This window comes from Labrys sp. Lb11 (genome assembly GCF_057554225.1).
This window is the reverse complement of sequence record NZ_BAAJOT010000012.1, coordinates 1-52,337: the sequence shown is the minus strand read 5'-3', so window position 1 is coordinate 52,337 and position 52,337 is coordinate 1. Positions and strand designations below refer to the sequence as shown.

The 52,337-nt window shown below is 69.4% G+C and carries 62 protein-coding genes (1 of these 62 running past the window's edge); 23 read left to right on the top strand and 39 right to left on the bottom strand.

The window, feature by feature from the left end; all coding sequences use genetic code 11:
- The 14 genes from AC27L4_RS32795 to AC27L4_RS32730 form a co-directional block, all read right to left on the bottom strand.
- A protein-coding gene (locus AC27L4_RS32795; RefSeq protein WP_487144516.1) for a hypothetical protein crosses the window boundary here: on the bottom strand, nucleotides 1–336 show its 5' portion. Its footprint begins 81 nt before the window's first position; only the first 336 of its 417 coding nucleotides appear in the window; it begins with the start codon at nucleotides 334–336; its stop codon lies beyond the left edge, outside the window.
- A 49-nt stretch (nucleotides 337–385) separates the two neighbouring features.
- Nucleotides 386–1,117 carry a peptidoglycan-binding protein gene (locus tag AC27L4_RS32790; RefSeq protein ID WP_487144515.1) on the bottom strand — a complete coding sequence of 244 codons (732 nt, stop codon included), beginning with the start codon at nucleotides 1,115–1,117 and terminating at the stop codon, nucleotides 386–388.
- A 190-nt stretch (nucleotides 1,118–1,307) separates the two neighbouring features.
- Nucleotides 1,308–1,850, bottom strand: coding sequence for a hypothetical protein (locus tag AC27L4_RS32785; protein WP_487144514.1), 543 nt, complete (start codon nucleotides 1,848–1,850; stop codon nucleotides 1,308–1,310).
- 14 nt (nucleotides 1,851–1,864) lie between these two features.
- Nucleotides 1,865–2,413 (bottom strand): hypothetical protein, encoded by a 549-nt coding sequence (locus AC27L4_RS32780; RefSeq protein ID WP_487144513.1) that lies wholly within the window; start codon nucleotides 2,411–2,413, stop codon nucleotides 1,865–1,867.
- A 10-nt stretch (nucleotides 2,414–2,423) separates the two neighbouring features.
- Nucleotides 2,424–4,082 carry an FAD-dependent oxidoreductase gene (locus tag AC27L4_RS32775; protein WP_487144512.1) on the bottom strand — a complete coding sequence of 553 codons (1,659 nt, stop codon included), beginning with the start codon at nucleotides 4,080–4,082 and terminating at the stop codon, nucleotides 2,424–2,426.
- A 2-nt stretch (nucleotides 4,083–4,084) separates the two neighbouring features.
- A complete protein-coding gene (locus AC27L4_RS32770; protein ID WP_487146910.1) occupies nucleotides 4,085–5,968 on the bottom strand; it encodes an aldose epimerase family protein in 1,884 nt (627 codons plus the stop codon).
- 63 nt (nucleotides 5,969–6,031) lie between these two features.
- Complete coding sequence (locus AC27L4_RS32765) at nucleotides 6,032–6,706, bottom strand: hypothetical protein (protein WP_487146909.1); 675 nt, start codon at nucleotides 6,704–6,706, stop codon at nucleotides 6,032–6,034.
- Between the two features lies 1 nt (nucleotide 6,707).
- A complete protein-coding gene (locus AC27L4_RS32760; protein ID WP_487146908.1) occupies nucleotides 6,708–7,640 on the bottom strand; it encodes a glycine-rich domain-containing protein in 933 nt (310 codons plus the stop codon).
- Nucleotides 7,637–9,859, bottom strand: a complete 2,223-nt coding sequence (locus AC27L4_RS32755; RefSeq protein ID WP_487146907.1) for a phage tail protein — start codon at nucleotides 9,857–9,859, stop codon at nucleotides 7,637–7,639. The genes AC27L4_RS32760 and AC27L4_RS32755 overlap by 4 nt, the downstream gene beginning before the upstream one ends.
- Entirely contained in the window at nucleotides 9,847–10,254 is a 408-nt protein-coding gene (locus AC27L4_RS32750; protein WP_487146906.1) for a DUF6950 family protein, read from the bottom strand. The genes AC27L4_RS32755 and AC27L4_RS32750 overlap by 13 nt, the downstream gene beginning before the upstream one ends.
- Nucleotides 10,251–10,811: a hypothetical protein gene (locus tag AC27L4_RS32745; protein ID WP_487146904.1), complete on the bottom strand. Its 561-nt coding sequence runs from the start codon at nucleotides 10,809–10,811 to the stop codon at nucleotides 10,251–10,253. The genes AC27L4_RS32750 and AC27L4_RS32745 overlap by 4 nt, the downstream gene beginning before the upstream one ends.
- Nucleotide 10,812: 1 nt before the next feature.
- Nucleotides 10,813–14,505, bottom strand: coding sequence for a phage tail length tape measure family protein (locus tag AC27L4_RS32740; RefSeq protein WP_487146903.1), 3,693 nt, complete (start codon nucleotides 14,503–14,505; stop codon nucleotides 10,813–10,815).
- Between the two features lie 9 nt (nucleotides 14,506–14,514).
- On the bottom strand, nucleotides 14,515–14,703 hold the full coding sequence (locus AC27L4_RS32735) for a hypothetical protein (RefSeq protein WP_487146902.1): 189 nt from the start codon (nucleotides 14,701–14,703) through the stop codon (nucleotides 14,515–14,517).
- 71 nt (nucleotides 14,704–14,774) lie between these two features.
- Nucleotides 14,775–15,140: a hypothetical protein gene (locus AC27L4_RS32730; RefSeq protein WP_487146901.1), complete on the bottom strand. Its 366-nt coding sequence runs from the start codon at nucleotides 15,138–15,140 to the stop codon at nucleotides 14,775–14,777.
- A 103-nt stretch (nucleotides 15,141–15,243) separates the two neighbouring features.
- Here AC27L4_RS32730 and AC27L4_RS32725 point away from each other — a divergent pair, with 103 nt between their 5' ends.
- Nucleotides 15,244–15,639: a hypothetical protein gene (locus tag AC27L4_RS32725; RefSeq protein ID WP_487146899.1), complete on the top strand. Its 396-nt coding sequence runs from the start codon at nucleotides 15,244–15,246 to the stop codon at nucleotides 15,637–15,639.
- Between the two features lie 66 nt (nucleotides 15,640–15,705).
- On the top strand, nucleotides 15,706–16,527 hold the full coding sequence (locus tag AC27L4_RS32720) for a tellurite resistance TerB family protein (protein ID WP_487146898.1): 822 nt from the start codon (nucleotides 15,706–15,708) through the stop codon (nucleotides 16,525–16,527).
- A 5-nt stretch (nucleotides 16,528–16,532) separates the two neighbouring features.
- Here AC27L4_RS32720 and AC27L4_RS32715 read toward each other — a convergent pair whose 3' ends face one another.
- The 13 genes from AC27L4_RS32715 to AC27L4_RS32655 form a co-directional block, all read right to left on the bottom strand.
- Complete coding sequence (locus AC27L4_RS32715; protein WP_487146897.1) at nucleotides 16,533–16,997, bottom strand: hypothetical protein; 465 nt, start codon at nucleotides 16,995–16,997, stop codon at nucleotides 16,533–16,535.
- A gap of 18 nt (nucleotides 16,998–17,015) precedes the next feature.
- On the bottom strand, nucleotides 17,016–17,438 hold the full coding sequence (locus tag AC27L4_RS32710; RefSeq protein ID WP_487146896.1) for a hypothetical protein: 423 nt from the start codon (nucleotides 17,436–17,438) through the stop codon (nucleotides 17,016–17,018).
- On the bottom strand, nucleotides 17,438–17,740 hold the full coding sequence (locus AC27L4_RS32705; protein WP_487146895.1) for a head-tail joining protein: 303 nt from the start codon (nucleotides 17,738–17,740) through the stop codon (nucleotides 17,438–17,440). The genes AC27L4_RS32710 and AC27L4_RS32705 overlap by 1 nt, the downstream gene beginning before the upstream one ends.
- A 24-nt stretch (nucleotides 17,741–17,764) precedes the next feature.
- On the bottom strand, nucleotides 17,765–18,820 hold the full coding sequence (locus AC27L4_RS32700; RefSeq protein ID WP_487146894.1) for a major capsid protein: 1,056 nt from the start codon (nucleotides 18,818–18,820) through the stop codon (nucleotides 17,765–17,767).
- 73 nt (nucleotides 18,821–18,893) lie between these two features.
- Nucleotides 18,894–19,262 (bottom strand): head decoration protein, encoded by a 369-nt coding sequence (locus AC27L4_RS32695; RefSeq protein ID WP_487146892.1) that lies wholly within the window; start codon nucleotides 19,260–19,262, stop codon nucleotides 18,894–18,896.
- 63 nt (nucleotides 19,263–19,325) lie between these two features.
- The gene (locus AC27L4_RS32690) at nucleotides 19,326–20,438 is read right to left on the bottom strand and encodes a head maturation protease, ClpP-related (RefSeq protein ID WP_487146891.1); all 1,113 of its coding nucleotides are present in this window, start codon (nucleotides 20,436–20,438) and stop codon (nucleotides 19,326–19,328) included.
- Nucleotide 20,439: 1 nt separating this feature from the next.
- Nucleotides 20,440–21,978 (bottom strand): phage portal protein, encoded by a 1,539-nt coding sequence (locus AC27L4_RS32685; RefSeq protein WP_487146890.1) that lies wholly within the window; start codon nucleotides 21,976–21,978, stop codon nucleotides 20,440–20,442.
- On the bottom strand, nucleotides 21,978–22,187 hold the full coding sequence (locus AC27L4_RS32680) for a phage head-tail joining protein (protein WP_487146889.1): 210 nt from the start codon (nucleotides 22,185–22,187) through the stop codon (nucleotides 21,978–21,980). Before AC27L4_RS32680 ends, AC27L4_RS32685 begins: the two co-directional genes overlap by 1 nt.
- A gap of 5 nt (nucleotides 22,188–22,192) precedes the next feature.
- A complete protein-coding gene (locus AC27L4_RS32675) occupies nucleotides 22,193–24,163 on the bottom strand; it encodes a phage terminase large subunit family protein (protein WP_487146888.1) in 1,971 nt (656 codons plus the stop codon).
- A complete protein-coding gene (locus AC27L4_RS32670; RefSeq protein WP_487146887.1) occupies nucleotides 24,160–24,750 on the bottom strand; it encodes a hypothetical protein in 591 nt (196 codons plus the stop codon). Before AC27L4_RS32670 ends, AC27L4_RS32675 begins: the two co-directional genes overlap by 4 nt.
- Before the next feature lie 157 nt (nucleotides 24,751–24,907).
- Entirely contained in the window at nucleotides 24,908–25,594 is a 687-nt protein-coding gene (locus AC27L4_RS32665; protein WP_487146886.1) for a hypothetical protein, read from the bottom strand.
- A gap of 181 nt (nucleotides 25,595–25,775) precedes the next feature.
- Entirely contained in the window at nucleotides 25,776–26,636 is an 861-nt protein-coding gene (locus AC27L4_RS32660; RefSeq protein WP_487146885.1) for a hypothetical protein, read from the bottom strand.
- A gap of 338 nt (nucleotides 26,637–26,974) precedes the next feature.
- Entirely contained in the window at nucleotides 26,975–28,768 is a 1,794-nt protein-coding gene (locus AC27L4_RS32655) for a DNA primase family protein (protein ID WP_487146884.1), read from the bottom strand.
- 95 nt (nucleotides 28,769–28,863) lie between these two features.
- Between AC27L4_RS32655 and AC27L4_RS32650 the strand changes: the two genes are divergently transcribed.
- Complete coding sequence (locus AC27L4_RS32650; RefSeq protein WP_487146882.1) at nucleotides 28,864–29,049, top strand: type II toxin-antitoxin system HicA family toxin; 186 nt, start codon at nucleotides 28,864–28,866, stop codon at nucleotides 29,047–29,049.
- Nucleotides 29,050–29,088: 39 nt separating this feature from the next.
- On the top strand, nucleotides 29,089–29,499 hold the full coding sequence (locus AC27L4_RS32645) for a type II toxin-antitoxin system HicB family antitoxin (protein WP_487146881.1): 411 nt from the start codon (nucleotides 29,089–29,091) through the stop codon (nucleotides 29,497–29,499).
- An 8-nt stretch (nucleotides 29,500–29,507) separates the two neighbouring features.
- Here AC27L4_RS32645 and AC27L4_RS32640 read toward each other — a convergent pair whose 3' ends face one another.
- The 11 genes from AC27L4_RS32640 to AC27L4_RS32590 form a co-directional block, all read right to left on the bottom strand.
- Nucleotides 29,508–30,734, bottom strand: a complete 1,227-nt coding sequence (locus AC27L4_RS32640) for a DUF7146 domain-containing protein (RefSeq protein ID WP_487146880.1) — start codon at nucleotides 30,732–30,734, stop codon at nucleotides 29,508–29,510.
- Nucleotides 30,731–31,186, bottom strand: a complete 456-nt coding sequence (locus tag AC27L4_RS32635) for an XF1762 family protein (RefSeq protein WP_487146879.1) — start codon at nucleotides 31,184–31,186, stop codon at nucleotides 30,731–30,733. Before AC27L4_RS32635 ends, AC27L4_RS32640 begins: the two co-directional genes overlap by 4 nt.
- A complete protein-coding gene (locus tag AC27L4_RS32630) occupies nucleotides 31,183–33,480 on the bottom strand; it encodes a DNA cytosine methyltransferase (protein WP_487146878.1) in 2,298 nt (765 codons plus the stop codon). Before AC27L4_RS32630 ends, AC27L4_RS32635 begins: the two co-directional genes overlap by 4 nt.
- Nucleotides 33,473–33,838, bottom strand: coding sequence for a hypothetical protein (locus tag AC27L4_RS32625; RefSeq protein ID WP_487146877.1), 366 nt, complete (start codon nucleotides 33,836–33,838; stop codon nucleotides 33,473–33,475). Before AC27L4_RS32625 ends, AC27L4_RS32630 begins: the two co-directional genes overlap by 8 nt.
- Nucleotides 33,835–34,173, bottom strand: coding sequence for a hypothetical protein (locus tag AC27L4_RS32620; protein WP_487146876.1), 339 nt, complete (start codon nucleotides 34,171–34,173; stop codon nucleotides 33,835–33,837). Before AC27L4_RS32620 ends, AC27L4_RS32625 begins: the two co-directional genes overlap by 4 nt.
- Before the next feature lie 29 nt (nucleotides 34,174–34,202).
- A complete protein-coding gene (locus AC27L4_RS32615; protein WP_487146874.1) occupies nucleotides 34,203–36,836 on the bottom strand; it encodes a DNA methyltransferase in 2,634 nt (877 codons plus the stop codon).
- Nucleotides 36,833–37,114, bottom strand: a complete 282-nt coding sequence (locus AC27L4_RS32610) for a hypothetical protein (RefSeq protein ID WP_487146873.1) — start codon at nucleotides 37,112–37,114, stop codon at nucleotides 36,833–36,835. The genes AC27L4_RS32615 and AC27L4_RS32610 overlap by 4 nt, the downstream gene beginning before the upstream one ends.
- Nucleotides 37,111–37,656, bottom strand: coding sequence for a hypothetical protein (locus AC27L4_RS32605; protein WP_487146872.1), 546 nt, complete (start codon nucleotides 37,654–37,656; stop codon nucleotides 37,111–37,113). The genes AC27L4_RS32610 and AC27L4_RS32605 overlap by 4 nt, the downstream gene beginning before the upstream one ends.
- Before the next feature lie 4 nt (nucleotides 37,657–37,660).
- Nucleotides 37,661–37,948 carry a hypothetical protein gene (locus AC27L4_RS32600; RefSeq protein ID WP_487146871.1) on the bottom strand — a complete coding sequence of 96 codons (288 nt, stop codon included), beginning with the start codon at nucleotides 37,946–37,948 and terminating at the stop codon, nucleotides 37,661–37,663.
- A 2-nt stretch (nucleotides 37,949–37,950) separates the two neighbouring features.
- The gene (locus tag AC27L4_RS32595; protein WP_487146870.1) at nucleotides 37,951–38,433 is read right to left on the bottom strand and encodes a hypothetical protein; all 483 of its coding nucleotides are present in this window, start codon (nucleotides 38,431–38,433) and stop codon (nucleotides 37,951–37,953) included.
- 85 nt (nucleotides 38,434–38,518) lie between these two features.
- Nucleotides 38,519–39,253, bottom strand: coding sequence for a hypothetical protein (locus AC27L4_RS32590; RefSeq protein ID WP_487146869.1), 735 nt, complete (start codon nucleotides 39,251–39,253; stop codon nucleotides 38,519–38,521).
- Between the two features lie 128 nt (nucleotides 39,254–39,381).
- Here AC27L4_RS32590 and AC27L4_RS32585 point away from each other — a divergent pair, with 128 nt between their 5' ends.
- Nucleotides 39,382–40,392 (top strand): helix-turn-helix domain-containing protein, encoded by a 1,011-nt coding sequence (locus AC27L4_RS32585; RefSeq protein ID WP_487146868.1) that lies wholly within the window; start codon nucleotides 39,382–39,384, stop codon nucleotides 40,390–40,392.
- 3 nt (nucleotides 40,393–40,395) lie between these two features.
- Here AC27L4_RS32585 and AC27L4_RS32580 read toward each other — a convergent pair whose 3' ends face one another.
- Nucleotides 40,396–40,695: a hypothetical protein gene (locus tag AC27L4_RS32580; RefSeq protein WP_487146867.1), complete on the bottom strand. Its 300-nt coding sequence runs from the start codon at nucleotides 40,693–40,695 to the stop codon at nucleotides 40,396–40,398.
- 415 nt (nucleotides 40,696–41,110) lie between these two features.
- Here AC27L4_RS32580 and AC27L4_RS32575 point away from each other — a divergent pair, with 415 nt between their 5' ends.
- From AC27L4_RS32575 to AC27L4_RS32490, 18 genes are all read left to right on the top strand, one after another.
- The gene (locus AC27L4_RS32575) at nucleotides 41,111–41,575 is read left to right on the top strand and encodes a hypothetical protein (protein WP_487146866.1); all 465 of its coding nucleotides are present in this window, start codon (nucleotides 41,111–41,113) and stop codon (nucleotides 41,573–41,575) included.
- A gap of 15 nt (nucleotides 41,576–41,590) precedes the next feature.
- Nucleotides 41,591–41,947, top strand: coding sequence for a hypothetical protein (locus AC27L4_RS32570; RefSeq protein ID WP_487146865.1), 357 nt, complete (start codon nucleotides 41,591–41,593; stop codon nucleotides 41,945–41,947).
- Nucleotides 41,944–42,282, top strand: coding sequence for a hypothetical protein (locus AC27L4_RS32565; protein ID WP_487146863.1), 339 nt, complete (start codon nucleotides 41,944–41,946; stop codon nucleotides 42,280–42,282). Before AC27L4_RS32570 ends, AC27L4_RS32565 begins: the two co-directional genes overlap by 4 nt.
- A complete protein-coding gene (locus tag AC27L4_RS32560) occupies nucleotides 42,279–42,935 on the top strand; it encodes a hypothetical protein (RefSeq protein ID WP_487146862.1) in 657 nt (218 codons plus the stop codon). Before AC27L4_RS32565 ends, AC27L4_RS32560 begins: the two co-directional genes overlap by 4 nt.
- Before the next feature lie 13 nt (nucleotides 42,936–42,948).
- Nucleotides 42,949–43,287, top strand: coding sequence for a hypothetical protein (locus AC27L4_RS32555; protein WP_487146861.1), 339 nt, complete (start codon nucleotides 42,949–42,951; stop codon nucleotides 43,285–43,287).
- A 35-nt stretch (nucleotides 43,288–43,322) separates the two neighbouring features.
- The gene (locus AC27L4_RS32550; protein ID WP_487146860.1) at nucleotides 43,323–44,309 is read left to right on the top strand and encodes a DUF2303 family protein; all 987 of its coding nucleotides are present in this window, start codon (nucleotides 43,323–43,325) and stop codon (nucleotides 44,307–44,309) included.
- Between the two features lie 63 nt (nucleotides 44,310–44,372).
- Nucleotides 44,373–45,488 carry a DNA polymerase III subunit beta gene (gene dnaN, locus AC27L4_RS32545; protein WP_487145684.1) on the top strand — a complete coding sequence of 372 codons (1,116 nt, stop codon included), beginning with the start codon at nucleotides 44,373–44,375 and terminating at the stop codon, nucleotides 45,486–45,488.
- Between the two features lie 2 nt (nucleotides 45,489–45,490).
- Complete coding sequence (locus AC27L4_RS32540) at nucleotides 45,491–45,808, top strand: hypothetical protein (RefSeq protein ID WP_487145685.1); 318 nt, start codon at nucleotides 45,491–45,493, stop codon at nucleotides 45,806–45,808.
- The gene (locus tag AC27L4_RS32535; protein ID WP_487145686.1) at nucleotides 45,805–46,233 is read left to right on the top strand and encodes a hypothetical protein; all 429 of its coding nucleotides are present in this window, start codon (nucleotides 45,805–45,807) and stop codon (nucleotides 46,231–46,233) included. The genes AC27L4_RS32540 and AC27L4_RS32535 overlap by 4 nt, the downstream gene beginning before the upstream one ends.
- Nucleotides 46,230–46,742, top strand: coding sequence for a DUF1643 domain-containing protein (locus AC27L4_RS32530; protein ID WP_487145687.1), 513 nt, complete (start codon nucleotides 46,230–46,232; stop codon nucleotides 46,740–46,742). Before AC27L4_RS32535 ends, AC27L4_RS32530 begins: the two co-directional genes overlap by 4 nt.
- Nucleotides 46,739–47,281 (top strand): ASCH domain-containing protein, encoded by a 543-nt coding sequence (locus AC27L4_RS32525; RefSeq protein ID WP_487145688.1) that lies wholly within the window; start codon nucleotides 46,739–46,741, stop codon nucleotides 47,279–47,281. The genes AC27L4_RS32530 and AC27L4_RS32525 overlap by 4 nt, the downstream gene beginning before the upstream one ends.
- Nucleotides 47,282–47,302: 21 nt before the next feature.
- Complete coding sequence (locus AC27L4_RS32520) at nucleotides 47,303–48,529, top strand: DUF5131 family protein (protein ID WP_487145689.1); 1,227 nt, start codon at nucleotides 47,303–47,305, stop codon at nucleotides 48,527–48,529.
- Nucleotides 48,526–48,987, top strand: a complete 462-nt coding sequence (gene ssb / locus AC27L4_RS32515) for a single-stranded DNA-binding protein (protein WP_487145690.1) — start codon at nucleotides 48,526–48,528, stop codon at nucleotides 48,985–48,987. The genes AC27L4_RS32520 and ssb overlap by 4 nt, the downstream gene beginning before the upstream one ends.
- Nucleotides 48,968–50,092: a WYL domain-containing transcriptional factor gene (locus tag AC27L4_RS32510; RefSeq protein ID WP_487145691.1), complete on the top strand. Its 1,125-nt coding sequence runs from the start codon at nucleotides 48,968–48,970 to the stop codon at nucleotides 50,090–50,092. Before ssb ends, AC27L4_RS32510 begins: the two co-directional genes overlap by 20 nt.
- The gene (locus AC27L4_RS32505; protein ID WP_487145692.1) at nucleotides 50,089–50,301 is read left to right on the top strand and encodes a hypothetical protein; all 213 of its coding nucleotides are present in this window, start codon (nucleotides 50,089–50,091) and stop codon (nucleotides 50,299–50,301) included. Before AC27L4_RS32510 ends, AC27L4_RS32505 begins: the two co-directional genes overlap by 4 nt.
- Complete coding sequence (locus tag AC27L4_RS32500) at nucleotides 50,294–50,749, top strand: DUF4326 domain-containing protein (protein ID WP_487145694.1); 456 nt, start codon at nucleotides 50,294–50,296, stop codon at nucleotides 50,747–50,749. Before AC27L4_RS32505 ends, AC27L4_RS32500 begins: the two co-directional genes overlap by 8 nt.
- Nucleotides 50,746–51,036, top strand: coding sequence for a hypothetical protein (locus AC27L4_RS32495; protein ID WP_487145695.1), 291 nt, complete (start codon nucleotides 50,746–50,748; stop codon nucleotides 51,034–51,036). The genes AC27L4_RS32500 and AC27L4_RS32495 overlap by 4 nt, the downstream gene beginning before the upstream one ends.
- Nucleotides 51,008–52,261: an integrase gene (locus AC27L4_RS32490; protein ID WP_487145696.1), complete on the top strand. Its 1,254-nt coding sequence runs from the start codon at nucleotides 51,008–51,010 to the stop codon at nucleotides 52,259–52,261. The genes AC27L4_RS32495 and AC27L4_RS32490 overlap by 29 nt, the downstream gene beginning before the upstream one ends.
- Nucleotides 52,262–52,337 lie beyond the last annotated feature (76 nt).

Below are 52,337 nucleotides of genomic sequence, written 5' to 3'. Positions count from 1 at the left end.
CGGCAAGGTGTCCACGATCTCCTGGGCGAGCTCCCCGAACGGGCGGGACACCTTCTGGAGGTGGCCGGGCAAGTGCTGATAGGCGAACCACTGAAGCATGCGATCAGAGCCGGACGGCGGCACGGCAGGAGACACGCCATCGACGAAGTCGGCGACCTTGTTCTGCGCCTGCGCCAACAGATTGACGGCATCGGTCAGCAGCGGATGGGCGCCGGCCTTCTCGACAGCGAGCACCGCCTCGCGGATCGCCAGCTCGGCCGCCGTGAACTCGTGGATGTTGCAGCGGCGCGGGATGTCTGTGTTTCTGATCTCTTCCATTGCCCGTTCGTCACGCATGTCGCTCTTCCTCTATGGGGGGGTGCCCGGCGGCCGGCCGGGCGCGGGATCAGAGAGCAGCGATGACCGCGGCGCGCAGCCGGTCGCCACAGGCGCGGGCGCCCTGCGTGCCGGCGTCGAACGGCAGGCGGCTGATGTCCCACTTGCCGCGCTGCTTGATGCCGAGCGTTTCCTGCACTTCGGCATGGGACAGCACCGTCCGCGGCAGCACCGGAATGAGATAGCGCCGGCAGAGGTCGGCGACGACCAGCGGCAGCTGGTCCCATTGCATGCGCGTCATCGGCGCCGGGCCGGCAGAGAATGGGTTCTCGACGGCGCCGGCCATGCAGCAGAGCGAGACGCCGATCGAGCCGCCGTTGCAGCCGAGCGTGTGGGCGGCATAGCCCTGGCGCAGCGGCGCCTCATTGAGGTCGATCGACGGCGTGCCGCGCACCAGCGTGCCGTCGCCCTCGACCAGGATGTGATAGTGCGACCGATCGAGGCCGGACGCCTTGTGAGCCCCGGCCGTCCAGTGGACGATGATCCGCTGCATCAGGGCGGCCGGCATCCAGGCGCCCGGCACGACGCCGGTCGCGGCAGCAGGCTTCGGCCCGGGTGCGCCCATCGCCGGGAACAGCGCCGCCAGCGTCTTCGGCCCGGCGATCCCGTCGACCGTCAGCGCCCTCGCGGCCTGGAACATGCGGATGGCCGCTTCCGTCTTGGGGCCGGGCTTACCGTCGAGCAGGCCGGAGTTGAAACCGAGCGCCTTCAATCTCGTCTGAATGTCGAGCGTAGTTGTCATACATATCCCCCAAATGGGTGATGGACGAAGGGTGATGGGTTGCGATGATCCCGCTCGGCAGCGGATCGGCTCGATCTGCGGCGCGGAGCCGGGGTGTGAGCGCCCACAAGCATCCCGGCTCCGCCACGTGGGCGTCCCATAAAGAAAGCCGCCCGAAGGCGGCTCGTGATCGAACGGTCTGCCGGGCGCGCTACTGCAGCAGTGCCTGCTGCTCGCGGTGCCAGGCCAGCCGGGCCGCCTCCTCCTCATCCGTGGGCGTTTCCGGCTCCGGCGTTTCCTGCTGCGGCGGCGCCGCGATCACGTCGCGCGTCTCCTCGACGACGATGCGCGCGACACCGGCCCGGGCCGTGACGGTGCAGCGGTCCCCGGCCCACCACTCGGCGGAGCCGGCCGGCGGCGCGTCCGGCAGCCAGGCGCCATCCGGCCCCGGATAGGCCTGCTCATAGGCGACGATGGTGCTGTGGCTGCCGACTGGCAGGATGACGTCGATCGAGACATCGGTGCCGGCCGCGGCCTCGTCGCCGATCGCCGGGCCGGCCATGACGACGATCCGGCTGGCGCCGGCCGCCATCGGCAGGCTGTAGCCGTCGTCGGGCTCGAGAAGCGCCGCCTCGGCCGGCGGCATGGGAGGCCCCCAGACCGGCGCGCCGTCGGTCATGGCTGCAACCTGGACCCAGGCGATGGCGCGGCGACGGCTCTCGGCCGACAGGATGATCTGGACAGATGTGGCCATGAGGCCCTCCCTGGTCAGGCGAGTTCCTGTTCGAGGACGTCGCCATGGATGTAGACGTCGAACGTGATCGGCGTCGTGTTGACGGTCGCCATCTGGAGGTAGAAGTACGGCACCGCCGAAACGTCGCCGAGGGCGACCGGCACGCGCACTTCCTTCCAGATGTCCGTCAAGCCGTCGAACTTCTGCGTCGCCGCCACCACGACGAGACCGTTGCCGGCCGGCAGGGTCCTGATGCCGGCGGCCATGTCGTCATCCGGCGCGCCGCGCGCATTCGCGAACCGCACCATCGTGATCGAGAACCGCGTGACGCCGCCGAAGATCGGGATGACCTGCTCGGCCGAGCTGGCGCCGTCGAGCCCGACGCCCTTGCCGAGCAGGCGGCCGCCCGGCGTCGCATGGATGGCGATATCCCCGTCGATGCCGTCGCCGCGATCGATACGCTGGCCGCCGATGCCGTAGATGCTGCGGCCGAAGAGCTGGCCGTCGGCATGCACGACGATGCCGTTGCCGATGACGCGCGGCAGGCTGGACGCGCCGCCGCGGCGGCTGAATGACATGCCCATGGAGGCCTCCTCACTTGATCGGGATGCCGGCGGCGAGCAGGCGCTTGACCAGCTCGTCGTAGGGCACGTCGCAGGGATCGATGCCGCGGTCGGCGGCGATCTTCATCGCCTTGGCGGCCGCCTCCGCCGCCATCATCATGTTCCAGGCGATGCGCTGGCTCATCTGCGAGGCATGCGTGATCGCGGGCGCGATCGGGCAATACATGTTCGCGGCAATGCGGCGGTTCGGCTTGATCGAGCGGAAGGACTGCGACCAGGGGGTCGAATACTCGAATTCCTCGGCCGGCCTGCCCTCCCGGACGGAGGTCAGGTCGGGCAGCGGGTATTCTTCCGACGAGTGGCTGTCGTGGTAGTAGTAGTTGCGGACGATCGGATCGTCGCAGGGCGCGTTGTTGAGCGAATAGTTCGCGTCGATCATCGTGTCGGTGATCAGCCGCGGCCACTCGCGCACATAGAGCCAGGGCGACCAGCCCGGCACGCCGATATAGTCGGTCTGGAACTGGTTGGGGCACAGGCCGTAGAGGGCCATGTTGTCCTTGAGAGCCTGCGGGACGCTCGCGTCCGTCGCCGCGATGATCAGACGGCACAGCATCGAGACCATGACGTCCCAGGCGATCTGCTCCCGGCGCTGATAGCTGGCGATCATGTATTCCCACGCGCTGCCGTCGATCACGTCCATGCCGTTGGTGGACAGCAGCGGCAGGCCGGGATCCGGCGATCCCTGCGCCGAGGGCACGCTGCGGCGCGCGGTGATGCCGGTGCCGCCGAGGTCGATGTTGCCGTAGCCCTCACGGTTGATCTCCTCGATCCAGGCGCCCCAGTCCTCGCGCCGGAAGATGCCGGCCGCGATGGCCTGGGTCTTGACGGTGTCCCACGGGACCCGGTCGGGCGCCGTCGACAGCATCAGCCGGTAGCCCATCGCCATGGGCCGGAGGTCGCCGCGCCCCTGCATCCGCTCGTCGATGACGCCGTCCGGGGAGTAAGGCGGCATGCTGCGATAGGGCGCGATGTTGCCCCGGCTGTCGACCGATCGATAGGTCTTGGCGACCCGCGAGGCGAAATTGAACCCGGCGAGGCCGATCGGCTCGTTGTGGCGCCTGGCCGGCTCGCGGCCGAAGCCGCGCGGCACGCCGGCGAGGCGCATCGCGTCACCGAGCCATTCGCACTCGATGATGCCCTTGCGCGCCACAAGCGTCTGCGCGTTGCGCGTCGTGCCGATCCATTTCTTGGTCAGCGGGTCGCGCTGCACCGACTGCAGCACCACGCCGGTGATGCGGCGCCGATCCGACAGCTGCTGCGCCGAAACCGATTGGATGTAGCTGTTGAAATAGTACGTCACCTTGGGATTGGACGTCGGGCACACGGTGTCCAGCGCGCGCTGGGCGGCGGCGGCCTCGAAATTGCGCGGCCAGGTCCAGCCGGATCCGGGCGGCACCCAGCCGGAGGCCAGGCTCTCGTTGCTGATCGCCAGCGCCAGCTCCTTGGCGATGCCGCCGACGCCGCTCGGGCTGCCCGGCCAGTCGCCGATGCCGAGACCGCCCGTGGTCTCGCCGCCGCGATGCGGCGACGGCTCGATGACGCCGACGTCGAGTCCGTCGCGGGCCAGGCTCTCGGCGGCGATCGCACCCTGCGAGGTGCCGCCGGTAACGATCACATCATGGGTCGGCATGATCAGAGGCTCGCAATCGCAGCAAGGAACTTGGCCCGGGCGACGCGGATGGCCGTGAAGCCGGCATCGCCGAAGACGTCGGCCGGACCGACGAAGAAGAGGTCGCGGTAGCCGTTGATATAGGTGCCGGCGACCGGCGCCCCCGTCAGCGCCGCGGCGTCGCAACCGAACAGGAAGGGGTAAGCCGTGGTCGTGGTGCCGTTGCGGGTCAGCGGATAGGCCTGCGTCCCGGCATGGGCGCGATAGGCCGTGTTCGACGCGCGAGCCCAGCCCATGACGCCGCCGCGGCCCGGCAGGGTGTTGTCGGCCACCGTGTCGGAGCCGGTCGTCGCCGCCCGGCAGACCATGCCGGCATTGCGGAGGGTGTCGATGGCATTGACCTGGTTGGACAGGTCCCATTGCGGCGCCGCGCCCTTGGCGGCCGTCTCGGTCGAGCAGACGCCGATGGCGATGTTGTTGGCCGGCAGGTCGCCCTGGCTCACATGGGTGTCGACATATTGCGACGACGCCGACACGAACAGCAGGCCCCGCTTGGCGTCCCGCGCCGGGCTGTTGTAGGGCGTGAAGGCCGGCGTCGCCGCCGCCCAGTTTTCGAAGGCGAGGGCGTTGTCCGGCCCGATGAGCATGCCCCACACCTTGCAGAGCTGCCAGAGAGGCATCGTCTCGGAGAAGAAGGTCCGGTAAGGGTCGAGCCACGGTGTCGGAAGCACGGTGCCGTTGCGCGCCAGCAGCGCGTCGAAGGCCTTGTCGGCGATCGGGTTGCGGCCGTTCGTGGTCCAGATGTTGGCGGTGTACTTCGACCCTTCGGCGTCGGCGACGAGGTTGATCGCCAGGCCGGGCGTGATGTCCGAGGCCCAGCTGTCGCCGGGGCCGAGCGGGTAGCCATAGCCGCTGACCTCCGGCGCAAAACCGATGCCGAACCGCATGTTGGCGTCCGAGGAATTGGCGATCTGGACGGCCTTGACCGTGTCGCTCGCCGGCAGGATCTCGGCGCCGGCCGGGCCGACGGTGCCCTTGATCGGGAACGGGGTGAGTTTGACCGCCATGGCGCCGTCGTCTCCAGTGTGCACGCGCAGCTTGTTGCCCCAGACCTGGGCGAGGTAGACGCGGTCGGCGAGGCAGGCGCCGTCGCCGAGGTCCTCGCCGGCCGCATTGGCCAGGACGAGGGGCGGCAGCGACAAAGCCACGCGTTCCGGCGTCGTGAGGGTGGCGCCCGCCGCGCTCTGCAGATGCGCGACGAAGGCGATGGTCATGCCGTTGGTGAGCACCGGCATGCCGGCGACCGTGAAGGCGTACGCCGAAGCGGTGCCGGTGGTCGCCGCGGGGCCGTAGACCAGGCCAGGGTCGACCCGCGCCGTCAGGGCGGCAATGCTGGCCTTGACCGCCACCTGGTCGGACATCAGGGTCCACGTCAGCGGCGTGGTGCCGACGACGATCGGCCCGGGCGTCGAGCAGATATATTGCTTGCCGCCATTGACCGTGCCCTCGCGAACATAGAAGGCGGCGGCCAGCAGGTCGGCGCCGGTCGCGGCGTCCGGGGCGCGGGTCGCCGCGCCTGCGGCCTGGACGACATAGAGGCCGTTGAGCGCCCCCGACGGATTGGAGACGAGGCCGGCCCGGTCGCCGGCCGCCAGCACCACGCCGTCGAAGGTGGCGCCCGGCACCAGGGCGGCCGGGGCGACGGCGCCGGCGACGGCGACCCGCACCTCGGTCTTCCATTTGGCGCCGGTCGCGCCGAGCGCCTTCAGCGCGTCGATCTCGTCCTGGACCGCGTCGACGAACGGGACACCGTCCTCCTTCCTCGGATCGTTGAGGCCGCTCGCGGCGACCCCGTCGAGGAAGTATTTGCGCAGCCAGTAGCGCCCCTTGTCGGAAATGATGCCCATGCACGGCTCGCTTCGTTGCAGCAGGAAATCGCCGCCACGGCGGGCGGCGGTCGGGGCGGAGGCTCAGCCGCCGGAAAGGATCGACTCGACCAGGCGCAGCGACGGCGAGACGCCATGGCTGGCGGCCTCGAGCGCCAGCGCGCCCTCCTCGTCGGTCTCCAGGCGCATCAGGCAACGCGGATCGTCCATCTCGACATGGTCGCCCGCGACCGCCGGCGCCCGCAGCGGCGGCCAGAGGGTCATGCGCGCCGAGCCATCGCCCAGAGGCGCGGCCGCGCTGATGATGTGGAAGCCGAGGCCGATCTGGCAGTATTGCCCCGCCTCGGGCGCCGGGCCGGTCCAGGCCATGTCGACGGTGACCGAGCGGTGCGGCGCGTCGGCGGCGACGACCACGTCGGTGGCGCCCATGTCCCAGAGCTCGCCCGCGCCCCAGGTCTCGCCGCCGCCCCAGGGGCGGCGCCGGCGACCGCCGGCGGGCTGGTGCGGATCGTCCCAGGTCGGCATGGCCAGCACCCCGGCCATGCCGCTGAGGCCGGCGATGATGGCGCGGAACGCCAGCACCTGCGGCCGGGTGTAGATGCCGATATCCTCGATCGACAGGCCCCAATAGGGCGACGGGCTGACGACGATCTGCTCGGATGCGTTCTCCGCCCGCCCGCCGGCCATGGAGCCGTTCTTCATGATGAAGCGCGCCCGCTCCGGCTCGAGCAGGTCCTTCGGCCAGGTGATCGGGGTCATGTCAGTATTCGATGATCCAGCAACCGGGCGAGCCGTTGCCGCCGGCGAAGTTGTTCGCGCTGGTCGAGCCCGCGCCGCCGCCGCCCGCGCCGTAGCCGTCTGCGTTGCCGCCGGCGCCGTTGGTGCCGCCGACACCCGGGGTGCCGTAGACCGCGGCGCGGGCCCTGCCGCCGACGCCGGCCGAACCGACCCCGACGCTGCCGGTCGTGTAGTCCTCGACGAAGAAGCCGGCGGTCGGGATGTTGATCATGGCGAGCGCCTGCGCGTCGAGCACGGCCGTCGAGTTGGGCGAGGTCGCGTTGCCGCTGGCGCTGGCATTGCCGCCCTTGCCGCCCGGCACCGTGGCGGCGCCGAAGGTGCTGTCGCCGCCGTCGGTGCCGGGGTTGTTGCCGGCGGCGCCGCCGGAGCCCGCGGCGCCGCAGGTGTAGTTGATCGCGACGCCCGGGGTGACCGCCATGACGAAGGTCGAGCGTACGCCGCCGGCGCCGGACGAGGCCGTGGCCGCCGCCGTGTTGCCGACGCCGCCACCGCCGCCGCCCGCGCCGATGCCGATGGCGCGGATGCGGGTGACGTTGGCCGGCGGCGTCCAGGTGCCGGACGAGGCCGTCAGCAGCGCGACGTTCTTGAACGGAGCGTTGGCTTGCACGGCCGCCATGGTGGCGATCAGCGTCGAGCTGTTGCCGAGCGCCGGCGTCGGCGCAGCCGGCGTGCCGGTGAAGGTCGGACTGGCGATCGGAGCGGCGCCGGTCGCCGTGCGAACCGCAGCCGCGTTGGCCGTGATCTTGGCGAGCATCCAGGCCCACAGCGCCGCCAGCGACCATTTCCGCGGCTCGGCGTCCGGGTTGGCGGCGGACTGCTTGAGCGCCAGCAGGTCGGTGTCGGCCTCGGCGGCGGCCGCCGCCAGGTCGGGAAAACGCTTGACCTCGCCGCTCATGCCACAGGCCCCCATCCCAGATAATTGCCGCCGCCGGCTCCGAGCAGGCTGCCCGCGCCGATGCCGAGTATGTTCTTGGTGCCGCCGCCGACCGTGGTGTCGACGGTGATCGCCTCGCCGTCGGCGAAGGCGCCGTCGGCGGTGAAGGCGCGGATGAAGTAGAGGTGGACCCCCTGCGTCATGCCGGAATCGTTGTAGGCCATGGCCTCGCCGCGGCTGCCCCAGCGCTCGTTGAGCAGCAGGGCATTGCCGGGCGAGACGACATTGGCGCGATAGACCGCGTGGCGCACGACGTTGGCCGCGGTCGAATTGGTCCAGGTCAGCATGACGATGCCGCTGGCGACCTGCGCCGACAGGCCGGTCGGCGGGGTCGGCGGCGTGGCGTCGACCGTGGCGACGACCGTGACCGGGTCGCTCCACACCGATTGGCGCGCCTTCGTCTGCGCGGTGTCGACCGTCCAGCGCACGGAGACGTCGTAGCTCGCGCCGACCGTCAGGGTCGCGTCGGTCTCGGCGTGGTTGTCGGCGCCCTGCTTCTCGCCGGCCCAGTCGGCGGCGCCGGCCGGGCGCCAGCGGATCGACAGCACGCCGGTGTCGAAGGGCCGCTGGTCGGCCGCCGCGACGATGCGCGGCCCGTCGCCGACGGTGTACTCGACATCGGTCGGCGCCTCGACGATCGGATCGTCGCTACCGACCGGGATCGGCGCCGGCGGCTCGCCCTCCTCGAGCACGGCGTCCCACGACCAGGTGTCGGCGTCGACCGACTTGAACTCGATATCGACGTTCGGCTTGCCCTTGACCGGCCGGATCGACAGGACCTCGGCGGCGGTGTCGACGCCGGCCTCCGGGATGACGACGCGGATCACCGGGGCGTACCAGGCGCGCTTGCCGCGCAGGTCGGTGCGGAAGACACCCTGGTGGCGCGGATTGGCCTTGCGGGTGAAGATCTTGCCGAGGCGCCTGATCTGGCTGAAGGTCTGTACCTCCGGCAGGGCGAGCGGCTGCACGCGGTCGCGGCCGTCGCGGGCCGTCCAGGCCGCCTCCTTCCAGTTCTGGCAGGGCACCAGCTGGAACTGGTGATCGGGCGAGGTGAACTTCAGCGCCACCTCGTTGAAGGCGGCGAGCCGGCTGCTGCCCTGGCGGATGTCCGAATAGGTCAGGATCGAGCCGTCCTCGGTCGAGAACGTCAGCTGCGGCGGCACCGGGCGAGGCTTGCCGATGCGGTAGCCGATCTTGCCGTCCTCGGTCCAATAGTTCTGGCCATCGCAGACCGCATCGATGTTGGCCAGGAAGTCGGCGCTCTTCTTGTCGAACTCCTGGGTGCCGTCGAAGCGGTAGCGCGGCGCGACGCCGCCGTTCTTCAGCGCGACCGGCTCGTCGCAGTCGTCCGCGGCCTCGACATGACTCGGCAAGTCGATCCAGGACAGCGGGATGGCCATGCCGCCGTCGATCACCGGCTTGGTGAGGTAGTGGATGCGGATCAGCGCGGGGTTGCGGGTGAACAGCCAGGTCGCCGGGTCGGCGAAGGACTGCGCCGGGTCGCGCGGGTCCCAGCACAGCGTCGCGCGCATGCGGAACTTGCCGGAGGGCACGCCCTGCGGGAAGATCCGCGACTGGCGCTTGACGTCGTCGCAGTCGTTAAAGGCCATCACCGCGTAGGGCACGCCGCGCAGGCGATGGGCCGAGGTCCAGGTGCCGACGATCCAGGGCCAGACCTCGGCGGCGGGATCGTCGATGAACGAGGCCTGGTCGACGGCGCCGGTCTTCATCCAGACCCGGGCACGGGTCGACTTGCCGGCGAAGTCGCCGGAATTGTACGGGTCGGTGTTGACGTAGCCGCCCGGCCCGTCGACCGTCACCTCCTTGCCGTTGAGGATGATCGCCTCGAAACCGTCGATCTCGCCATGGCCGAGGGCCTGGATGATCCACATCAGCGCCCCAGGCGGCACGGCCCGATAGAACAGGCACACGCCCTCGACCTGCACCCGGCCATAGGCGGTGAAGCGCGGCGCGTCGGCGAAGCGCACCAGGGTGCGGACATGCTGCTTGGGCTGCTTGTCGGCGAGGGCGTATTGCAGGCCGACGCTGGCGGCCGTGGCCAGGAGGTTGCCGGCGATCGTCGCCCAGGAGACGAAGCTGGCGGTGCCGGCGACGCCGATGCCCGTGGTGCCGAGCACAGGCACGGCCGCGGCGACGGCGGCGGCGATCAGCGGCGGCATCGCGGGCTCCAGATGGCGAGGACGGCGCGCACCGGCGGGAAGACGATGCCGGCGGGCGCGCCCTTGCAGACCCAGCGCCCGGTGGCGGCGCAGATGCCGAGGGTGGCGCCGGCCTCCTCGAGGTCGAGCAGGCCGATGGCGCCGGGCTCCGGCGCGGCGAGCTCGGGGAAGCCGTGCTCGCGCATCAGCCGGGTCGCCAGCGCCGGCAGGCCGCCCTCGCGGCGCAGCGCCCGCAGGCAGCCGCGGCCGGTGCGGTAGCGGCCGCGCATGGCGGCGGCGGGGTCGACGCCGCAGCAGGCCTGCGCCCAGGCGCCGACCCAGAAGCCGCAGTCGAGCGTGCCGAAGGCGAAGGGGGCCGACGCCGAGCGGGCGAGATAGTCCGTCGGGTCGGTCATGAGTGCTTGATGTAGGGCCAGAGGTTGTTGACGCCGAGCACGACCTCGGCCTGGAAGTCCATGCCGCGGTCGTCGGGGTAGCGGCGGTTCTGGTCGGCGGCGGAATAGGTGCCGTAGGAGGCCTGGCCGCGATCGGCCCAGAGGCTCTCGACGGTCAGCTTGACGGTGCGAGTCCGGTCGTCCGGCTTGGAGATCGACAGGAGGTCCATCCAGCCGGCATAGCGGAACAGCAGCGGCTCGTGCGGCTGGTAGGCCTCGTCGAACAGGCATTCCCACAGCACGAAGTCGCGGTTCTTGTACTCGTTCTCGTCCTGGGCGTAGGCAAGCAGCCGCGGATTGACGCCGGACAGGGTGACGTCGAGCGGATGGGCGGCGTAGCCGGCCGAGGATTGCAGGCCGGCGACCTCGACGACGTCGCCGACGCCCTGCCAGGTGCGGCCGGCGACGACGAGGTCGCCGCGGCCGGTCCAGATCCATTCGGCGCCGGAGGCGAAGTCGAGCTTCATCAGCATCGCCTCGCGGACGACGCGCTGCGCCAGCATCTCGTCGGGCGTCATGTCAGTAGCCGCGCGCCTGCGCCTGGGCCATCAGCCGGGGCAGGCTCTCCGACAGGCTGTCGTGATAGTCGGCGAGCGCGCCGCGGATCGCCCGCTCGATCTTGACCTCGACGCCGAGCTCGGCGCCCTTGGCGTCGATGGCGAAGGTCGGAGCGAAGGTGGTGGAGATGCCGCCGCGCCGCGGCATCAGCGCCGCCTCGGGCACGCTCGGCCGCGGGATGCGGACGAGGTCGCGGGTCGGGATCACCTGCGAGCCGCGCGGCAGGTTGAGCAGCTCCGGCCCCTTCTCGCCGACCCAGGCCGGGCCGCCGGGGGCGGCGTTCGTGCCCTCGGCGAAGCCGGGGATGCCGAGCCCCTTGCCGAACAGCGAGAGCAAGGTGCCGATGCCGCCGCCGATGGCGCCGCCGGCCTTGCCGCCGACGGCGCCGCCAAGCATGGAGCCGAGGCCGGCGATCGAGGAGCCGACGTCGCCGAAGCCCTTGGAGGCGTCGGCGAGGGCGGGCGAGGCCTTGCCGGCCGCGGCGGCGACACCGTCCATCGACTGCTTCACCGTGTCGAACTTCGCCGCCATCTCGACCTGCGGCAGGCCGGCGGCCGGATCGGCGCCGCGCCCCATCACCGGCAGGGCGCCGGGGACGCTGGCCAGCGGGTTGCCGCCCATCTGGGAGAAGTAGCGCAGGGTGTTGACGCGACCGGTATAGTTGTCGCCACCTTCCGGGTTCGACCGCCTGAAGCCGCGCGGCTGCTCGAAGAACATCTGGGCGCGGGCGAGGTCCTCCGGCGTGGTCGCGGCCGCGACCATCGAACTCTCCGGCCGGCGTCGCAACTCGGCAAGGGCCGCCTCCGACTGCTGCTGCCAGGTCATGCCGCGCAGGTTCATGCGCCCGGTGTTATGACCGAACAGGCCATAGCCGCTGCCGTCGTCATGCACGGCCCGGGCGTCGAAGGAGCTTTCGTTGGCGGCCGCCCCGGTCAACATCAGGGCTTCGTTGCGGCTCGCCCCCTTGGCCAGCAGGTACTCGTACATCTCGCGCGGACCGGTGAAGCCATAGCGGCTCTTGGCGTCGAGCGAAGCCAGATAGGGCGCGTTGATCCGGCCGTAGCCAGAAGCTCCGGCGGCAGCGGCGCGATAGCCGGCGGAGCCGCCATAGGTGACGCCGGGCAGGCCCGGCACCTCGCCGGTCGCCGGCGGCGGCAAGGGCGAGCTCTCGATCCGGCCGGTCTTGCCGCCGCCGCCGACCAGCCAGTCGGCGCCGGAACCGCCGCTGACCGCGACGAAGACCGGGTTGTTGGGCGAGGCGCCGCGCTGGCCGCCGCCGAGCACGGAGGAGAGGAAGCCGCCGAGCAGGCCGCCGGCCGGCTTGCCGTCCTTGTCGTACAGCATGTTGCCGACCATGGTGGCGGTGCTGTCGATGGCGCCGTCGGCCATGCGGCCGAGCAGGCCGCGCAGGATGTCCTTGCCGCTGCGGCCGTCGGCGATGCCGTGCAGCACGTCGGAGATCGCGCCCTTGGTCGCGCTGCGCCAGGCGTCGATCGATGCTATCAACTCGTGCTGGCCTTCGAGAACCGCGGCTTGCTTGTCAGCTTGGACGGCAGCGGCATCGCCGGCCTGCCGGATCTGCGCGACCAGGTCGGGACCGACCCGGATGTGCTCGCGGGCATAGGCGAGATAGAGCTTCTGCTCCGTGGTCATGCGCGCGACCTCGCCGGCCGACTTGCCGAAGGCGGCGGCCTGCAGCGCGGTGGCGGCGGTCTGGTCCTCGATGGCGCGGGTGACCTCGCGCAGCGGCGCCAGCCGCGCCTCGGCGGCGGCGGCCTGCAGGTCGAGCAGCCTGGCCTGGTTCAGGGTGGCGACGGCGCCGGGGAAGCCCTTGGCCGCCTCGAAGCGCTCGGCATAGTCGGCCTCGATCTGGGCCCGCTGCCGCTCGGTCGCGGTCATGCCGACCTGGGCGGCGCCGACGCGGGACTGGCGCAGGCGCTCGGAGGCGGACTTGCCGGCGACGGCCGCCAGCTCGTTGTAGCGCTCCTGGTAGAGGGAGGCGATCTTGAGCGCCTCCGACATGGTCCTGGCGCCCTCGCTGGCGAGGCGGAAATCCTCGCCGAGCCGCTCCAGCTCGGTGCGGCCGCCGGCGCCGGCGCGCTTCAGCCGCTCCAGGGCCTCGGCCTGCTTCGCGGTGGTGACGACGGTGTCGTCGATGGCGCGGTCGAGGTCGGTGACGGCGCCGGTCGCGTCGGCGAGCGCCTTCTCGTGGTCGAGAAGGCCCTTGGTCAGCTTGTCGAGCTCCTCGAGGAAGCCGGCCGGCGCGTCGCCGCCCTTGAGCAGCGCCTCGACGAAATCGCGCAGCTGCCGCGCCGAGCCGCCGGCCTGGGCGTCGCGCAGGGCGGCGGCGATACGCTCATAGACCTCGACGCCGCGGACGATCTTCGGGTCGGCGGCGGCGGGGTTGAAGTCGATCGCCCGGCGGCCGGTGGCGGCGAGCTCGGTGAACTTGTCGGCCTCCGCCCCCAGCGCGGTCCGGGCCTCGGCCACGGACTTGCGCAGGCCCTCGACGTCGACCTGCAGCTCGACCCGGCTCGGCCGCACCGAGGCCTCCTTGTAGGCGGCAACATTGCCGCCGGCCTCCTTCCAGCCCTCGGCGATGCGGCGGGCGAGGGCGTCGTGCTTCTCCAGCGCCGAGACGCTCGCGTCGGCGGTGCTGGTGAGGTAGGCGATGGCCGAGGTCGCCGCAGCGATGCCGACGACGGCGAGGTTCAGCGGGTTGAGCATGCCGAGGAAGGCGCCGCCGACGGCGGCGGCGGCGGCGCGCAGGCCGCCGGCGCCCTGGAACATCTGGGCGATCTGGCCGCCCTGCTGCAGGATGGCGACGGAGGGCGAGCCGCCGCTGGCGATCTGGGTGGCGAGGTCGGTCAGCTGGTAGGTGGCGTTCTGGGCGATGAAGGCGTCGTGCCGGGCGGTGCCGACGGCGGACGCGGCGACGGCGACGGCGCGGGTGCGGGCGGCGACCATCTCCTGGGCGCGGGCGAACTCGGCGGCGGAGATGACGCCGGCGGCCTGCAGGCGCTCATACTCGGCGAGCTCGGCGTTGAGGCGCCCCTGCGCCGCGGCGACGGGGTCGAGCTGGGCGCGCAGGGCGGCGGCCGCGACGGCCATGCGGTCGGTCTCGGCATAGGCCTCCTGGAAGGCCGCGGCGCTGTCGCGCGCCGACTTGCCGCTCTGCTGCGGCAGCAGGACCGCGTTGCCCGCGGCGGCCCGGCCGATATCGGCATCCATCAGGCGCTGCTGGGCGGCGAGCCGGGCGGAGGCCGCCTCCTCGGCCGACAGCATGCCGGCCTTCTGCAGCCGCGCATATTCGGCCAGCTCGGCGTTGAGGCGCCCCTGCGCCGCGGCGGCGGGGTCGAGCTGGGCGCGCAGGGCGGCGGCGGCCGCCGCCATGCGGTCGGTCTCGGCGAAGGCTTCCCGGAAGGCCTCGGCGCTGTCGCGGGCCGACTTGCCGCTCTGGCGCGACAGGAAGGAGAAGTCGACGGCCTCGCTGACATTGGCCGCCATCGCGGCCATGCGGCGCTCGACGGCGGCCAGGTCGGCGCCGATGCCGCCGCTGAAGGCGGAGACGGCGGCGCGCGAGCGGGCGAAGACGGCGTGCAGCGCCGCGTCGTCGGCGACGATCGGGACGCGCAGGGCGGGGAAGTCGACCATGACGGCCTCTCAATGCATCCGGGCCGGGCGGAGCCGGCCGGAGCGGAACAGCAGGTTGTGGGTGCTCTTGAAGTCGCGGAACTCGGCGGCGCTGGGCGGGCGGCGGCCGACGCCCTCGAGATGGCCGGTGGTCTCGAAGACGATGCGGCGGGTCAGGCCCTGCCAGGCGACGAGGATGGCGTTGACGTCGGCGCGCATCAGCCGCTGCTCGTCCCAGCCGAGCCAGCCGAGGGCGACCTCGGCCAGCCAGTCGCAATAGTCCGGCAGGGTCAGGCCGCCGGAGGGTTTGCGTCGCCGCCGGCGGCCGCCTCCGTCACCGGCCGGCCGCCGTTGAGCAGCACCTGGATGTAGCGCGACACCGGCCCGGCGAGGCCGTCGCGGAAGCCGATGCCGCTGGCGAAGACCTTCTCCTCCAGGCCCTCGGCGCCCTTGGGCGTCAGGTCGAGCCCGAGGGCGATGGTGGCGACGATGGTGTCGAAGTCGAGATCCTGCACCTTGCGCAGGGCGGCGAGGCCGCCGCCGGACATGCGCGACACGGATTGCAGGGCGCGGAAGGTCGGCCGCAGCACCCTGGTCTCGCCGGCGAGGACGATCTCGACGTCGCCGGCGCCGAGGCTGGAGGCGGAACTGGTCATCAGGTGTTTCCCATGCTGGGGGTGAGGGCTCGACAGAGCCGGGTCGGACGCGCGATGCTGCCCCAGCGGCACCCGGAGATCGGGCGCCGGAGAAGGGGGCGACATGCGCAAGATGGTTCTCGCCGCGACGGCGATGATGGTGGCCGGCTGCCAGACGATGGGGCAGCAGCAGGTTGATCCCAGCCTGCAGAACACGCCGATCAAACTGACCGAGGAACAAGGCTACCGGGTGAGGCAGGGCGTGCTAGCCGTGCTGAAGGATCCCAACTCGGCGATGTTCGGCGGCGCGCGGGCCGGGATCACGTCGAAGGGCGTGATCATGGTGTGTGGCTACGTCAACGCCAAGAACAGCTTCGGCGGCTATACGGGCATGAAGCCTTTTACAGGTTCTATGATGTCTGCCGGAGGTCCATTCATCGTCGCCGGTATTGGCGGGACAGAGGTCGAAACAAACGCCCTCCTGTCAACTTGTTCTCTCACAGGCCTCCCGATCGGCTGAGCGGACGCAGGGAAGAGACGTCTTCGCAGATTGCCCTACCAAGCAAAACACGGAGGAATGCCAGCAATGTCTGTCATCAATGACGTCCGTCTCTACTTCCGGGACGCAGCAGAACGTCAGGGACCACCTCCCGTTCCGGCCGGAATTACACTCAAAATCCCCCGATCGGACCCACAGGAAGAGGTCGGAAAGATGCTGTCCCCCGGCAAAACGATGCCGGCAGAGGGACAGTCCTTCATCATCCACTATGTCGACAGCGGAGGAAATGCCTCGCTCCGGCGCATCACTGTCTGGAGCATCGAGGCCAATCTCGACGGCATTCCCATGCTGGTCGCCAAGTGCCACGAACGCAAGGCAACACGCTCGTTCCGGGTCGACCGCATTCACGCGGTCACGGACTTTGACGGGGTCCTGCGAGAGCCGTTGACAGAGTTCTTTCGCGACACGTTCGGGTTCCATTGGTCCCCATCGATGCTCCCGCTGATATCGGAGGCCGACGACCAGGAAGACAATTGGGTTCTGGCCACGCGCTACTGTCGCCAGGCCGGTGTGCCGCTGCTCGTCGCCCTGGCCCTCGCCGACGGAGAGATGTGCCTTGAGGAAATCGGAGAAATCGCCGACTTTGCAGCCCGCGCCTGCGCCAAGCGTGAGTTGGAGTTGTCGGAGACAGACGCGGCGCGTCTGATCCCGTATATCCGGCGCATGCGGCCGGGGCCATCTGTGATCGACGCAGTCCTGGACAGACTACTATCGCGCGGCCCCGCAGCGATCACTGAGGTCCTCCATGCAGGGGTACGAGTGATCGAAGCTGACGGGATGATCCATGAGGACGAGGCCGCCATGCTTCGATGGTTCGCCAAGGAATTGACCGGAGCCGATCCGGCCTGATCCCCTCAGGTCGGCGCGACCTCCAGGATCTCCGTGTTGATGCCGACATCGTAGCTGCGCCGGGTGACGTTCTCGGCGTTGCCGATGCTCTTGGTCTTGGAGAAGACCTTGCCGGCGAAATAGCTGATGCTGCCGGTGCCGGCATTGGTCAGCTTGTCGTTCTCGATCACCTTGAAGTTGAAGTCGAAGTCAGAGGCCAGGGCGGCCTGCAGGGCGATCTGGCCGGCATCGGCGGCGTCGTCGCCGCACTTGATGGTCATGGTGCCGGCGTCGAAGGTGGTCTTGAACTTGCGGACGCGGCGGTTCTTCAGGCCGACGAAGGTGGCCTGCCCGGCCTTGTCGCCGAAATCGCCGATATCCTCGACCTCGCCGACCTCGACCCAGGTGTCGGCGGCATATTCGGTGACGGTGTCGCACGGCGTGGTCGTGCCGATGAAGACGGTCGCGCCGGCGGAGGTGCTGACGGTCATGACGGTTTCCTTCTGGTTTCAGGCGCCCGGGCGGTGCCGGTACTGGAGCTGGTAGGAGAGGACGGCGAGGCCGTGCTTGACCTCGGCATCGCCGCTGAGGCCGACCTCGGTGCCGGCGAGCCAGGAGTTGACGGCGAGGCCGCCGAACTTCGGGTCGGCCTCCATGGCGGCCTCGACCACCGCGGCGAGATCGTCGAGGGCCTCGTAGAGACCGTCCGTCGCCTTGACGCGGATTTCGAGCGCGACGATCGGCTGCCGATCGAGGACGCGCTGCAGGGTGGCCAGGGCGGCGGTCTCGCGCGGCGTGTAGACGAGCACGACCGGCAGATCCTCGTCCGGCGTCGGGCGGACGCGGCCGACAAACACCCGGCCGGCGAGGCCGGGCGCGGCCGCGAGCGTGGCGACGATCGCCGCGCGGATGGCGGCGCGGGGATGGGCCATCACGGCGCCCTTTCGAGGATGAGGATGACGACGCCCTCGGCGTCCGGACGGGCGTCCGTGACGCGATAGTCGACGCCGCGGACGGCGACGACGGCCCCGGCCCGGACCGAGCCGGTCTCGGCCGAACGGACCGAGACCTGGGTGCGCCTCGAGGAGCCGCCGGCCTCGCCGTCGTCGACCTCGAACCAGACGCTGTCATAGACCGCGGTCGCCGCGAGATCGGGGAAGCCGGTGCGGCGGATCACGACCGGCTCGCCGAACGTCTCGGTGACGGCGTCGTTGAGGATCGTGAAGTCGAACACGGCCCCGGCCTCCGGCGGACGCGGTCAGTTCTTGGTCAGGCGGCGCAGGCTGAGCGGCCTGAGGCACATCGGCAGCGGATTGGCCTGCAGCTCGAAGGCGCGGGACGACTCGGTCTGCCGCTCGCGGCGCTGGATCATGTAGGAGGGCAGGCCTTCGGTGTTGACGAAGTCCCAGGTGTCGGCCGGCGCGAAATAGGTGGCGAACAGGCCGGGGACGCCGAGCATGAAGGCGCGCGCCTCGTCGGTCGGCACGCCGACCTGGCCGTCGTCGGAGCCGCGATAATTGATCCAGGTGATGTCCGCGTAGCGGAAGGACGAATACGCCTTGTTGTCGGAGATGATGGCTGGGGCCTGCATGTTGCCGACGCTGGAGAGCTGCCGGGCCTTGACCACCTCCTTGTTGTTCCAGGCCGCGTCGAAAAAGTTGTCGCCGCAGAGCGCGACGATCGAGGCGCCGGCGAGGTTGAAGCCGTTGAGCGACTTCACCATGCTGCGCTTCAGCCCCATGCCGACCTGGGTGATGGTGCCGGTGTCGGCGGCCGCCGCGGAGAACGGGAAGTTGACCGCGGCCGGGCGGGCGACGCCGTAGGTGTCGAAATAGTCCCAGAGCAGCGTGGTGCCGTCGGCGTCGTAGACCTGGCCGTCGATCGCGCCGAGATACATGTGCTCGAGCGTGTAGCCGAGCTCGGCCTTGAGGCCGAGCGGCCCGTCGACGCGATTGTAGACCAGGCGCTCGGCGGTCTGCAGCTGGGTGGCGGTGCCGAGCACGCGGACGCCGGAGACCTGGTCGGCGTTGATGACGGCCTCGCGGGCGAGCCGCACCGTGGAGAGCGAGCGCTCCTTGCCCTTGACGTTCTGGCTCTGCGACGGCGGCGCGCCGCGGGCGCTCGACTGGATCAGGCGCAGGTTGCCGCTGACGTCGTCGAAGATGACGCGGGTCGTGTAGACGCCCGTGCCCGGGAACAGGCCGAGGCCGCCGAGGAAACCCGGCACGAAGGGGATGTTGATGTTGACGAAGCTGGTCATCGTCGCGTTGGAGAACGCGTCGCCGTCGAAGATGTTGAGCGTCAGCTCGGGCATGGTCGGCTCCTCATGAAAAAGGCCGCCCGCGGCGGCCTGCGGCGATCGCGCCCGAGCGGGCCGATCGGCGGGGTTACGAACGGACGATGATGCCGACCGCGGCGAGGTCGGCGATGGCGGTGGCCTTCTGCGGGCCGGTGATGCCGGCCGGCCAGGTGATGGCGAGGCCGTTGACCTCGCTGTCGCGGGCGGTGACCGTGCGGCGGACGTCGCCGCCGGTGGCGTCGCAGCCCTGGTAGAGGATCGCCGCCGCCTTCTCGGTGCCGTCCGCGGCGGCGGGAGCCAGGATCTTGTACTTCTTCGTCGCCGTGACCATGCCGAGCACGGTGCCGGCCTCGTACTTGCCGGTGGAGATCGTCACCTCCTCGCGCGAGCGGTAGCCGCTCGCCTCGGAGACGATGTACTCGGCGGTGTGGAAACCTTCCTGGAAGACGGTGGCCATGGTGCCTGTTCCTTGATCGGGGCCCAGGCGCGCGCCGAGGCCGGGTTGCGGAGGCGCGGCGGCTCAGCGGCCGCCGAAGCCCTTGTTGTGGGCGGCATAGATGGCGCCGGCGTCGATGCCCTTGCCCGCGGCGCCCGGCGGCTGCTGGCCGGCGGCCTGGTGCGTGGCGCGGATGTCGACCGACTGGGCCGCGGTCATGCGGTCGAACATCTCGGCGCGGACCGTCTCGATCGAGGTGCCGGCGGCGATGAAGCGGTCGGCCTCGGCCGCCTCGATCTGCGGGCAGAGGCGGCGGGCGTTGTCGACGGCGGCGCGGATATCCTTGGCGCCAGCGATGGCGGCCTTGGCCTGGTCGGCGGTGGCGCCGCGGGCGATCAGCGACGCTGCCATGGCCGGCACGCCGCCGGCGGCGCAGAGCGTGGCGATCTCGGCGGCGGCGGTGGCGGCGGCCTGGGTCGCGGCGGCGGTGGCGGCGGCGACCTCGGCGGCGGTCGCGGTCTTGTCGGCGGCGGCTGGGGTGCCGGACATGGTCTTCTCCTTCTCGGTGGTGGCGGGCGTCGCGGCGCGGGGCTTCCAGCCGCGTGCATCGGCCAGGGCGACGAGGCTCTCGGGCGCCCGGGCGTAGAGGCGATAGGCATAGGCGGAGGTCTCGCCGGAGGCGGCGGCGTCGGACGCGTCGGCATAGCCCTTCTCGACGGCCTCGGCGGCGGTCAACCAGGTCTCGGCCGCCATGTCGGCGCGGATGTCGGCAACGGGGCGGCCGGTCTTCTCGGCATAGACGTCGGCCATCTGGGCCGTCACGGTCTCCAGGGCCGCGATGGAGCGCTGGTGATCCTCGATGCCGCCCGCCGTGAAGGCGCTGGGGTTGTGGATCATCATGATCGCGCCGGTGCGCATGGTGACGGTGCTGCCGCCCATGGCGATCAGCGAGGCGGCCGAGGCGGCGATGGCGTCGACGACGACGGAGACCTTGCCGCGATGGGCCCGGAACGCGTTGAAGATGGCGACGCCCTGGATGGCGTCGCCGCCGCCGGAGTTGATCCGGACGGTGACGTCCGTGGCGCGGCCGATCGCGGCGAGCGCCTCGAGGACGTCGCGGTCGGTGAAGCCGTCGCCCCAGAAATCGTCGCCGACCTCGCCGTAGAGCACGATCTCGCCGTCGACCAGCACGCTCATGTCACTTGTCCTGTGGTTGGCCGCCGGCCGGGTCGGCCGGAGCGGCGGACGGATCGGCCTGGGCGGTGCCGACCTTGCTGACCCGGCGCGGATCGGTGTCGAGCACCAGGCCGAGACGGTCGGCGCGGGCATTGTCGGCGGCGATCTCGGCGTCGACCGTCTCGATGTCCTCGCCGTCGGCGGAGACCTGGGCCTTGCGCGACTTGAAGCCGGCGCGGACCTCGGCGGCGCGCGCCTGCACGTCCTGGACCGGGTTGATGTAGGCCCAGCCCTGCGGCACCCAGGGGGCGCGGACGATCTCGGCCTCGCCGATGCCGGCGGGCGGGCGGATGCGGCCCGCCAGCAGGGCGAGCGCGGTCCAGCGGCGCAGCACCGGCAGGCAGAGCTGGAACACGACGATGTTGTGCTGGATGCGGGTGATGCGCCGGCGGAACTCGTTGAGGGCGACGCGGGCGGTGCGGTCGTTCATCTGCGAATAATCGCCGGTCAGCTGCTCGTAGAGGATGCCGATCGACACGGCCGCCGCGCGATGCTGCTGCCGCATGAAGCTTTCGTAGTTCGTGCCGGGGTCCGGCGGGTCGGAGAAGTGCACCTCTTCGCCGGGCCCGAGCTCCTGCATGGTGCCGGGCTCGAGCGAGGCAAGCGCCACGCCCTCGCCGTCCGGCGCGCCCATGCCGGGGAATGGGCCCGGTTCGGCGTCCTCCGGCGCCTGGTGCGTGACGAAGCCGGTGAACATCGCCGCGATCTTCTGGCGGACGATCTGGGCGTCGTCGTACTGGCCGATCTCGTAGAGCTCGACCAGGGCGCGGGTGAGCCAGGGCTCGCCGCGGATATCGCCGATGCGACGCGGGCTGTAGAGGTGCATGACCTCCGAGGCCGGGACTGGCGCCGGCTGCATGGCGCCGATGTCCCAGTTCGTGGCCCAGTCGAACGGATGGGCCGGATAGAGCCAGTAGGCGGCGCGCCGGCCGATCCGGTCGAACTCGACGCCGCAGCGTACGGCGTTGCCGTTCGGCGCGGCCTGGTTGAGATCGACCGGGCAGAACTCGCTCTCCAGCAGCTGCACCTGGTAGGGCACGGACAGGCCGTCCGTCGCCCGCCGCGTGCGGTGGCGGGCGAAGGTCTCGCCACCCTCGACCATGGAGCGGACGGCGAGCGCCTGCTGGCCGTAGAAGTCGAGCGTGCCGTCGGCGTCGCTCTCGTTGGTCCACTCCGTCCAGGCCCCGGCGAGCTCCTGGTTGAAGGCGGCGTCGCGCGTGGCGAATTGCGGCTTGATGCCGGTGCCGACGACGTTCGACACCATGACCTCGACGCCGTTGTCGGCATAGCCGTCCTTGCGGACGCTGTCGCGCGAGCGCGACTGCAGCGTGGCAAGCGCGCCCTGCAGGGCGCTGTTCGGCCCGGCATTGCCCGGACGCCAGCGACGCAGGCGCGGCGCGTGGCTCGCGGCGTCATAGGTCGCACTGCCGCCGCGCGGCGCGAAGGCGTCCGCATAGATGCGGGTGCCCTTGACGCGCGCCCGGGTGCGGAACTCGCTCATCAGCACAGGCCCTTCGAGGTCATGAAGCGGACGGCGCGGCGCCGCGGCTTGCCAGCGGCGGCGTCGACCTCGTCCTGCATCAGCTTCAGCGTGGCGTTCATCTCGTCCAGGCTGCGGTAGTAGACCTCGCGATCGGCGAAGCGGACGCGCGTCGTGCCCGTGGCGATGGCCTTCTTCAGCCTGTCGATATCGGTCTGGGTGTAGGCCATGGCGCTCACAGGGCGGAGGAGACGCTGCGCCGCCGGACCTTGGGGCCCGGCCGCGCGGCGGCGGTGTCGGAGGCGGCGGCCGGAGCCGCCGGCTGGGGCGGCGGCGCCGGACGGGCGAGAATGTCCTCGAGGTCGAGTTGCCCGGCCTCCGGCGGCGTCTCCCGCTCCAGCTCGAGCCGGTCCCAATAGTGCTCGCTCGGATCCTGGCCGAAGAGCCGGAAGGCGGCCGCCGAGGCGTAGACCCAGGTGTCCAGCGCCTCGTCGCGCATGTTCGGCTCGAGCACCCATTCATGGTCGATGGCGCCGGTGCGCCGGCGGATTTCGCGGCGGCGATGCGACGTCAGCTGCTGGTAGTAGATGTCCGGCAGCCCGCGGGGGTGGCCGATATAGCCGGTCTCGGCCGGGTCGGCCTTGGCCAGGTTGTGGTAGAGCCGCAGCTTGAAGCTGCTGGTGCCGACATTGTAGAAGCGCCCGCCATATTTGCGGATCTTGCCGTTGCGGGCGCGCTCGCGCTTGACCGCCATCAGCTTGGGCGCCGCGTCCTTCGGCACGCCGCGCACCATCATCACCAGCGAGGCGGGATGGCGGCGGACCCAGCCGAGCACGTCATCGGTCCAGGCGTTGCCGTCGATGGCGACGCGATCGAGGCCGAGGTCGCGGCCGACGCTGTTGCGCCATTTGCCGGATATCAGCCGGTCGAGCGCGACGCGGGTGGCATCCTCCTCGATAAAGCCGTCGACACAGCCATAGTCGACGACGAAGGCGCCGCGGTTGCGCGTCCAGGCGACCACCTGCCATTCCACGCGATCCTTCTGCACGTCCATGCCGCAAGTCAACACGAGGCCGCCGGGCGGGATCGTGCCGCGCTTGTGGCCGAGCTCCTCGGCCCGGGCGCGGATGTCCTCCCAGGGCGGCGCCTCGCCCTTGGTCTCGAATTCGAGGCCGCAGACGTCGTTGAGGAAGGTCTGCTCGCTGGCGGCGTCGCCGCGCGCCTTGAGCCAGGCCCGGGCGATGCGCACCAGCGTCTGCAGCGGCGAGTAGGCCGACCAGATGAAGAAGGACCGGTGCCACTTCCGCATCTTCGGGTTGTGCGCGACCCAGCGGCCGAGCCGGTTCATCCGGCGGCGATGGTGATCCTCGATCGCGCAGCCGCATTCGACGCAGTCGAAATGCGCGTCCTCGACGTGGCCGGCCTCGATGTTGGCCTTCAGGTTCTCCCATTCGAGCACCTGGTAGTGGCCGCAATGCGGGCACGGCACTTCGAAGACTTCCTGGCTGCCGTCGAGGTAGTTCTTCGAGGTGCGGCAGCCGGGCGAGACCAGCGGCGTGCCGATCTTGAACTTCTTCGAGAACTCGACGCCCCAGGATCGACTGTCGGCCTGGGCCTCGGGGTCGCCGGCGTCGTTGACCGTCCACTTCGACAGGTCGTCCTGGACCTGCCGCGGCACGGTGACCTGGCTCAGCGAGGCCGGCGAGTTGGCGCCGGAGGCGAGAAGCGCCGCCCGGCCGTCGCGCCGCTCCTTGTAGAGCACCGAGTCCGAGGCATCCCGCGAGCCGCGCGGGAAGTTGGCGTTGACGATGGCTGTCTCTTCCATCATCCGCCGGAGCTTCATCTTGCTCCAGCGCCGGGCGTTGTCCTCCGTCGGGTGGACGTACATGAAGTCCCCGGCGTCCATGACCAGGGAGCCGAGGGTGAAGATGTTGGCGACGACGGTGCCGCCGACCTGCGCCGACTTCTTCAGCGTGACGGTGTCGCACGGATCGTCCGGGCCGAGGGCGCGCAGGATCTCGCTGAAGAACGGGAACAGGTCGGGGTTGTAGGGCCCCGGGAAGTCGGGGCTGTCCGACTTCGAGAACTTGATGTGCTCGACGGCGAAGGCGAGGTAGTCGATCGGCGGCGGCGGCGACCAGACGCGGGCCATCACCTCCGCAGCCAGGCGCTCCGGATTGGCGAGGTGGATGACCGGGGCGTTCAAGGCGTGACCAGGTCAGGCGAGGTCGCCGGCATCGCGGCCGCGTTGGCCGCCGCGGTCGAGGCGGACCGCTCGCGGAAGCGCCGGAACGCACCGCGCAGCGTGTGCACCACCGCGCGCTGGTCGAGCGCGAACTCGCCGGCGATATCGGTGGCGAAGTCGGCGAGCGCGCCCTCGAAGGTCGAGAGCATGCCGCCGGCGAGCTTCTCCATCTCGCGCGAGACGTCGGCGCTGCGGACATAGACGCCGGCGCTCTCGCGCTCCTCCGCCGTCATCCGGCGGGTCTTCATCTCCTCCTGGGCCAGCCGCTCGGCCCTGATGCGATCGTCGATCGAGGCCGGGGCCTGCGCCGGCGCCGTCGCCGGGGCTGCCGGCGTCTCTGTGCCGAGCGCCGTGCCCAGCCCGTTCATGCTGAAGCGCTGCGTCAGGTCGAGGCGGCCGCGGAGCTGCTGCTGCGCCACGGCCACGTTGATGCGCGCCGCGCGCCCCTCCCCGACCAGGGCATCGCCGCTGATCTTGCCCTCGGAAATCCACTGCGACACCCGCGCGGCGGACACGCCCGACAGCTCGGCAAATTGGCCTTTCGTCACGATTTCAGTCACGACTTTAGGTCCAATTAAGGCTCCGCTTAACTTAAGGCTTCGCCGCGCCCTCTCTCTGGCGACAAATCGCAGCCGGAATTACCCGTGTTTGGGCCAGGGGCCAGGGGCCCCCGGCCTGCCCCTCCCCTGCCGGCGGCGGCCGGGGTCAGCGGGTCGAGGCGATGGCGTCGGCGATCGAGGCGGCGATCAGGGCCGGGCCTTCACGCCGGGCCGTGTCGAGCACGGTCTGGCGGAAGCCGAAGCGCGGGCGGTAGACGGCGCGCGGCTTGAAGGCGATCAGCAGTTCCAGCGTCGTCGCGCCGCGCGCGGCCGAGCCGCCGATGGCCTTGCCCTTGCCGCCCTTGCGCAGCGCGCCCTTGGCGCCGACGCTGCCGTCGCGACGCTTGCCGACCTTGGCGCGCCGATAGATGCCCTTGGCCAGCTTCTTGGTGCGGCCGGTGCCGCGCGACAGGAAGACATCGTCCTGCGCCAGCAGGGCCTTGATCTTGCCCCTGGGGATGTTGCCGTAGACGTTGGGCCGCAACTTGGCCGGGACGTTGATCGGGCTGCCGCGCTTGGGCATCCGCTCGCCGCCTGTCTCCTCGATCGTCAGATAGGCCGCCTGCACATCCTTGACGAAGACGGTCGCGACCAGGTCGGTGCGCGTCGCCGGCACGATGCCGATGCCCTGCTGCGTGAACGGCGTCGGACGATCGAAGCGGCTCGGCATCTCGGTCTTGACCACGGCAGCGGCAGCCTGCGCCGTGCGCGTCAGGCCGCGCGCTAGGCCGAAGGCATAGCTGCGCTCGACCTTCTCGAACATGGCCAGCACCGGCCCGGCATCGATCGCCATCACGGCCGCTCCATGGCGGTGACCAGCAAAGGCAGCAACGCGACCGCCGCGAACGCCACCGCCGCCAGGATCGAGACCGGGTGCGGCATGGCGGCTCCAACAAAAAACCCCGGACGCTTGCGCTCCGAGGTTTCAGACAGATTTCGTGATGTCGCCAACATCACCAAATTCTCGTCGCAAGTCAAGCGGCCTTGCGCCGGCGCGTACGACGAGCGGGAGGCGGCGGCTCGGTCAGGTCCCGCAGGATGGCGCCCTGGCGGACTTCGGGCGCCTCCCAGGGGCGCGGCGGGCGCGGCGACGGCACGACCTCGATCGTCGCCAACTTCCCCGCCAGCCAGTCCGTCAGCACGGTCAGGCAGTTGTGCCACAACTCGTATTCCGCCCGCTCGACCGCGACGGCGCGAGGGCACGGGTCGAGATACGGCTTGCGATAGGCACCGGGCAGCGGCACGCGGCGCCTGCGGTCGAAGCCATCGGCCTCGACCTCGCGGACCTCCGACCCTTCGCCGACCAACACGCGAACGAACCAAGCCGGGCCGCCGGAGGCATTGCGCACATGCTTGACCTCGAAGGGTTCGGTCTCCCAGTCCGGCGCGCCGCCGAGGATGGCGTGCTTGATGATCAGGCGCTCCAGCCGCGACACCAGAGCGTCGGCCATGGCAGGATCGCACGGCACGATCTGCCGGAGAGCTTGAGCCGCGCCGAAGCCGGCCAGCCGGCGCGCCTCGGCGTCGACCACGTCGGCGAACGGGTCCCAGTCCGCCGGAAGCACGGCCATTTCCAGCCCAATCACGGCTTGCACGGCATTGCCGATGATCAACGCGTCCGGGTGCGGCGCCCGCATCGCATGCGGATCGGGCAGGACGCCGTGGATATTCGGATTGTCGACGACGGTCCGCTGCACCGCCATCCGCCGCATCTGCATCCAGCCCGGCGCGACGCCGTCCTGCCGTGTCCGCAGGTCGACGAACGCCTGTTCCTTCGGCAGCTCGTCCCGATACGCCCAACGCAACGCCGCCTCGATATCCATCACCCGCTTCATTCCTGCCTCCTGCGATAGTTTTGCGATGGTTGCGATAGTCAACACAAACTATCGCATCGAAAATTCAGTAATATTTTCAATATGTTATGAGGCAGTTGCGAGAGTTGCGATAGTTTTCCGTCACATAACATAAGAAAAAACGCTCCGTTCACGGACGATCATCATCTCCCCGAACCCCTCATTCATACGTATGCGCCTGCGAAAACCCTCGCTACCCTCGCTGGCCACGTCCAACGCATTGACAATGATCAGGAATTTCGTCCGCGATAGTTTCGGCTAACCATCGCGAAACCATCGCGACCCTCGCAAAAATCGAGGGTTTCAGGCTGGGGTGCCGGTCAATCATGGGGTTGCGGGGCGTCGGGCCGGGCCGGGACGTCGTGCAGGCGACAATCGAGGTAGTGGCGGACCCGGCCGTCGTCGCGCTTGAAGCGCGTCTTCATCACCCGGCCGAACTTCGTCTCGAACATCGGCTTCTTGGCGTTGGCCAGCGACCAGGACACATAGGCCTCGTAGACCGTCCGCGCCGTCTCGTGATGGCCCTCGCACACCTCCAGGCAGTCGGAGATGAACTCGCCGACCGGGTCCATCTCGTCGCGGTATTCCTTCGTGGCCATGACGATCGACGGCGGCACGATCAGGCCGCTGGCCAGGAATTTCTCGGCGCCCTCGATCAGCCAGTTGAGGATGCCGGGATATTCTGGGGCGAACCCCGCCAGGACGTCCTCGAACTCGCGCTGCTCCTCGTCGGCCAGCGTGACAGGCCAGGACACGACGCAGATGCGCCGCCAGATGCCGTTGTCCGTGCCGTCGATCCTGGGATAGCCGTTGCCGGACATGTGCCCGGTGAACACCGGGATGAACTCGAAATAGCCGGCGAACAGATCGCGGACCGGGATTTTCTCGCCGCCGGTCAGCTTCTTGATCAAGGCCTCGTCGAGCGGCTTGTCGGCCGGCAGCTCCAGCACGCGCAGGGTGCGCACGCCGTGGAGCCGCGCCAGGTCTGGGCTGGCGGAGCCGGAGCCCCGCGCCGTGTCGCCCGTGATCGATTCCGCCGGCAGGCCGACGGCATAGGCGCCGAGCACCCGCATCAGCGTCTCCATGAAGACGCTCTTGCCGTTGGCGCCGAACCCGTAGTGGAAGGCGACCTTCTGGACCGCGAGCCCCAGCAGTCCGATGCCGGAATAGACCTGCACGAAATCCCGCGTCTCCTGCACCGGCAGGAAGCGCGCCAGGAAGGCCAGGAACTTCGGGCAGGTCGCCTTGCGGTCATAGGCGACCGGGACGAGGCGCGTCACCAGGTCCTCGCGCCGGTGCCCGTCGACGACATGGCACCGCACCTTGTAGCGCGTCACATCCGGGTCCGGGCATTCCGGGTCCGGCTTGCGCTCGAAGCGCAGCGTGCAGTTCCTGGTCGCGACCAGGAGCGGATCGGCGTTGAACGCCTCCGGCGGCTGCATCATATGCGGCGCGGCGCAGGCGAGCATGGCCTCGATCCTCGCGCTGTTTTTCGAAGAAACCGCGAAGCGCCGGCGGGCGACCTGCCGCTTCTTCAGCTCGGCCCGGGCATCGTCCGCCGCCGCCATCAAGGCCGTCAGCTGCTTGCGCCGGGCGACCTGCTCGGCCGTCGGCGCGTCATCGTCCTTGGCCGCCGCCATCGCCCTGTCGAGCGCGGCGCGCTCCTCCTCGGCGCCGGCGCCTGCCTGGATCGCCTGCAATTCCATCGGCGTTTGGGCGAGAAAATCAGCCTCGAGCGCGATCCGGCCGCCGACACGCTGCGCGATGGCGCGCGCGGCCGGGCCGCCGGTTCCGAGATCCCAATGAGTGCCGGTCCAGACGCCGAACAACGGCGCCTTGGCCTTCTCCTGCGCCATGACGACGATGTCCGACCCGAAATGCGCCAGCAGCCGCTTGCCGTTGTCCGTGTCGGAATGATCGTAGGCGCTGCAACGCCGCACGATCTCCGGGTCGCCGCCAGGGTCGGCGTCGGAAGGCCCGATCTCGTCGCCAGCGAAGGTCTCCTCGCCCGGCACCGCGTCATCCGGGGTTGCGGGGCCGGCGGCGTCTGCGCCTTCCTCCCGCGCCTCGTCGATCCGGCGGCCGATCCGCTCCAGCGCGTCCGCATCGCTCATGTCCGGCACTCATTTTTTGCGCAATTCTTTGCGCATTCACTGTTGACATGAGCCGAGAAATGCGCAAATATTTGCACATCAAACAGGGGGCGCCGATGGAAACCAACACCGCCAAGATCGTCAAGAAGCTGAAGTCGGAAGGCTGGTATCTCGACGACCATGGTGGCAACCATGACCTCTACAGACACCCGACCCTGCCGGGCCCGATCGTGGTCACCCGGCACCGGACCCAGAGCCCCGGCGTCGCCAGGGACATCGCCAAGAGAGCCGGGTGGCGCTAAGCCACCCGGACGGCCCTCAACCCGAAAGGAACCATCGACATGACCCGATATGCCGCCCTGGTCGACGGCGAGGCCGGCGCCTACGGCGTGGTGTTTCCGGACCTCTCCGGCTGCACCTCCATGGGCAACACCGTCGACGAAGCCCTGGTCAACGCCGGCGAGGCGCTGCGCATGTTCGTCGACAACAGCCTCGCCCATGGCGAGACCGTTCCGCCACCGCGCCCGCTGGAGGAGCTGCGCAGCGATCCGGACGTGATCAAGGCGATGCGCGAAGGCGCGTTCCTGACCAGCGTCGCCCTGGTCAGCCATCTCGGCAAGTTCGTGCGGACCAATCTGTCGCTCGACGACGGCGTGCTCGCCGCCATCGACGCCGAGGCGGCGCGCCGCAAGATGACGCGGTCGGCCGTCGTCGCATGGATGGCGCGCGAGCTCCTGCCGCGCGTTGCCTGACTGCGCCATCACGCCGGCTCCGTCAGCATGACGTTGAAGTCGGCGTCCGCGTCCGCCCAGGCCGTCCGCACCGACTGCACCCACGGGTACAGGGCGCGGATGCGCCGGGCGGCGCGGCGGATCGTCGTTTCCGTGACGAAGGGATCGCTGTCGCCGTCGCCGAGCAGCACGACCTCCTCAACGCCCTCCGGCACGGTGACGGCCGGATCGTCGAGGTCTGGATTGGCGCTCGGCACCCAGAGCGGCCGGGAGCGGCCATCCTTGCCGGATACACGCAAGGTCGGGTGCTGTACCCGTTCCCGGTCGATCGCCCGGCCGCCGAGATTGCCGAGATCGACCGACGACCGGAAGGAGTCGGTGTCCCGCAGCCGTCCGGTCTGCGCCAGCGCCCACCAGACGGACAGCACCGTTTCGTTGCCCTCGCCCAAAAACAGCCGGCGCGGCGTCGCGACGTGCCGCAGCACGATGTGGTTGCCCTTCTTCGAACCACGGACCTTCTTCGCCGGCAGCGGCTCGCCGGCCTCGTCCAGGCCGAGGTCGATCTTGATCGGCGGCTCGCCGTCCAGATAGGTCAGGTGCAGCCCGCGGAACAGCCCGTCCGGCCCGACGATCGCCGCCACCATGGCCGGGCCGCGATGGATGACGCGCGGCACGGTGCGGCCGACATCGTCCTGCTCCTGGCCGTGAAAATAGGGCGCGTTCGGCCAGAACCGCAGCCGCGCCGTCGGCGGCACCATCGGCACGCCGCGATGCGCCAGATAGGCCGCCGCCGGCGACCCGGCGAATGCCAGGCAATGGCTCCAGCTGTCGTAGAGGCGCTTCCGCTCCCTCTCCTTGAAGTCGGCCGCCCGCTTCTCGTCCTCCCGCCGCTTCGCCTCCGCCTTTTCGGTCTCGCGCTTGTGCCGGGCCCCGACCTCGGCGCGCTCCTCCGCCGTCATGGCGCGGCCGCGCGGCGGCGGCTCGCGCACCAGCGTCTCGCAGGCGGCGACGAAGTCGAGACCGTCGACCATCTGCACCAGCTTGATGACGTCGCCGCCGGTGCCGCAGCGCCGGCACGACCAGAGCTGTTTGCGGACGTTGATGGCGAAGCGATCCTTGCCGTCCCGGCAGATCGGGCACGGCCCGGCCCGCTCATGGCCGCGCGACAGCTTCAGCTGGCGGCGGGCGCACTCGTCTTCGAGCCGCACGGCCCTGGCCCGGTCGACCCAGGCGAGGAAATCGGGGTCCGAGGTCATGCCGAGCGCTCCACCTCGAAAAGCAGGCGAGGCATCAACTCCGTCTTGTCGACCCTCGGCCGCGAGCGGCATGACCACGATCGCCCGCTGACCTCGCCGACAAGGCGCCATCCGGCCGCCCCAAGGGAAGTACCGGGCTCGTTGGCGCGGATGTACGTGCCCAGTCGCCGATAGCCGAGCGCGAACGCTGCCCGCGCCGCACGGCCGTACAGGAAAGAACAGGCGTTGCGCGTGCCGTCGGTCGCCAGCCGGCTCACCTCGAGCGTGACGCCATCGTCGCGATGCCGGGACACCGGCCTGCCGACGATGACGACGCCGACGACATGATTGCCGCTGGCTGCCCCGATCGAGAACTTGTGGCCGCGCACCGGCCCATGATGGCGATGGTGGCGCTCGACGAAGGCATTGGCCTCCTCCAGCGACAGCGGCACGGGGGAAAGGTGAATGCTCATTCCGCCGCCTCGAGATAGGCGACCTGCCCCCAGTCCATCGGCGGCCGGTAGTTCGCGGCGATGATCGCGGCCGCGGGACGGGCACAGACGCTGTTGCCGATCTTGTGGCGCTGCTCCGTGTCGTTGAGGACACGGCCCTTGAACGGGGCCGCCAGCACATAATTGTCCGGGAAGCCCTGGGCCCGGGCGAGCTCGCGCGGCGTAAACATCCGCATGCCGATATCGACCAGCACGAAGACGGCGCCGCGGATGGCGACGGTGACGATCTCGCGCTCGTCCCAGCAGCCATATTTGCGGAGAAAATCCGCAACGCGGCGGGCCGAAGCCCATTGCGCCTCGGTCAACGGCTCCGGCGCCGCGTCGGCCTGGGCGAGGCCGAACCGCGCCTTCGTCGGCACCGCCAGCATGGGCTGATCGATTCCTGCGGTCTGGCCGCCGTTCGAATAGTAGGCAGTCACCAGCGGCACCGTGACGACGCCGGTGTGGCCGCCGCCCTTGCCGCCGCCGGTACGCACCGCCGCCACAGGCTCCCGCAGATCGCCGCCGCCGGCGGTTTCGTTGGAACCGCAGAACTGCGTCAGGTGCGCGGCGATAACGGCCTGGGGGCTCTTCGTCGTCACGGCCGAGGCCGGCACGTCGACAGGCCGGGCATCGGAGCGGCCGTACATCTCGACCAGGGCAGCCGAGACGACGGCCTGCGTGCAACCCTTCTGCACGATGGTCGACACCGCCTCGTCCATCGCGTGGCCGACCATGTCGGTGTTGTATTGCGCCAGATAGACCGCCGCTAGGCTGCCGCCGTTGCCGTCCGGCACCGTGGTCGGCGCCGGCCTCCTGATGTCGAGCGTGCGCGGTTCCTGCCCGGCGCGTTCGCCGTAGCGCGGCACCAGGAATGGCACCAGGTCGGCCGTCACCACCTGGTTGGTGTCGCCGTCGGACGCTGCCACGGTGTGGAACGGCTCATCGGCCGGGCGGTTGCCGCCGCCGTGCTGGCCGCGGCTGATCACCGGCACAAGCGTGGTCTCGCCGACGCCGAGCGGCACGGCGCCGCCCGGCCGCTTGATGAAGCTGTTCGCCGTCGGCGTCGGCACCGGCTGCGTGACCGGCTTTCCCGGGCTGTCGCCGCGATAGACCACGACATGCGGCACGACCAGCCCATGTGCGTCCCGCGACGCCGCGATGGTCGGCGCCGGCCGATCGAGCGGCCAGCCGCGGAATTCGTCGCCGCCATGATTGAGCGTGACGACATAGGCATCGTCGCCGGCGTCGATCACATAGCGCTTGACGCCGATGGCGAGCCGCCGCTCGCTCTTCACCTCGAGCGGCCGCTTGATCTTCTGCCCGGTCGCCTTCGTGTAGGCCTTGGCCTCCGCCTTTGTCATCAGGATCGACGGCGCCGGCAGATGAAAATCGACGATCTCGGCCGCTACCGGCCAGGGCTGCAGCTTGCCGCTCCGCACCGCCTCCGACTTCGGCTCGCCATGGGTCGGCTCCGGCCAAACGGCCGGCTGGCCGTCGCGGCGCATCACCATTTTCAAACGCTTGCGAATGGTCGGGTCGCCGAACTCGCAGGCGGTCACCTCCTGCCAGGCGACGGAAAAACCGAGCCGCGCGATGGCGCGCACGAAGTAATAGAAGGTCTCGCCCTCGCGGCTCTTGTCGCGCTTGAAGGTGCCGTCCGGCTGCTGGATCAGCGGCGACCACTTGGCGAAAGCCGGCACGTTCTCCAGGTAGATGTTCCACGGCAGCTGCCAGTCCGGCAGTTCCTGCAGCCACTTCAGCAGCACCCAGGCGAGGTCCCGCACCCCGCGGGAGGTGATCGGGCCGCCCTTGGCCGAGGAATGGTCGCGGCAGTCCGGCGAGAGCCAGAGCAGGCCGAAGAAATGATCGCCCAGCAGCTGGGGCATCGACACCTGCCAGACATTGTGCGGCAGGTGGATGGTCGCCGGATGGTTGGCCATGTGCATGGCCAGGGCGGCGGGATCGTGGTTGACGGCGTAGTGGACCGTGGTGCGGTGACCGGCCGGCAGCACGCCGCGCGCGTCGAGGTCGCGCAGCGCCGCCTCGATGCCGTTGCTCGCCCCGCCGCCGCCGGCAAAACTGTCGACGACGATGATCTGCCGCGGCTGCCCCAGCTTCGGCGGCGGCGGCACGGGCAGCGGCACCTTGCGCGCCCTGAAGGATCCTGTCGCCGGCAGCCGGCGCCAGGCCGGGCGACGCCGCGCCTCCGGCCGCCAGCCGAACAGGTCTGCCGGATAGTCGCCGGCCTCGATCGCGCGCGCCAGATCAAGCATCCCCGCCCCCCTTGCCATCGTCCAGCACCGCGTCGACCAGCCCGCCGGCCGCGACCGCCCTGACGATCCGCGCCGCCAGGCGCTCCACCGGCAGGCGGCGCAGCGCCGCGTGCGGCGCCAGCTGCGCGAGCGCCCGGCGGCTCACCCGGACGGCCTGCCGCGGGTCCTTGGCCGGCGGGCCGCCGGCCACATGCTTGAAATACGGCACGTCGATGCCGGCCTGGCGGGCGGCGACCAACACGCCGGACACAGAATAGATCGGCGCGTCGAGTTCCGCGGCGATCTGCTTCGGCCGCATGCCGGCCTGCGCCAGACTGATGATCCGGACCGAGCGGTCCGAGGTGACGCTGTGCTTCACGACAGCCTCCCGACCCAAGGGTCCGCCGCCGTCATCGGCACGCTCCGGCGCCGCCGAATGACGAAGTTCGGCCAGCCGCCGCCGCTGGCGCGCAGGTCTTCCAGGTGCGCGTCACAGCCTCGCTCCGCCTCGCGCGCGAAAATGAACCCCTCGTCGGCGAGGGAGCCCGGCCGGTCGAGCTTGCTCGTGCGGTCCGTGGCCAGCAGCGTCACGCTGACGCCGCGCCGGCGCAGGCGCTTGACCGCGGACAGCGTCGACGAATAGGTGCGGCCGATCCGCGCCGCGACCTCGTTGAGGGTGAGGTCGCCGCGGCACAGCCGGGCCAGCGCCGCCATCTCCCTGTCCGTCCAGGGGCGCTGCCTGCTCATGCCGCCACCTCGCCCTGCAACAGGTCGAACAGGGTCGGCACCGCCATCTGCCGGGCCTGCGCCTCGCAATGCTTGACCCCGTCGAGGAAATAGGCCGGGTTGAGCTCGATGCCGATGCCGCGGCGGCCGAGCAGCAGCGCCCGGTAGGGCACGGTCATCAGGCCGCCGAACGGGTCGAGCACCACTTCGCCCGGCTGCGAGAACTGGGTGATCAGCCGATCGACAATGTCGAAGGGCAGCGGGCAGATGTGCTTCTCGGCATTTGCCGCCGCCTGCATCGTGTTGAGACTGACCATCTGGGCCGTGTCCGTCCACACGTCCGGGTGCCAGGAGTGCGGCGGCAGCAGCATGAATGTCGGCGGCAGGCGGCCGCGCGCGTGCAGCTCCTCGCCGATCCGCACATGGTGCTCGAAGTCGTAGATCTGCGAGAGGTTGAGCTCGCGCCACAGGCGATAGACCTGGTCGGCCGGGAAGGCCGCCCATTCCTGCGGCGCCACCAGCCGGTTGCCGCTGGAGCGCATCAGGTGGTGCGCGTCGACCTGCCAGCGCGCCCGGCTGTAGCCGGTGCCCGGCACCGGCACGATCTGGCCGCTCTGGTCGTGATGGCGGCTGTACTTCGCCTTCACTCCGTCGCGATCCATATAGTCGGGCCGCGGCTTCACCACTGGTTCGTCGGCATAGCCGTTCGACCGGTCGGACGGCGGCTTGCGGAACAGCAGCACTTTTTCGGGGATGCCGCAGCCCATGCGCGTGCCGTCCTTCAGCTGCTCGCCATGGCCGAGCCGATAGGTCTGGTTGTTTTCGCGGACGACGTCGGTGAGGTTCGTCTTCTCCCCGAGATAGGCGAAGCCGTGCCGGCCGAAATGCGCCCGGCAATCGTCGGCGAAGGGATAGATCGTCTGGAAGCCGAGCCCGGTCATGCCGCCGGGCACGACCCGGTCCTTGACGTGGATGCAGCAGTCCCGGCCCGGTTTGAGCACCCGCAGCAATTGCGGGATGAGATAGTCCATCTGCGCCCAGAAATGGGCGTTGTTGTCGGTGTGGCCGAAATCGTTGTACTTCGGCGAATACTCGTACTGCATCGAAAATGGGATCGAGGAGACGATCAGGTCGACGCTGTTCTCCGCCATCGCCTGCGTTTCCAGCACGCAGTCATTGTTGACCAGCCGGTAGCGCTCGGCCGTCACCTCGATCCGCTCGACGCCCATGCCCCGCGCCAGGGACTTCGCCATGGCGGCCTCGCTGAGGCCGTATTCCCGAATGATGCCGGTCATCTCCGCCACGAGCTCCTTGTGTCGCTGCCACTTGTCTTCGAGGGCGCGTCGGATCGGCCGTTCAGCATCGGTGTAGATGATGTCGATGATCACCGGCCGATCCTGCAGGAATCTCTGGATGCGATGGATCGCCTGGATGAAATCGTTGAACTTGTAGCCGACGCCGAGAAAGATCGCCCGGTGGCAATGCTTCTGGAAATTGCAACCCGATCCCGCGATCGAGGGTTTTGCCGCGAGGTCCTTGATCCGGCCCTCGCTGAAATCGATGATGGTCCTTTCTCGCTCGTCCATGTCCTGCGAGCCGAAGACGCAGGCGATACCCGGCAGGGCACGCGCGATCGCGTGCCGCTCGGCCTCGAGGTCGTGCCAGATCAGGAAATGCGCGTCGGGCTCGGCCCGACGAAGGTCGGCCATGTGGGCGACCCGGGCGGCGAGGCTGTCGCGCTTCTCGCGCGCCGCCGCCGAGAGGCTGGCGGCCGCGTTGCGGAACAGCTGGCCCTGACCGGACCTGTCCGACACGAACTCGCCGGCCCCTGCAGGGATCTCGTGCCAGCGCACCTCGATCGCCGGCAGCACATAGCCCTCGTCCGAAAAGCCGAGATCGGACGGCGTCTGCACGAACAGCGCCCACGACGCCATCCAGGTCCAGAATTCTCGTTCCTTGTGGGCATGCAGCGTGAGCTGGTCGGCCTTCTCGCTGTTGCGCTTGAAGAACCGCGTCTTGGCTTCGCCGACGTCCATGATGCCGAGGAAGGCAGAGTAGGCCAGCAGCTCGATGTACTCGTTCGGCGCCGGCGTCGCCGTCGCGATGAAGCGGTAGCGCACGCCGGCGCTGATCGCGCGCGCATCCATGGTCTTCCGGTCGCCGGCGAACAGCGCCATGAACTCCCGGAAGGTCTTGGTGCCGCCGAAGCCGCGCAGGCAGCTCGCTTCATCCAGGCAGGCGGCGACGAAGGCGTTCGGGTCGAGCTTGCCGTCGCGCACGGGCTCGTAATTGGTGATGTAGAGCCCGTCGGCGCCGGCCTCCTCGATCCGCCGGATGAACGTCAGCCCGATGCCGAGCATCGCCGCGTCGCGCATGAATTCCTGGCGGACGCCGAGCGGCGCCACGATCAGCCCGCGGCCGCCGGTGCGCGCCAGGACCAGGCGCAGGATTTCCAGCTGGATCACCGTCTTGCCCAGCCCGAAGGCGGCGAAGATCGCGCGTCGGCCGCCCGCCACCGCCCAGCGGACGATGGCGGCCTGGTGCGGCTTCAGCAGCGGGTTCACCTCGGAAGCCTCGATCTCGAAGCCGCCGGCCCGGGCCAGCTTGATCTTGGCGTTGAGGAAATCCTGGTAGGAGACCGGCGCGTTCATGCTCCGCCCCCGTCGCGCGGCAGCGTGACCAGCGCCAGCAGGTGCGCGGCCAGCAGGTCGAGGTTGCGCGGCGCCGAGCGGGCGGCATTTTCCCGCAGCAGCACGGCCGAGGCGACCTTGACGGCCTCGTCCAGCGAGACCGGCGGCACGATGACGGTCTCCTTGCCGCCCTTGACCGTGGCGACGCCGATATCGCCGTCCTCGTCGCGGATCACCTGCACGTCCTCCGGAACCGCGATCGACGCCTGCAGGATGATGGTGTGGGGCTGCCCGGTCATGCCGACGCCCCCAAGCGCTTGAGGTCTTCGTCGATCCTGGCCAGGATGCGCTCGCAGGCATCGGCGCCGAGCCTGTTCTGGGCCCTGGCGGTCGAGGCGGTTGCCTCGATCTCGCCGACGGAGGCCTTCATCCGCGCGGCGGCGCCCGCGATCGCGCCGAGGTCGAAGAGAGTGCTCCGCAGATGGCCGAGCACGACCTCAATCTCCTTGCGCAGCGTCTTCATTTCGGTGACGGCGGGGTCTTCCTTGATCTCGCCATAGGCCATCATGCGCAGCTGCCGGACGTTCTCGACGGCGACGCCGCATTCCTTGGCCAGTTTCTCGTCGGACCATCCGGCCTTGTAGGCGGAGCGGCCGATGTCGAAATAATCGTCGAGCCCCATCAGCACGGCCCGGTTCTTTTCGGCGGCGGCCGGCGTCGGCATCTGCTCCGACGCCGTCAACGGCGCCGTCGCCGCGCCGGCCAGCAGCGTCTCGCGCAGCTGCCCGGCGGCCTCGGGCGGCATGGTCAATATCATCGTCTCGGCAAGCTTGGCAGGCATGGTCTCAGCCTTCGGTTTGCCCCCCCCCAACCGGCCGCACGCGGCGGCCATTGCAGGCGGGGCAGAGGTTTTTCGGGGAGGCGCTGCCGCTGCCGACGTGCCAGCCGCGGCGGTCGAAGGCCAGGACCACATGCTGCGGGGTCAGCTGGCCGGAACGGGTGGTGGGGATGCGGCCCTCCTCGTCGCAGTGCGAGCACTGGATGACGTGGAACGACCGGCGCTGCCTGTCGTCGCCGACGCATCGCGTCAGGACCGGCCAGGCCTCGGCCTTGAGGGCGCTGCGGGTGGCCATGGTCAGGCCACCCGCAGCGACGGCCGCGCCTTGGCGTCGGCGACGGCGCCCTGGAAATGCTGCAGCTGCCGGCCGAGGTCGGCGGCGCAGCGCGACAGGATTTCGGCCTCGGCCGCGGTCACCTGCCCGTCGGCCATGGCGTTGGCGCCGGCGGCCATCAGGTCGGAGGCGGAGCGCATGGTCTCGCCGAAGCTGGCGAAGATGCAGGAGAGCCGCGCGCTGTCGCCCTCCGGGTCGGCGAGCCGCCGGCCGTTGAGCTCGGCCTGGGCCGTCGTCACCAGCAGCAGGCCGCAATCGGCTTCGAGGGCCATCACGGCCGGCAGCGGGATGATGTCCGGGTCGCCGGCCGCCTGCCAGCGCGACACCTCGGATTTCGAGGCGTGCGCGATCTCGCCGGCGCGGACGATGCCGCCGCAGGCCTTCACCAGGTCGCGCGTCGCGCCCTTGATGCGGTGGAACCAGGCATCCGAGATCGGGCCACTCATGGCAAAGCTCTCTTGTCAACGGGAAAACGCGTCACGTTTTCCCGTTCCGGGAACGGATTTTGTCTGTCAGTGTCGCAGCGTCAGGTCATGACGCGCCGCTCCTGCCGGAGGCCGCGATCAGCGACCTGAGGGACGCAGTCCAGACATCGAATTCGGCCAGACCGAGCGAGGACCCATGACCGACAGGATCGACCTTTTCAGCGAATTCGAAGCCAAGGCCGCGCTCCGGCTGATGATCGCGCTCGCCGGCGACCTCGCCCAGATCGCGGGCGACGGCACCGTCACGCCCCTCGGCGCCCGCAGTGCCGTCGTCCGCCGCGCCCGCGGGCTGAACCAGGACTTCTCCGACAAGACTGCCGACCAGCTCCAGAAGGTCCTCGAGCAGATCGCGAACCTGGCCGGCGGCCCAGGCCGCGAACACATCCGGCCCGCCGTGCAGCAGGCGCGCGAGCAGCGTCGCCCGCTGGTGGGCGGCAAGGTCGAGCGCGAGCCTGATGTTTTCGAGAGAGTGCCCGTCGACGGCGCGGCGAAAATCGGCAAGACCCGCACCCTCACCCTCAAGCGGCCGGACAAGCCGCCAAAGCTGACCTAGGGCAATCTCGCGATCCTGATCCTCCGCCGGCGGCTGCTTCGACGCCTCAGCTTCAGCATTGAGATAGGCCGCCTGGTAGGCACCGAAATCGCGCTGGACGTCGCGACGATGCCGGGCATCCCGATCGTCGAGCATGCGCGTGATCGCCTTCAGGTTCTTCGCGTCGCGCTCGTCGAGCATCGCCTGAACCTGGCCGCGCTGGACTTCGGTCAACGTGCTGCCGCTCATTCGGCCGCCTCCATGGGTTCGGAAAAGGCCGCCGGGGCGGGAGGCGCCCCGGCGGCATCGGCCCCGACCGATCCGTTAACGACAGCGGGGCGAGGAACTTCAGACGGCCAGGGAAGGTCAGGTGGCCAATGATCAGCGAACCACGCAACGACGGCGTCATACTTTCTGACGGTGAAGGTCGCCTCGCCATCTCGCTGCAAGCGCAGAAAGAACCGAGAGTCGCCCGCGACCTCGCGGCCGATGGTGCTCAGCTTCAGCCTTCGTGCCCCGATGTATGCCAGGGCGCAGATCAGCAGATGGTGCCGCAGCTCGTTTTCCATGATGAAAACAAGGCTAGTGGGTTTAGACCCACTTTGTCAATGGGCGATCTCAGCCTCGCAATGACGGGCAAGACATCGGATAAAACCCATGCCATGGAAAAGCAGCCGTCCCTTCAGGATCGCGTGATCGCGCGCCTCAACGTCCTGCCCTTCAATGCCTTCAAGGCGGCAGAACGGGGCGGCTTTGAGCGGACATATGTCAGCGAGATCGTCAGGGGGAAGAAAGCAACGATCCGCGGCAGCAACCTGAAGCGCCTGGCCGCTGCGCTCGAAACGAGCGTCGCCTACCTTACCGGGGATACCGATGACCCTGCCCCGTTGCCAGAGATCACCCCAACGGATAGACAACTTGTGCCGGTCCGGACAAGTGGCATCGTCGAGGCAGGGGCGTTCCGCGAGGTGGATGACTTCGACCAATCCGAGCCACGCACCATCTTCGTCAGCAGAGACGAGACGTTCCCGAATGCTCGCCACTTGGCTTGGGATGTGGCCGGCGACAGCATGAACGATCTGAAGCCGCGCCCGATACTACCCGGAGATACCGTCCTGGCTGTCGCCTACGAGGACATCGCGCACCGCGTCCCACTCCGCGACGGAATGACAGTTGTGGTCGAGCGCACGCGCGATGGCGGACACATGCGTGAATGGTCGATCAAGCAGCTTGAGCTCTACGAAGATCGCGTCGAATTTCACCCCCGCTCGACCAATCCTCGACACAAGCCGATTGTAATTGAACGCAACGCGCACGCCGATGAAGGGACGACAGTCGAGATTATAGCCGTCGTCCGCAAAATTCTTAACGAGGTACCACTTTCATAACTGTCACTGTAGCTTGCAGTGATCGTGAAAGTCGGCCAGCGCGTCCTTAATTTCTATCCGTATTTCGTAATCAAGAGGTCGACAAAGTCGAATAGCGTCCCCCTTGCCACCAGGTGCATTCATGATCGGGATCACGACGTAGTCGAACTCATGCTGAAACGGCCCGCTGTCGAGCAAGCGGAACGAAAACTGCGGAAACCGCTGCACCAGGAATGCGAGAAGACGCTCATCATGCGACATGGCGAGCGCGCTGCTCGGCTTGATGATGATCAACGCACTCACTTCCTGACCAACCTGTTGCATGGCCTGAGACCTCCCTTGTAATCGCGACAAGCGTCGCAATGCACCCGCCACAGTCCGAGCATTCGAACCGCTGCAGCGCGACAAACTGACTATCAGACAGTTCATCGAGATCGACAGGATCTTCGTCGACTATCGGAACATTGACGACTTTTGACCGCTGGCGAAGGCAATTGTTGCATACGACATGCAGCCGAAAGCTGCGCGTGATCTCATCCATGGCCTTACCACGTTCCTCCTGGGCAGATGCGACAAACTGACTCATGATTTAGAACATATCAAGAACAATCGCGATCGATTTTTACGCGGTGATTCGACGCACGTGACATCAACATGAATGGGTTTACACCCACTGTCCTGTTGACAGTGGGGCAAAACCCACTTACGGTCGCCGCCATCCACCCGATGGAGGCACCCCATGCGCACCCCGGACATCACCATCCGCCTCGACGGCGCCGAGAGCGAGACCACGCTCGACGCCTTCTTCGCCCAGCACAAGTTCCGCGCTTCCGACAAGCAGGCCTTCACCCGCCGGCTGTTCGCCGAGGGCCACGTCCGCTTCGGCGAGCCCGGCCCGGGCGAGATCGTCGTCTCCCTCGCCGTCCGCCCCGACCGCCGCCCGGTCGACGCCTATTTCGTCACCCATGACGGGCCGATCTGGCCGCTGATGCGCCACCAGATGACCACGGCGAAGATGATCGTGCTGCGCATGGCCGAGGACCTCGCCGAGATGATCCAGCGCCGCGGCGACGACGCGGTGATCGAGGCCCCCGACCTGGTGCGCGTCGGCTGGACCGGCGACCAGGTCGACCGGCACGGCCACGAGGCCGTCGGCCGCATCCGCACCCTCGCGGCCGCCCTGCCGCGCCGCTACGCCGCCTGACCGGGGCCTGCCGCGATGACCAAGACGCCCGCCGACGGCGCCGCCGCGCCGCCGCTCCCCCTGGATCAGCGGATGCATCACCTCGCCACGGACCTCATGGAGGTGATGAACAAGCATCGCAGCGGCCTGATGCAGACGATCGAGGCCGACGCGCGCTTCCCCGACAAGCCCGCCATTCATTGTGCGGCTATCGTGGCGGCCATGTCGACCGTCTACATCTCGGAAGCCGTCGAGATGCTTGACGACAACGGCGCGGTGACCGCCGCATCTCTGGGTGCCGCACGGGGTTACTGGCTCGACAATTACGATATGACGGCCAAACAGGCGCAGGCCGACGGCAGCATCCCCTTCGTCAGGGTGATGACCCAATGACCGGCTCGTCCCCGCCTGCCGACCATCCCATGGTCGTCGCCATGGATGCCATGGGCCAGGACGTGCTGTCGGCCCTGCATCGGCATCGCACCGGCATGTGCAAGGCCGTCGTCGACAGCCTCGGCCGCGCGACCGGCTCGACCGAGGCCTATGCCTACATGCTGGCCGCGGTCCTGACGCAGATCTACGTCAACGAACTGCTCTGGATCACGCAGGGCGTGGCGCCGGACGCCGTCGTCACCATGGCCTCGGAGCAGCTGCAGCGGGCCTTCGACTGCAGCGCCCGCGGCGCGCCGGACCAGGCGCGGGCCAGCGGCAAGGCGACCCTGCAATGACGTGGATGCAAACCGCCAGCGGCAAGGCCTTCGACCTCGCTGCCCCGACGGCCGAGGACATCGACTTTCCCGTCGACGTCGCCGGGCCGCTGGCGCGGCAGACGCGCTACGCCGGCCAGGTGCAGGGCGGCATTTACTCGATCGCCCAGCACAGCGTGCTCGGCTGCGACGCGATGATGCAGGAGACCGGCCGGCCCGACCTGGCGGCGGCATTCCTGCTGCATGACGGGCACGAGGCCTATATCGGCGACGAGATATCGCCGGTGACCGCCACCATCAACGAGCGCCAGGCGGTGCTGCTGCAGCGCATCACCGGGCGGCCGCATGCCGACCGCGAACTGTGGCACCAGCAGATTTACACGGTTGCCCGCGACGGCCTGAAGGGCGATCTCGACGCCGCCATCTTCCTGGCCGCCGGCGCACGCCTGCCGCGCGGCAACAGCCTCGACGCCGTCAAGAGCATGGACATCCGCATGCTGCGCACCGAGCGCGACCACCTGATGGTCAAGCCGCCGCGGCCCTGGGCCCCGGCCGTCGAGGCCGCCGAGCCGATCCGCCTGCGCGGCCGGATCACCGTCTGGCCGTGGCCCCGCGCCGCCGACGAATGGATGGCCCGGCTGCGCACCTATTGCCCGCAGGCACGCGGGATTTGACCGAGAGGAAACCATGTCCCGCACCATCAACAGCTTTTTCGAAGCGGTCCAACTCCTCGACCGCGGCCGCTTCGTCAACCGCGTCAACGAGCACTGGAACACCATGATGCAGACGCTCGAGGCCCAGGTCGACGAGAAGGGCGAAGCGACCATCACGCTCACCGTCAAGATCAAGGCCGACAGCGGCTCGCGCCAGATCATGCCGACGGTCAAGTCCAAGCTGCCGGAGGAGCGGGCCAACGCGCCCACCACCTTCTGGGCCTATGACGGCGGCCTCAGCCTGCAGCATCCCAGCCAGATCGACATGTTCCCGCGCGACAGCGAGCGCGCGTCCGAACGCGGCGTCGTCTGACCGGCGCCCAGCCTCGCAACAAAGGAGACACCACCATGCCGGAACCCACGGCCATCGACACCCATGCCGAGATCGGCAGCACCCTGCTGCCGGCGACCTATGCCGCCGCCCTGCCCGACCATGGCGAGGGCATCGAGGCGATCAGCACCCTGGCCAAGGCGGCCAACGCACTGACCATCATCAACCTGCCGGTGTCGGAGCTCGGCGACGGCCTGCCGTCGGCCGTGCCGGTGCTGGTCGACCACGCGAACCGCAAGGTCTCGCCGCTGCGCGACCAGATCGAGGCCTACCGCACCGGCCCGGACCGCCGCCGCGGCAAGGCCATCGTCACGACCCTGGGCAGTTTCGTCGACCTGGTGAACCGGCACAAGAACGACGGCAGCGTCATCTTCGCCGAGACCAAATGGCCGAAGCCGACCCTGACGGCCGTGATCGACTATCACGACGCCGCCAATGCCGCGCGGCTGTGCGAGCACCGCATCATCTACCCCTTCCCGGTCACGCCCGAGCTCGTCGCCTGGATCGAGGGCAACGGCAAGCCGATGGAGCAGGTCGAATTCGCCCGCTTCCTCGAGGATCACGCGGCCGAGCTGGCAGCGCCGCTCGACGGCGAGAAGAGCGAGTATGAGCGCCTGTTCAAGGAGCGCTTCGCCACGCCCAACGAGCTGCTCGACCTCTCGCGCTACCTGGAGGTGTTCGTCAGCCACAAGGTGAAGAACGGCGCGCGCCTGCAGACCGGCGAGCGGACGATCGAGTTTACCGAGGAGCACACCAACGCCAAGGGCCAGCCGGTCGAAATCCCCGGCATCTTCATGGTGAGCGTGCCGGCCTTCCTCGACGGCGCCGCCGTGCGCATCCCGGCGCGGCTGCGCTACCGCATCGCCGGCGGCGGCATCAAGTGGCACTACCAGCTCTATCGCTGGGACTTCGAGCTGCGCGTCCAGGTGCAGAACGACATGGTCGACGCCGCCAAGCGCACCGCCCTGCCGGCCTTCGAGGGCACGCCGGAAATCGCCGGCTGACCGCCCGCCTCCCGCGCCGGCGGCAGCCGCCGGCGCATCCTCCCGCAGGACCGAGACCCCGCCATGAAGGTCACCCTCTCGCGCAGCCAGCTCTACAAGGCCCTCGGGCCGCTGGTGCGGATCGTGGAGCGCCGCAACACCATCCCGATCCTGTCCAACCTGGCGGTGTCGGCCGAGGGCGGCCGCTTCTCGATCATCGCCACCGACCTCGACATCGAGGCCGCGACCTCGATCGACGCCGAGGTCGGCCAACCCGGCGCCACCACCCTGCCGGCCAACACCCTCCACGACATCGTCCGGAAGCTGCCGGACGGGTCGCAGGTGATCCTCGAGGCCTCGGAGGACGGCACCCGCATGGCGCTGCGCTCCGGCCGCTCGCGCTTCACGCTGCAGACCCTGCCAGAGCGCGATTTCCCGCGGCTCGGCATCGGCGACCTGCCGCACAGCTTCGCCCTGCCGGCCGACCGGCTGCGCGAGTGGACGCAGGTGACCTTCGCCATCTCCACCGAGGAGACGCGCTACTACCTCAACGGCGTCTACCTGCACATCCACCAGGAGGCCGCCGCCGCGCGCCTGCGCAGCGTCACCACGGACGGGCACCGCCTGGTGCGCCTCGACATGCCGCTGCCCGACGGCGCCGCCGGCATGCCCGGCGTGATCGTCCCGCGCAAGACGGTGACCGAGGTGATCAAGCTGGCCGAGGCCAGCGAGGGCGACATCGTCATCGGCGTCTCCGCCGGCAAGATCCGCTTTGCGGCGCGTGACACCGTGCTGACCTCCAAGCTGGTCGACGGCACCTATCCCGACTATGCCCGCGTCATTCCGTCGGGCAACACCAAGATCGCCAGCTTCGACCGGGCGGCCCTGACCAGCGCCGTCGACCGGGTCACCGCGATCGGCGGCGAGCGCGGCCGGGCCGTGAAGATCGGGCTCGCCGACGGACGCTGCACCCTGTCGAGCCTCAACCCGGACATCGGCGACGCCACCGACGAGATCGACGCCGCCTACGACGCCGACCCGTTCGAGATCGGCTTCAACGGCCGCTATGTGGCCGACGTCCTCGGCGCCGTCGGCGGCGAGACGGTCGACGTCGCCCTCGGCGAGCCCAGCGCGCCGGTGACCTTCGCCTCGCCGACCCGGCCGGAGCTGCTGGTCGTGCTCATGCCGATGAGAGTGTGACGATGGACCCCGTCGAACTCTACGCGCTCGGACTGATCGGCGAGGAATGCGGCGAGATCGTCCAGCCCATCGGCAAGGCCCTGCGCTTCGGGCTCGACATGCCCGGCGTCAAGGACCCGCGCACCGGCCATGTCGACATGGACAACACGCCGCGTGCCGCGCTCGCGATCGAATGCGGCGACGTGCTCGCCGCCATCGAATACGCCACCCAGCGCGGCGTCATCGACGGCGCCGCCGTCCACGAGCGCTTCCACACCAAGCTCGCCCGCCTGCTGGACCCGGCGAGCCGCGACAATCTCGGCCGGAGGCTCGCGCCATGACTCAGACCTTCGTCTACGACGTCGTCAATCCATCCGACGCGATCACCTTCCGGGCGACGCCGGACGATGCTGCGGCGATCGCGCTTGTGCTTCGCGCCTCCTTTCTCTTCGTGGAGCCGCTCGGCGAGGCTCCCGCCATAGTCGACGGCGACGCCGCGGCGGCGATCCGCGAGGCGATCTGGTCCGATCCCGGCCGCCTGCGGTCCTACGCCGCCGCGTTCCGATCCTTCCGCATCGGCAGCCTGTCCGACCGGATGATGCTCGAGGACGCCGTGTCGCGCATGTCCGAGGCCGACGCCGCGGTCTACGAAGCGAAGTGGCACGACGAGCGCGGCACCTCGCTGAACGACATCTGCGCCAGGTGCTGGAAGGTCGCCGCCGCGATCGAGGCCGACGCCGACAAGATGGAGCGCGGCGAGCCGTGAGCGATTTCCTGACGACGCGCACGGCCGTGTTCTCGCCATGCGGCAGCTATCGCCTGCGGCTCGATCGCGACTATTGCCGGCCCGGCCCCGTGGCGGCCTTCCTCATGGTCAATCCATCGCGGGCCGGCCATGTCCTCGACGACCCGACCGTGGTCCGGATCGACGGTTTCGCTGCCCGGATGCGATTTTCGCGGACGATCATCGCCAACCTGTTCGCCTTCGTCGCGACGGACATCGACGGATTGCGCCACGCCGACGATCCCGTCGGCCCCGACAACGACGCTCATATCGAGAGCGTGCTGCGAGCGGCCACCGTCCACATCGCCGCCTGGGGCCCGCTCGCCAAGCTGCCGAAGCGGCTGCGCGGCCGGTGGCGGGAGGTCGCCGCCATCGCCGACCGGCTCGGCGTGCAACTGCAGTGCTTCGGCACCGCGGCAGACGGCCAGCCGCGCCACCCGCTGATGCTCTCCTACACCGCCCCGCTCATCGAATGGCAGAGGCCGTCATGAAAGCCATCACCATCTGGCAGCCTTGGGCGACGCTGATCATCCTCGGCCTCAAGCCCTACGAGTTCCGAGGCTGGGCCGCCCCGAAGTCGCTGCACGGCCAGAGGATCGGCATCCATGCCGGCGCCCGCAAGCCGGTCCGACGCGAGATCGTCGACCTGGTGCAGCGCCTGCGCGGCGACGATGCCTGGACCACCGGCCTGCGCCCCGAAGCGCTGCCCGTGCTCGAGGCAGCGCTGTCGGACCCGACGGTCCTGCCACTCTCCGCCCTGGTCGGCACGGCCGTGCTGCAGCCGCCGGTCCGCGCCTGGCAGATCGTCGGCGAGCTCGGCGGCGCCATCAACGACAGCGACCGGCACCATCACGCCAACTTCGCTTGGCCGCTGACCGGCATCCTGCAGCTGATCCCGCCTGTCGGCCCGATGTCCGGCGCGCAGGGCTTCTGGGACGCCGCGCCGTCCTGGCTCGACGGCCACGACCAGGTGCCGCCGCCGGCGACGCCAATCCAGGCGCAAGCGGCCATCCCCGGCGGCCTGTTCTGACGAACCTGAAGGATCCTATCCATGGCTGACAAGACCGGCATCGAGTGGACCGACGCCACCTGGAACCCGATCGTCGGCTGCACCATCGTTTCCCCCGGCTGCACCCATTGCTACGCCATGAGCATGGCGGCGCGAATCGAGCGGATGACGCCCGGCACGCATTATGCCGGCACGACCGCACCGTCGAAGGCCGGCCCGGTCTGGGCCGGCAAGGTCGCCCTGGCGCCCGAGCACATCCAGCGCCAGCCGCTGCGCTGGGCCAGGCCCCGGCGCATCTTCGTCAATTCCATGGGCGATCTGTTCCATGAGGACGTGCCCCTGGCCTGGATCGACGCCGTCTTCGCGGTCATGGCGCTCTGCCCGCAGCACACCTTCCAGGTGTTGACCAAGCGGTCGGCCGAGATGCTGGCCTACCTGACCGATGACCGCGTCGTGCGTCGCATCTACACCATCGCCAACGAGCTGCGTCTCGCCGTCGCGCCCGATCCGGACAAGCGGCCGACCGCGTTCAGCAGCTGGATGCGCGCCTCGGCCCTGGATACGGCCTGGCTGGCCGAGGACGGCGCCGCGGCGCAGCTCTTCCGCCGGGCGGAACCCGGCCGCGCCTACCCGACATGGGTCCGCTGGCCCCTCCCCAACGTCTGGCTCGGCGTCTCGGCCGAGGACCAGGCCCGGGCCGACCAGCGCGTGCCGGACCTGCTGGACGCGCCGGCGGCCGTGCGCTTCGTCTCGGCCGAGCCGCTGCTGGGGCCACTCGATCTCAGCCGGTATCTACGGCCGACCTGCGATCGGTGCGCACCGTGGGGAGTGCCGTGCCGGATCGGCTGCGGGAACTGCACGCGACTCGATTGGGTCATCGCTGGCCTCGAAAGCGGCCCGCGCGCCAGGCCGGGCCACCCGGATTGGGTCAGAACGATCCGCGATCACTGCACTGCGGCTCGCGCGCCCTTTTTTTTCAAACAATGGGGCGAGTGGCTGCCGTTCGGTCAATCCGGCTTCACGCATTGGTCTGCCGACACGACACGCGACGGCTCGTTGCGAGGCCGGAGCAAGGGCCTATGGCTCGGACACGCCCATTTCAACGACGGGGCTGGCGGCCCTGAAACAGAGGTGATTGGCCCGGTCGAAACGCTCAACGTACTCACCCCGGGCAAGGCATCGGCGACGCAGTGCGTGAGGATCGGCAAGCGTCGGGCCGGCCGCCTCCTCGACGGCGTCGAGCACAACGATCTCCCGAGGGCGGCATGAGCAGCGGCGTCAACAAGGTCATCCTGATCGGCCATCTCGGCCGCGATCCGGAAATCCGCACCACGAACACCAGCGCCCGGGTCGCCACCTTGTCGCTCGCGACCGGCGAGAGCTGGCGCGACAAGGCCACGGGCGAGCGGCGCGAGCGCACCGACTGGCACAAGGTCGTCATCTTCAACGAACCGCTGGTCAAGACCGCCGAGCAATACCTGCGCAAGGGCTCGCAGGTCTATCTCGAGGGCAAGCTGCAGACCCGCAAGTGGACCGACCAGGCCGGCGCCGAGCGCTACAGCACCGAGGTCGTGCTGCAGCAGTTCCGCGGCGAGCTCACCCTGCTCGACCGGGCCGAGCGGCCCGCCCCCTCGCCCGACGAATACGGCACCACCCGCACGCGCGACCCGGGCCCAGGCGAGGCGCCGGCGGCGACCGGAGGCTACGATGACGAAATCCCCTTCTGACGCCGACGGCACGGCGCTGACATTCATGTACCGCAACTGGCGCGGCGAGGTTTCCAGGCGGCGCGTCCTGCCGATCCGCGTCTATTTCGGTGCGACAGACTGGCACCCGGAGCCGCAATGGCTGATGGAGGCGACCGACCTCGACAAGGGTGAGGCCCGCGACTTCGCACTGCGGGATATCCAATTCGGCCCCGCCACCGTCGCCGACCTCACAGCCCGGCTCGCGGAGGCGGAGGAAGCCGCCAAGACTGAGAGCACGGACTATGCCGCCGACTTTATCTTCGGCGTCCTGGCGAAGGCGCTCGGGCTTGCGCAATGGGACCCGAAGGACGGCACCGAAACGTGGGACGGAGACGTAGCTGCCACGCTCTACGGCATCCTTCGTGACGCTGGGGCGATAGATCCAGGAACGGACGAGCCGGCGGCTAAACGCCTCGCCGCCGCTGAGGCCGAGGTAAAGCGGCTGCGGGAGGCGACTATCCCCCGAGATGTCCACGAGGCGCTCTGCGACAGCCAATATCGCGCCGGCGCTGGCGCAGGCTGGAACGCCGCGATGACGGAAGACCCCGCTGAGGCAGAAAGGCGCTTCGCCGAGCTTCGCAGGATCGAGCCGGGGGCGCTGGAACCAATCCTGCGGCGCAAAAACGCCCGCGCCGCCCTCTCCCAGCCGCCCGCCGTCGCCGCCCCGCCCGAGCCAGCGCGAGTAGCGGCATCGTTCCAGGACCGCGTCCAGCCCTGGATGATGGCGTGCTTCGGCGAGGCCATTTCCAACGACATGCTGGAACGCATGGACCGGTTCTGCGAGGAGGCTAACGAGCTCCTGCAATCGCTCGGGTATCCTCGGGAGCGTGCCCACGCGCTGGTCGACTACGTGCACGATCGACCCGCCGGCGATCCGCCGCAGGAGGTCGGCGGCGCGATGGTAACCCTCGCGGCCCTGTGTCTTGCCGCCGGCATGGATATGCATGCGGCGGGCGAAACAGAGCTGGCGCGCATCTGGACGAAGGTCGAAGCGATCCGCGCCAAGCAAGCCGCGAAGCCAACCGGCTCGGCGCTTCCGATCGCCATGGCGCTGCCTCCACCCCATGAGGGACGGCGGTCATGATCATGACGAAAGCCGAGATCAGGGACGGCCTGCTCGCCGGCCGGACATTGGTCCAGGAGGAATGGGCCGCGCCCGACGAGATCGCCGCCGTCGACGAGCTCGTCCGCGAGGGCATCGCGACCGCGACGCCATGGCAGTGGAAGGACGGCTATCAGTGCGAACGCCGGCGCGTCCAACGCGCTGGTCCGCAGGAGGCCGGCGATGCTTGAGCCCCTCCGCATCCAGCTCTCGCGCCGCGCCGGCGCCCGCCTGCCCCCCGAAACCATCAAGGTCGACCGCTCGACGCGCTGGGGCAACCCCTACCGCATCCGGCGCGACGCGGACGCGCCGGCGATCGCCCAATGGATGGTGTCGCAGGGCTCCTGCCACTGGGGCCCCTACGCCACCGCCGGGACCGCCGCGGCCGTGGCGATCGAGCTCTACCGCGCCGACCTGACCGTGCCCGGCCCGCACAACGCCCGCCGCCTCGACCCGGTGCCGACCCGCGCCGACATCGTCAAGACCCTCCGCGGCAAAAGCCTCGCCTGCTGGTGCAAGCTCTGTCCGGCCCACGCCGGCGGCAAGCCGTTCGGCGAGGATTGCCGCGCCTGCGCGCCCTGCCATGCCGACACGCTCGGTTTCGTCGCCAACGGGCCGATCTGCGAGGCGGTCCCATGAGCGGACATCGCAGCACCGCTTCTGCCCCCATCTCGTCACTGTATGCAACCGAGGCCGAGATCGCTCGCGCCATCCTCGGCGAACGCGCCAAGGACTGGCCGGCCATCGCCCAGGTCGAGGAGCGTCACGGCCTGCCTCGCATCGATCCTCTCTATGGCGGCCGCTACTGGCCGGCCGTACGGGCCTATCTCGACAAGCGCAACGGCCTCATCGACCATGCAGTGCCGGCCGCCGCCGACTCCGGAGAGAACTGGACCCATGCCACAAAGCGACGCGCCCGGCCTTAAGAAGATGCGCCGGCCCAGTGGCCGGATTGATTGCTACTGGGTCGCCGACGAGAAGCTGGTCAAGAAGGGCTATACGCCGAAAACGGTCAATCTCCACGGCGACATCACCGTGCCGATCGAGGCCGCGCTCATTGCATCCACCTGTCGACGGCTGCAGGCCGAGATGCTGAGCTGGGCCAGCGGCCAGACCTCAATACCCACCGTCCATGCCGTCGGCACGATCGGCTGGCTTTGCGAGACATTCGAGACGCATCAGGACAGCCCATACCGCGACAAGCGCCAGGCGACGCGCGACTTCTACGCGCGCTACCTCAGCGTCATCAAGCGCACCGTCGGCGATCGCCGGATCGACACCGTGAGTGGCGTCGATATCAGGCGCTGGCACAAGAACTGGAAAGAAAAGACCGTGCGCGGCGCCTATGGCTGCATTCAGACCCTGCGGCGCGCCGTCTCGTTCGGAGTCGAGCTCCCCGGCAACACCGCGAGCCTTAGGCTGGCGGCAGTGCTGCGCGAGATGCGTTTCGAGACCCCGAAGCGGCGAAAGGAACGTGTCACCTATGACCAGATGGTCGCGTTCCGTGCGAAGGCGCATGAACTCGATGAACCGGCGATGGCCCTTGCCATGACGCTGCAATTCGACCTGATGATCCGCCAGAAGGACGTGATCGGCGAGTGGCTACGCCTTGCCTCCGACGAGAGGGCCGAAGGCGCGATCGCCATCAACGGCAAGATATGGCACTGGGGCCTGACCTGGTCGCACATCAGTCCGAAATGGCAGCTGGTCAAGCCGACCTCAAAGTCGAACGGCGAGGAAAACGCCGAGCACGACCTCACCCTCCTGCCGGACGCGCTGGCCGAACTGCAGAAAATTCCGCCGGAACGGCGCGTCGGGCCGGTCGTCATCAATCCGGCCACAGGCATGCCCTACACGCCGTCGCACTTTTCCCGCAAGTTCCGGACGATCGCGACGGCCGCCGGGCTGCCGACCAAGCTATGGAACATGGACAGCCGGGCCGGTGGCGTGACCGAGGCTCTCAACGCCGGGGCCGGAGCTGTCGAGGTGATGAACGCCGCGACCCACACCGAGATGACGACCACGCTGGATTATGATCGCGATCGGATGACCAAGACGCGGAAAGTCGCGAAGCTACGGGTTGCGAGCCGGAACACGACAGGAACCGGGCACGGTAACAGCCACGGTAACAAGCCGCCTCGCAAAGGCTGAAAATCGCTAGCTAAGTCATTAAAAAATAAGTGGTGCCTAGGGGCGGAATCGAACCACCGACACTGCGATTTTCAGT

Coding starts and splice junctions, on each gene's coding strand:
- AC27L4_RS32685 (WP_487146890.1), bottom strand. CDS start 21,978: ATGAGCGAGTTCCGCACCCGGGCGCGCGTCAAGGGCACCCGCATCTAT.
- AC27L4_RS32570 (WP_487146865.1), top strand. CDS start 41,591: ATGACCAAGACGCCCGCCGACGGCGCCGCCGCGCCGCCGCTCCCCCTG.
- AC27L4_RS32590 (WP_487146869.1), bottom strand. CDS start 39,253: ATGAGCGGCAGCACGTTGACCGAAGTCCAGCGCGGCCAGGTTCAGGCG.
- AC27L4_RS32605 (WP_487146872.1), bottom strand. CDS start 37,656: ATGCCTGCCAAGCTTGCCGAGACGATGATATTGACCATGCCGCCCGAG.
- AC27L4_RS32645 (WP_487146881.1), top strand. CDS start 29,089: ATGACCCGATATGCCGCCCTGGTCGACGGCGAGGCCGGCGCCTACGGC.
- AC27L4_RS32535 (WP_487145686.1), top strand. CDS start 45,805: ATGACTCAGACCTTCGTCTACGACGTCGTCAATCCATCCGACGCGATC.
- AC27L4_RS32735 (WP_487146902.1), bottom strand. CDS start 14,703: ATGCGCGCCGACGTCAACGCCATCCTCGTCGCCTGGCAGGGCCTGACC.
- AC27L4_RS32600 (WP_487146871.1), bottom strand. CDS start 37,948: ATGGCCACCCGCAGCGCCCTCAAGGCCGAGGCCTGGCCGGTCCTGACG.
- AC27L4_RS32695 (WP_487146892.1), bottom strand. CDS start 19,262: ATGGCCACCGTCTTCCAGGAAGGTTTCCACACCGCCGAGTACATCGTC.
- AC27L4_RS32635 (WP_487146879.1), bottom strand. CDS start 31,186: ATGAGCATTCACCTTTCCCCCGTGCCGCTGTCGCTGGAGGAGGCCAAT.
- AC27L4_RS32505 (WP_487145692.1), top strand. CDS start 50,089: ATGATCATGACGAAAGCCGAGATCAGGGACGGCCTGCTCGCCGGCCGG.
- AC27L4_RS32790 (WP_487144515.1), bottom strand. CDS start 1,117: ATGACAACTACGCTCGACATTCAGACGAGATTGAAGGCGCTCGGTTTC.
- AC27L4_RS32775 (WP_487144512.1), bottom strand. CDS start 4,082: ATGCCGACCCATGATGTGATCGTTACCGGCGGCACCTCGCAGGGTGCG.
- AC27L4_RS32510 (WP_487145691.1), top strand. CDS start 48,968: ATGACGAAATCCCCTTCTGACGCCGACGGCACGGCGCTGACATTCATG.
- AC27L4_RS32710 (WP_487146896.1), bottom strand. CDS start 17,438: ATGGCCCATCCCCGCGCCGCCATCCGCGCGGCGATCGTCGCCACGCTC.
- AC27L4_RS32700 (WP_487146894.1), bottom strand. CDS start 18,820: ATGCCCGAGCTGACGCTCAACATCTTCGACGGCGACGCGTTCTCCAAC.
- AC27L4_RS32660 (WP_487146885.1), bottom strand. CDS start 26,636: ATGAAGCGGGTGATGGATATCGAGGCGGCGTTGCGTTGGGCGTATCGG.
- AC27L4_RS32520 (WP_487145689.1), top strand. CDS start 47,303: ATGGCTGACAAGACCGGCATCGAGTGGACCGACGCCACCTGGAACCCG.
- AC27L4_RS32595 (WP_487146870.1), bottom strand. CDS start 38,433: ATGAGTGGCCCGATCTCGGATGCCTGGTTCCACCGCATCAAGGGCGCG.
- AC27L4_RS32630 (WP_487146878.1), bottom strand. CDS start 33,480: ATGCTTGATCTGGCGCGCGCGATCGAGGCCGGCGACTATCCGGCAGAC.
- AC27L4_RS32495 (WP_487145695.1), top strand. CDS start 50,746: ATGAGCGGACATCGCAGCACCGCTTCTGCCCCCATCTCGTCACTGTAT.
- AC27L4_RS32690 (WP_487146891.1), bottom strand. CDS start 20,438: ATGAGCGTGCTGGTCGACGGCGAGATCGTGCTCTACGGCGAGGTCGGC.
- AC27L4_RS32730 (WP_487146901.1), bottom strand. CDS start 15,140: ATGACCAGTTCCGCCTCCAGCCTCGGCGCCGGCGACGTCGAGATCGTC.
- AC27L4_RS32785 (WP_487144514.1), bottom strand. CDS start 1,850: ATGGCCACATCTGTCCAGATCATCCTGTCGGCCGAGAGCCGTCGCCGC.
- AC27L4_RS32755 (WP_487146907.1), bottom strand. CDS start 9,859: ATGCCGCCGCTGATCGCCGCCGCCGTCGCCGCGGCCGTGCCTGTGCTC.
- AC27L4_RS32555 (WP_487146861.1), top strand. CDS start 42,949: ATGTCCCGCACCATCAACAGCTTTTTCGAAGCGGTCCAACTCCTCGAC.
- AC27L4_RS32725 (WP_487146899.1), top strand. CDS start 15,244: ATGCGCAAGATGGTTCTCGCCGCGACGGCGATGATGGTGGCCGGCTGC.
- AC27L4_RS32615 (WP_487146874.1), bottom strand. CDS start 36,836: ATGAACGCGCCGGTCTCCTACCAGGATTTCCTCAACGCCAAGATCAAG.
- AC27L4_RS32500 (WP_487145694.1), top strand. CDS start 50,294: ATGCTTGAGCCCCTCCGCATCCAGCTCTCGCGCCGCGCCGGCGCCCGC.
- AC27L4_RS32580 (WP_487146867.1), bottom strand. CDS start 40,695: ATGCAACAGGTTGGTCAGGAAGTGAGTGCGTTGATCATCATCAAGCCG.
- AC27L4_RS32765 (WP_487146909.1), bottom strand. CDS start 6,706: ATGACCCCGATCACCTGGCCGAAGGACCTGCTCGAGCCGGAGCGGGCG.
- dnaN (WP_487145684.1), top strand. CDS start 44,373: ATGAAGGTCACCCTCTCGCGCAGCCAGCTCTACAAGGCCCTCGGGCCG.
- AC27L4_RS32585 (WP_487146868.1), top strand. CDS start 39,382: ATGATCAGCGAACCACGCAACGACGGCGTCATACTTTCTGACGGTGAA.
- AC27L4_RS32575 (WP_487146866.1), top strand. CDS start 41,111: ATGCGCACCCCGGACATCACCATCCGCCTCGACGGCGCCGAGAGCGAG.
- AC27L4_RS32560 (WP_487146862.1), top strand. CDS start 42,279: ATGACGTGGATGCAAACCGCCAGCGGCAAGGCCTTCGACCTCGCTGCC.
- AC27L4_RS32780 (WP_487144513.1), bottom strand. CDS start 2,413: ATGGGCATGTCATTCAGCCGCCGCGGCGGCGCGTCCAGCCTGCCGCGC.
- AC27L4_RS32770 (WP_487146910.1), bottom strand. CDS start 5,968: ATGGGCATCATTTCCGACAAGGGGCGCTACTGGCTGCGCAAATACTTC.
- AC27L4_RS32750 (WP_487146906.1), bottom strand. CDS start 10,254: ATGACCGACCCGACGGACTATCTCGCCCGCTCGGCGTCGGCCCCCTTC.
- AC27L4_RS32760 (WP_487146908.1), bottom strand. CDS start 7,640: ATGAGCGGCGAGGTCAAGCGTTTTCCCGACCTGGCGGCGGCCGCCGCC.
- AC27L4_RS32610 (WP_487146873.1), bottom strand. CDS start 37,114: ATGACCGGGCAGCCCCACACCATCATCCTGCAGGCGTCGATCGCGGTT.
- AC27L4_RS32490 (WP_487145696.1), top strand. CDS start 51,008: ATGCCACAAAGCGACGCGCCCGGCCTTAAGAAGATGCGCCGGCCCAGT.
- ssb (WP_487145690.1), top strand. CDS start 48,526: ATGAGCAGCGGCGTCAACAAGGTCATCCTGATCGGCCATCTCGGCCGC.
- AC27L4_RS32550 (WP_487146860.1), top strand. CDS start 43,323: ATGCCGGAACCCACGGCCATCGACACCCATGCCGAGATCGGCAGCACC.
- AC27L4_RS32740 (WP_487146903.1), bottom strand. CDS start 14,505: ATGGTCGACTTCCCCGCCCTGCGCGTCCCGATCGTCGCCGACGACGCG.
- AC27L4_RS32525 (WP_487145688.1), top strand. CDS start 46,739: ATGAAAGCCATCACCATCTGGCAGCCTTGGGCGACGCTGATCATCCTC.
- AC27L4_RS32720 (WP_487146898.1), top strand. CDS start 15,706: ATGTCTGTCATCAATGACGTCCGTCTCTACTTCCGGGACGCAGCAGAA.
- AC27L4_RS32655 (WP_487146884.1), bottom strand. CDS start 28,768: ATGAGCGATGCGGACGCGCTGGAGCGGATCGGCCGCCGGATCGACGAG.
- AC27L4_RS32745 (WP_487146904.1), bottom strand. CDS start 10,811: ATGACGCCCGACGAGATGCTGGCGCAGCGCGTCGTCCGCGAGGCGATG.
- AC27L4_RS32665 (WP_487146886.1), bottom strand. CDS start 25,594: ATGGCGATCGATGCCGGGCCGGTGCTGGCCATGTTCGAGAAGGTCGAG.
- AC27L4_RS32650 (WP_487146882.1), top strand. CDS start 28,864: ATGGAAACCAACACCGCCAAGATCGTCAAGAAGCTGAAGTCGGAAGGC.
- AC27L4_RS32680 (WP_487146889.1), bottom strand. CDS start 22,187: ATGGCCTACACCCAGACCGATATCGACAGGCTGAAGAAGGCCATCGCC.
- AC27L4_RS32565 (WP_487146863.1), top strand. CDS start 41,944: ATGACCGGCTCGTCCCCGCCTGCCGACCATCCCATGGTCGTCGCCATG.
- AC27L4_RS32640 (WP_487146880.1), bottom strand. CDS start 30,734: ATGACCTCGGACCCCGATTTCCTCGCCTGGGTCGACCGGGCCAGGGCC.
- AC27L4_RS32540 (WP_487145685.1), top strand. CDS start 45,491: ATGGACCCCGTCGAACTCTACGCGCTCGGACTGATCGGCGAGGAATGC.
- AC27L4_RS32715 (WP_487146897.1), bottom strand. CDS start 16,997: ATGACCGTCAGCACCTCCGCCGGCGCGACCGTCTTCATCGGCACGACC.
- AC27L4_RS32620 (WP_487146876.1), bottom strand. CDS start 34,173: ATGGCGGCGCTGGCCCGGCTGTGCCGCGGCGACCTCACCCTCAACGAG.